Origin of the sequence: Vibrio thalassae (assembly GCF_900089835.1) — a bacterium.
Lineage (GTDB): Bacteria > Pseudomonadota > Gammaproteobacteria > Enterobacterales > Vibrionaceae > Vibrio > Vibrio thalassae.
On record NZ_OANU01000091.1, the window covers coordinates 1 to 43,026 of the forward strand.

Below are 43,026 nucleotides of genomic sequence, written 5' to 3' on the forward strand. Positions count from 1 at the left end.
TCATCTCATTAACGCTCAAATTACCTCATCTAACATCGATCAGGATCAGTGGTGAGATGAGAAAGCGATTTAACATCTCGATTAGTCACTCAACAGTAAGGAGCATCTGGCTTGAAGAAAAGCTGAATACAAGAGAGTTACGGCAAGCTCGTGCCGAGGCATCAATTATCGAATAAGAGCAGAACTGTCAAGGTTGACTACTATTAATAATACTATGACAGAGTCCTTCGGTAATTAGACCGTCAACCTCCCTCGGTAATCACAGCAGTCACACTAATGACTGCAGTCACACTAATGACTGAATTTAAAACCATGCTTCCCATCTTAAAAGAGCGCGGGATTTCTATTATTGGCATGACTGGCAATACCTCATCTCACCTAGCTCAAAATAGTGACTGCGTCGTTAACATCGCCATAGATAGTGAAGCTTGCCCATTAGGCCTCGCGCCAACATCAAGTGCAGTCAACACCTTGATCATGGGCGATGCGTTAGCCATTACCGCGATGAAAATTCGTAAATTCGATAGTATTGATTTTGCACAGTCTCATCCTGCGGGGGCGCTGGGAGCGAAACTTCTAACTACAGTAGGCAATGTGATTTCAGAATTTGAACATCGAGCTATTTGCCAACCTGAACAGAGCTTAGCAGAGGCGATAAGTGTATTGTGTGAGAGTGGCAAAGGATTGATTGCCATCTGCCGCCAAGCCACTCTTATCGGCGTCTTTACAGACGGTGATTTAAGACGAGCACTGGCTAATGGTGCGGTTCTATCCGATTGTGTTGAGCAATATATGACCACCCACGGTAAGCAGACTCATATAAGCGTCAAAGCCTACGATGCCTTGAACCTCATGCTTGATCATGCGATTTCAGCACTACCCGTTGTCAATGACCACGACGATTGTATTGGCGTCATCAGCATCTCCGATATTCATCGTCGCGGCATCAAATAACGCAGCGGTGACAACCAAATGGTTCAAACAACAATAAAAAGCCCAGCGTGATATTGCTGGGCTTCAAAAGGTGTTGTGACCAGCTAAGTGATTTAGTCCATTAGACCGACTTCTTTGTAGTATTTCACAGCCCCCGGATGAAGAGGCGCAGACAGACCATCTTTGATCATTTCTTCTTTTTTCAGATTGGCGAAAGCAGGGTGAAGGCGTTTAAAGTCATCAAAATTTTCAAAGACTGACTTAACGATGGCATAGGCGACATCATCGGGTACGTCAGTAGACGTAACAAATGTTGCGCCGACGCCAAACGTCTCGACGTCGTCCGGATTCCCGTTGTACATACCACCCGGAACCGTCGCTTTACGGTAGAAGCTATTATCTTCAACCAATTTATCAACAACAGGTCCGGTTACCGACACAATGCGACTATCACAAGACGTCGTCGCTTCCTTTATCGCTCCACTGGGATGCCCAACGGTGTATATCATCGCGTCAATCTTATTATCACACAGTGCCTTAGACTGCTCTGATGCTTTAAGCTCAGAAGTCAGCTTAAATACGCCATCATCCCACTCATATTTGTCCATTAATACTTCCATCGTACCCCGCTGACCAGAACCCGGGTTACCTATATTGACTCTCTTACCTTTAAGATCTTCGAAACTCTTGATACCAGAGTCGGCACGCGCTACGACAGTAAACGGTTCGGGGTGAACCGAAAATAATGCTCTAAGATCTTTATAAGGACCAGCGTCTGCAAACTTACTGGTGCCGTTGTACGCATGATACTGCCAATCCGACTGTGCGATACCCAAATCAAGTTCACCCGCTCTAATGGTATTGATGTTGTAAATAGAACCACCGGTACTTTCTACCGAACAACGCACACCAAATTCAGCTCGGTTCTTGTTTACTAGGCGACAAATAGCACCACCAGTTGGATAATAAACCCCAGTTACTCCACCAGTACCGATAGTCACAAATCGATCTTCTGCCTGCGCAAGCGTCGCGCCTCCCATCGTGAGACACGCGGCAGTCACCGTTAGCATGGTTCTAAGTTTGTTCATAGTTGTTCCTTCCTGTTGTAGAGTTGAAAAACCAGTAAACTCCGTGATTACTGGTAATTGGCAAGACTGTTTCTAAATTTTTGTGCACTCATTAGTTCAATATTGAGTGTCGCTGACGTCTGACAGAGTTGGCTCACTAAAGCAGCATTGCTTTTAGCAATAGCGCCTTGATTGTCAAAATGATTATTTTCAAATCCAACTCGAACATCTGCCCCCATAAGCATAGCAGTGGTCAAACAATTGTGTTCAAATTGGCCAAACGCACACACCGCCCAACGGTGACGCAGTTCAAATAATCGACAATTAAGGAATGGAGTAAGGTCGTGAGGGGTGGCAATTTGCCCTTTTGTATATCGTCCTAGAACCAACAATAAGTGATGACCATAATCAGGCAGGACATGTTGATCCACGAGTCTGAAATAGCGATCCAGCTCCGCTGGACTGTAAATAATGTACTGAGAGATGATGCCTTGCTGGGCCACCCAATGAAAAAAATCCGCCGATTCACTCAGACTTTCATCATTAGGAATGAGTTCACACAGCGCAAATGACGCGGCTTCTGGTTTAACCGCTCGGATTAATTGCCTTTGATGCTTGGGCTGATATAGACCTACCGCTTCTGTCGTCAATTGCACAATAATGCTGTCTCCAACCGCCTCTTTAAGCTGGTTATATAATGGCAAGTTGTCTGCAATGTCTAACGAGTGTCGTCCTTTTGCATTGCGCGCATGTAGATGCACCATTGCCGCGCCTGCGTCTCGACAAGCCATTACCTCTAGAATGCTCTCTTGACGTGTAACAGGTAGAGCAGGGTGGTCTTGTTGCGTTTTTCTGGCGCCATTGGGAGCGACGATAATGGCCGCTTGATGCGGCATTTTAAGGTTACTCATAGGTGGCCCATTTTTGTTGAGCAACGACTAAGGTCTTTTTTAGTTTACCCACCAGTTCATCCATTTCTATCTCGCTGATGATAAATGGAGGCGCAAGCAAAATATGGTGACCATGGACACCATCGATGGTTCCTGCCATTGGGTAACACATTAAACCATTCTCCATCGCCAACGACTTAATCCATTTGTGCGCTTGAGTTTGGATAGCAAGTGGAGCTTTTGAACGTTTGTTGGAAACCAATTCAATACCAATAAACAATCCCCTACCGCGAATATCGCCAACCATATCAAGACTCTGCAACTCGTCAGACAGCTTTTGTTTTAGTCTGCACCCTTTCGCAACTACCTGCGTAAGCAAGTCATCTTCTATGATGGTTTCTACTGTCGCCAGAGCCGCCGCACACGCCATTGGATGCCCCATGAAAGTGTGACCATGTTGGAAAAAGCCCGTGCCATTAGCCATCTCTTGATAAATTTTTTCATGGACAAGCACGGCTCCAATCGGTTGATAACCAGCGCCTAAACCTTTCGCCATCGTCACCATATCAGGCGTAACTTGGTCTTGTTCAAAGGCGAAGAACGTTCCCGTTCGCCCCACCCCACACATCACTTCATCCAAAATCAACAATACATCGTATTGATCACAAATCTCTCTTACTCGCTGCAAATAACCTTGAGTCGCAGGTACGGCTCCTGCGGTGGCTCCGACAACGGGCTCGGCAACAAACGCCATCACATTTTCCGCACCAAGTTCGAGTATTTTTGCTTCAAGTTCATTAGCCATGCGCTGACTATATTGACCTTCGGTTTCCGACACCAATTGATCGCGATAGGCGTAACACGGTGCAATATGATGAGCAGTGGAAAGTAAGGGCCTAAAGGCTTCACGCCGCCACTCATTGCCGCCTACAGCAAGCGCGCCTAATGTATTTCCATGGTAACTTTGTCGACGTGCGATAAATTCCGTTTTGGACACCATGCCACGCTCAACATAATACTGGCGCGCCATCTTAAGCGCGGCTTCCACCGCTTCTGAGCCACCGCTAACAAAATACACATGCTGCAAAGAGTGTGGGGCTAACGACACGATTCGCTCTGCTAACTTTTCACTGCTTTCACTGGTGAAGAACCCTGTATGAGCATAGGCAATCGTCTCTAATTGAGCTTGAATTGCCGCCTTTATTCGCGGATGGTTATGACCGAGGTTAGAGACTGCCGCCCCTCCGCAGCCATCTAAATAATATCGACCTTCTGAATCGACCAAATACACGCCTTCACCAAAGCTCACTGTTGGCAAAGTCTCCGAACAATGTCGGTGAAATACGCTACCCATGCTCTCGTCCTCAAATAATCGCCCGTTGTTTATTGGTTAATTTTTGGCCTGACTGCGCATTTTTACAAATCAATAATCCTCACACGTCGTCAGAGAAAGGCTCTGAGTATCCACAAGATTATGCCAATCGTTTCATTAAACCTGAGTGCGAGATCGTTCTCATAGTGCGCTAATTGTTTGTGACTCATAAAAAAACCTGTCTATCCTTAAAAGCCTTATCACTGCATTTTTGGTACAAGGACTAGTACTTATGCATACAGACAATCAGGAAAAACCTGTGTTACTTATGGTCGATGACATAGCTGATAATATTCATGCCATCGCAGGATCTTTGAATGAACCTATGATTAGCGTTATAGTTGGTCGCGTGTAACGCCGGAATAAATCCATCCAATAAGCTTTAGGTATATGACAGCCTTTTGAACTAAGGCACAGATTTGAACGTAGAAATTTCGTTCTAAAAATAGGTAATTCGAAATGAAACTGAGCTTGGAATCTGAATCAAGAATAATCGAAATGGCATGGGAAGATCGCACTCCCTTTGAAGCGATAGAATTTCAATTTGGTTTGAGTGAATCTGAAGTTATTCAGCTTATGCGTAGGCGGCTTAAATCAAGTAGCTTCAAATTATGGCGTGAGCGAGTTTCAGGTCGCAACACAAAGCACAAGTATCTACGAAATTCAGACGTCACTAGAGGTTATTGTCCAACTCAGTATAAGCAACGATAGTTGACTCGACACAAACAAGGATCAAGCATTGCTCAGCCAATGTTAAACCCCAACTGTTGAACAAGTCTCAACCTAGATATCAGGTTGGTGCATGTATAACCAAATAGCCAACTCTTTTGTGTGTGACAATTTATTTTCTAATATTGGATCGCTTAATCTGTCGTTATCGTTACTCATCCCCTACAAATAGGACATTTTGTTGATGCGAAAATCCGATAAGAAAATCGATAAACTGATTAGAGAAGTGTTAACCAAAGTTTGTGAGGATACCCTTAAAGGGTACGATGGTTTTATTTGGGTAACCCATAGGGTTGAATTCTCATCTTTCCCGCAGAGTTTAAAAATTACCTGCGTATTCGAAACCAAACTAAATAGAACAAACTTTTTAATGGGAGACGGCCAACAGCATGTCATAACAACGCTCCTAAATGAATTTAATCGCGTTGGGGTTCATTTAAAGAACGTAAGTAAGCAAATCACTTACGAAACGCGTTGACCTTTTCGTGATTCGAGCCATTCCTAAAAATTACTGTCATCCCTGAAAAGGGGCGAATTCAATGCCTTGCGAAGCTGATTTTCGAGTTTTATTCTAATATTTTCAATCACCTAAACTAGGCAGGAGATCCTCTCTTTTGTGAGGATGACGGCTACTTAAAAAACAACGATGGTTTATCTCACCGGTAACTTCGTCTTCACTTTGACTTGCCCGAAGGCGAAGCTTGATTCGATCGAGGCAATATTTGGCAAGCGCGTGAGTTGCTTGCGTATAAACTGCTCGTAGCTTTTCAGTGACTCGCTGACCACATGTAATAGGTAATCGTGGTTACCCGTCATCAAAAAACATTCCAACACTTCATCAATCATTTCAATGTGATGCTCGAAATCTTGCATGTTCTCTTCGGTCGGCTTTTCAAGTTTCACCAATACAAACACATTAATCGGTAACCCGCAGGCTTCTTGATCAACACTGGCATGATAACCTCGAATTACCCCTTGTTTCTCCAATGACCGAACGCGGCGCAAGCAAGGAGACGGAGACAACGCCACTCGATCAGCCAACTCTTGATTAGTTAAACGCGCATTGCTTTGTAACTCAGCCAGTATTCTTTTGTCGATCTCATCCATTGGCATATTCCATTAATTATTAATAATTTCACGCAATTTTATTGCTCAGTGAAGCTAACTTACTTCTCAAATCGCAATCTTTAACATTTTTATAACACTAAAATTACAGGAGGTACAATAAAGGATGGAATTATGAATACCTCAACTCAACTTAGCCCGCTGCGTAAAACAACCAAACACGAACAAGCAGAAGCTCTTGCCATTGAGCAAGCGAAACACTTTGGCATCGACCCAAACAGTGAATACGGCACCACGCTGATAGAGCTGGCGACAACACTCTACAAAGCCAACACGAAAACGCATGACCTCTGGGCATTGACCGTTGATGGACTTTCAGAGCTCGATAAAAGTGACCGAATTGCTTGGTTCAACGCTAAACGTTTTTTGTCATTTCAGATTGCGAAGATCCTCGACAATTTGCAAAACCCCATGCGCACAACCTACCAATCCATCGCGACCAACAATGGCAACTTTGCCTCTAAGGGTGCTTACCCTATCTTTGATAATGTTGCCGCTATCTTCTCAGCCAGTCCTGTGATTACGCGCACCGCAACCTATTTGTTTGCATGTACGGAGTGGATAGAAGACGCCTTTAACGGTAAAGAGCCGTTACACGATATTTACTCTCGACTCCTCAACCCAACATCGATTTCACTGGCTAACCACATGGTTGACCTTGAGGCAGGTTCAAGAGCCAACGAATACCTTGCATGGAACTTTAACTCAGGCATGGCGGCAATTGACGGATTACTGAGTCATTTACTTGGACACGAAGACATTGTCCTAGCCTCACGCAATATCTACGGCGGCTCCTATCAACTGTTAGAAGATTGGTTTGGTAAGCCTTCTAACCTAAACATCGCGGTCGAATGGGTAGATGGCTACTCCGGCAGCGAGTTTGCAGCTCGCCTTGACGAAGTCGCCGAGAAATATGCTGACCGCTTAGCCGCTGGTAAGAAAATCTATGTCTATCTAGAGTCGCCATGTAACCCGCATGGATACGTTCTAGATGTAGCCAATATTAGTAAAGCGGCACATCTTCGTGGTTGGGACATTATCGTGGATTCAACCGTTGGTACACCACTCCTGCACCCAGTACTGAAACGCGATGACGTGATGGAACGACCTGATTTCGTTATTCACTCCTACACCAAAGAACTAGCGGGTTCAGGTACCACAACTGCTGGGGTCGTCATCGGTCGTAACGAAACCATGTTTGTACCAAAAGGAGAAGAGGTCACCTTTAGCAAGCCCAACGGCGACGAAGTCACCATTCCATGGAACGAGACGCTCTTTTGGAATGTGTACTACATTAAAGGCGCATTCTTAGATGCAGATAAAGCATTTGAAGTACTCAATGGCATGAAAACCTACGAGATGCGTGTGGTGCAAAAAACCATCAACACCCTCACTCTCGCAAAAATCTTTGATGCTCACCCTGACATCAATGTGTCCTGCCCTGCTCTACCTGACAGTGATAACTACCAGCACTGTAAGAACAACATGTACTTAGGCTTACCTGCAGCGTTGTTCACTATCGACATGGAAGGCAACGGCCATCGTGCCCCCATCAATCGTGATGGATTCAAACAGTTCTTCGATATGCTCGAACCGGCAATTGGCATGCAAGTAAGTCTTGGACAAACCAACACGGTTGCTCTGTGCCCAGCCCTAACGACCCACTCTGAGCTTAGTGACGACGCGCTAAATGAAGCCGGTATCAAACCAACCACAATGCGAATCTCCGTTGGTTTGGAAGACCCTCGCATGTTCATTGCACACATTATCGAGGCAGCCAAACTGTCCATTGATCGTAAACATATCGACTTCTCGTCTAGCTTCCCATGTGACGATAGTATCGACGATATCTACATGCAAACTTACTTGGATGTCCACCAGCGGTTTGCTAAGAGTTTGCCGAGGTTTTCTCAACTGAGTCAGTAAATAATAAGCATCCTACTCACTCTGTTCTGAGTAGGATGCTTGTCTAGCTTCACTAAAATTGAGCCTAGTCAATAAACCTGCATTTAGTATTCATTGAATTTAAAATAGTAAACTTTGATATAGTTTAAGATTTTAAAACCAAACATCTCACCGATCGTGATCCTGTTCGTATTTTAGGCGAATTTGTTGTTAAATATCGGTTAAAAAAACACTTATCCACCTCATCTTTAGGTTTACATTAGTTTACTTCACAGTTGCTCAACTATCCTAAAAGGAGTAGATTTAAGTCATAAAGTTAAAAAATGTAAACCGAGTATGAACGTTAAACAAGTGCCTTTTAGCGCAGAAGATAGAGCGGCATTAGCCAATTATTTCAGAGTTGCTGACACCATCGCAGACCTAATCGGTCCACATTGTGAAGTCGTCATCCACTCTTTTGAGAGCTTAGAAAATGCTGTCGTTAAAATCGTCAATGGTCATCATACAGGTCGAAAAATTGGCTCACCGATTACCGATTTAGGTTTACGAATGTGGCGTGCTTTTGAAGAAACCGGAGAAGTTTCTCCTAAAAGTTACTTCACCAATGCCGCCGATGGTTCGTTATTAAAATCAACGACGTGCGTTTTAGCAGGTCCAAATAATAAGGCCATTGGGATGCTTTGCATCAACATGAATTTATCGTTCCCTTTCCCAGAGATCATCAAAACCTTGATGCCTCAGTGCTCAAACTCACAGACATTAGTCCACGAGAACTTTAGTAACAATGCCAATGACGTCATCGCCCAAGCGCTGACTGCGGCCATCGCTGAAGTTGACCAAAACAGTGCGATTACCACAAAAGGTAGAAATAAAGCGATTACGCGCTGTTTGTTTGACAACGGCATCTTTGAATTAAAGGAAACGACGACACAAGTATCTGAGCAACTTGGAATCAGTCGACAGGCGGTTTACAAGTTCATCCGAGAATTTAAATCTGAATAAAATTAATAATCAGGAGTTTACAGTGAAACAAATTATCGCCACAGAAAAAGCGCCAGCAGCAATCGGTCCTTACTCTCAAGGTACCATTTACGGCGACGTAGTGTATACCTCTGGACAATTACCTCTTGTCCCAGAAACGATGCAATTTGTAGAAGGTGGAATCAAAGAACAAGCTAAGCAGTCTCTAGAAAACCTTAAAGCGGTTTTAGAAGAGAGCGGCGCAGGACTGGACACCGTGATTAAGACCACGTGTTTCCTCTCAGATATGGAAAACTTCTCAGCTTTCAACGAAGTCTATACCGAAGTATTTGGGACGGAAAACGCACCAGCTCGTTCGTGTGTTGAAGCAGCAAGATTACCAAAAGATGCCTTGGTTGAAATCGAAGCCATTGCTCACAAGAAATAACCATGGGGAACAATAGGAGTATCTCATGAGTCTTACATTTATAGCGTTATGCGTCTTGTTTTTAGGATTTTACGCCGTCCTAGCAAACTTTAAAAAGCAAAAGAAGACCTTTAACTTCCGAGTACTGAGTGCGTTGGTCGCCGGTCTGTTGTTTGGTGGTGCCATCCAGTTGGTCTTAGGGTTTGGTAACGAAACAACGACAGGTTTTGCGGAATTCATTTCTATTTTCGGCAAAGGCTACATCAAGCTTCTACAAATGATTGTTATCCCACTCGTCTTCGTCGCGATGATCTCATCAATCATGAATGTGGATGGCAGTGGCGCCCTCTCTAAAATTGCTCCGAAAATTATCGGTATTCTCATTTTCACGGTAGCAATTTCTGCAGTCGTTGGTATCGCAAGCATCTATATCTTCGGAATCGATGCGAATGCACTAGTCAGCACCATAGGCACAAACAGCGCGATAGAAGCACGTGGTAACAACCTAATTGCGACTCAAGATGCCATGGCAAGCAGCGGTCTTTCAGGCCTAGTATTGTCTATCATTCCTGCAAACATCTTTGACATGCTAACGGGCTCGCAAAGAACATCAACGCTATCGACTGTTCTGTTTGGTATGTTCCTAGGCTATAGCATTCTACAAGTTAAAAAGCGTAAGCCTGAGAAAGTACAGAGCTTTGTTGATTTCATCAATGCGGCAAAAGAAGTGGTACTATCCATGGTTCGTGAAATCTTGAAGCTAACGCCATACGGTGTATTTGCGCTGATGACCACGTTCATGATGACTAACGACCTGTTCGCTCTTGCTGAAATGGGCCGCTTCCTAATCGCAAGCTACGTGGCTATTGCGGTCATGTTTGTCATCCACTTCGTTATGGTGTCAATGTTCGGTCTATCGCCAGCGAAATTCGCGAAGAAGTCATGGCCTGTTCTTGTGTTTGGTTTCGGTTCGCGTTCGAGTATGGCTGCTATCCCTCTAAACGTAGAGACGCAAACACAGCGCCTAGGTGTTGACGAAGAAACTGCAAACATGTCAGCGACATTTGGTACCAGTATTGGCCAAAACGGTTGTGCAGGTATCTACCCAGCTATGCTGGCGATTATGGCAGCGCAAGTCATGGGTATGCCTGTTGACTTAAGCTTCCTCATCCAACTTGTCGCGGTCATTGCCATTGCCTCTTTCGGTATCGCAGGTGTTGGTGGCGGTGCAACCTTTGCAGCGGTTGCTGTACTGACTATCATGGGCTTAGACATCACTGTTGTTGCTATCTTGGTATCGATTGAAGCGCTAATCGACATGGCACGTACGGCACTGAACATCTCTGGTTCAATGTTGTCTGGTGTCGTCACTGCGAAGAAAAATGGCACACTTGACTTAGAACAATACAACGCTGAAGGCACAGCAACGCCAACAAAAGAAAGCGAAGCGATTGTTTAACGTCTTATAGTAATAATACGAGCACCCTACAGGGTGCTCTTTTCAGTCTTATTTTAGGTAATAGTTATGAAAGTTGTAGTGGTTGGCGGTAACGCTGCTGGAATGAGTTTTGCGGCAAAATATAAGCGAAATCAACCAAGTGACGATGTCATTGTGATAGAAAAACGTGATTACATCTCATTTGGTGGCTGTGGCCTTCCGTATTTTGCAGGGGGCTTTTTTGACGACACTGAACGCATGATTTCAAGAACGCCAGAACAAGCAATCGCATCTGGACTCGACGTTCGTCTCAATAGTGAAGTGATCTCATTAAGTACGACTGAAAAACAGATCAGCGTTCGTCAAAATGGCACAGATGCGCTGATGGGCTACGACAAGCTTATCATCTGCTCAGGTGCTCGCCCAATCGTGCCACCATTTGGAGAATACAATCCAGAAAATGTCTACACGCTGACGAGTCAAGAAGATGGTCTGGCGGTAAAAGAAGCGTTTAAAGACAACTCTAAGCAACGAGTTTGTATTATTGGTGCTGGGTTCATTGGTTTAGAAGTGTTCGACGCGGCGCATATGCTAGGCAAAGAAGTGACTATCGTTGAGCGTGAAAATACCATCATGAGCCGTCAGTTTAGCCCTGAAATGATTGAGGTTGTAGAAACAGCCGTGCGCGAATCTGGCGCAATCTTAAAGACAGGTTGCAGCGTAAGCGCTATTCGCGATACACAAGATGGCAGCTATATCGTCGCAACTGACAACGGTGATATTGAAGCAGACATTGTCATTCTTTCTCTTGGTTTCAAACCAAATACCGAAGCGTTCAATCTACCAAAAGCGGCGAATGGCGCACTATTAGTTGACGAGTTTGGAAGCACAAACGATGAGCACATTTATGCAGTTGGTGACTGCGCTGTTGCTCACCATATGGCACTAGGTCAGTCTGTCTATGTTCCTCTCGCGACTACCGCTAACAAACAGGCTCGTATGATGGCCGACCATTTAGCAGGTAAGGACACTTACTTAAACGGCTTCTTAGGTTCATCTTGCTTGAAAGTTCTCGATTACGAACTGGCGTGTACTGGCGTTTCCGAGATGATGGCCAAAGAGCACGGGTTGGAAATTAAGACATCAACCATCCAAGATAAAAACCAGACCGACTATTACCCTGGACAAGAAGACATCAAAATTAAACTGGTGTACGAGCCGACAAGCAACATTCTACTTGGTGGCGAGATCATTGGTAAGAAAGGGGCTGTTGGACGCATCAATGCACTGGCTGTCGCCATCACTGCTAAAATGACGACACAACAATTAGGATATTTGGATTTCTGCTACGCACCTCCATTCGCAAGAACATGGGACGCCCTTAACGTAGCAGGCAACGTTGCCAAGTAACCAATAAGAAAAAGCGAGGGTCTCCTCGCTTTTTTCATTATTGTCGCGCGAACATGAATTCGTCTAGAAACACGATTGTTCCAGTTCTCATCGCTAGCACTGCACTCGCGGTATGCTATCCATGCACATACATAGAAAGTCGATGTGCTCTCGCTCGATAGACTAGGAAAACCGACTTTGACAGGTCAGACCCACCTGGTACCAATAGCACAACCATCCAGCATTGAAGTTGTCGCTAGCAATACGGTATCAGCCTACTTTTGGATGTGGTTAACTTCTCTAAAGACACCCACTTCCTCGCCAATGCTAATGACGTTGAGTCCACAGAAAAACAAACCAATCGTCACGACAAAAATCAAGATTTGAACCTAAAGAAGTAATTCCCTATAAAGCGCCTCCTGTTTCAAATAACACTAGGGTGGCACTTGTCATGCAAAAGCTTATCGATTCTTTACACTCTCAAGGCTATTACATTTGGGATGACTTTCTATCTCCTGAACAAGTAGATGCGCTTAAAGATTGCCTGCCTGAAAACTGGAAAAAAGCCTGCATCGGTCGTAATGACGACGTGATGCGCGAAAGTGCCATTCGCAGCGACAAAATCTGTTGGCTCTCTAGCGATCTTGGGGAACCAGTACAACAGTTTCTGAGTAAAATGGAAGTGATTCGCCAAGCTGCGAATCAAAACTTTTTCTTGGGCTTATTTGAATACGAGGCACACTTTGCCAAGTATGAAAAAGGTGACTTCTACCAAAAGCACTTAGATTGTTTTCGTGGTAATGAGAATCGCCGTTTAACGACAGTGTTCTACATGAACGATGAATGGACAGAGCAAGATGGCGGTGATTTAGTCGTCTACGACTTAGATGACAATGAGCTAACACGAATCAAACCAAAATCAGGTCGCTTGTTTGTGTTCTTCTCCGAGCAGTTCCCTCACGAAGTGCTGCCAACCCAACGCGAGCGTTTTAGTATCGCAGGCTGGTTTAGAATCAATGGCGTGAAAGATAACGTATTAGACATTGCCCGCTAAATGTCACTGTCAACTAAGTAGTCGATGAACAGGAACGCTGCTATCTACAAGCAACGTTCTCTCATCAGTTTTTGACTCGTTGTTTGAATCTGGCTATATGCCACATGGCAACTTTTTTTGATTAATTTCTGAACACTAACCATTTAGCGAACGCTACCTCTTTCTTACTTGCCGCAGCCATTGAGCCATCAACCTAAACTTATCTATCGACTTGAAGCTAACTTTCTAATTCAGGTTGACTAAAGAAAACTGAATCCATCTTGACAAAGCTCCACCACCTCACCTCGAGCAATCGATTGCTGCGCTGCTAATCCGAGAACGACGGCTTTTAGACCATCATCAACAGTGACCTCAACTGACTGTTTACCCATTACTGCTCGGAGAAATTTTTCATGTTGATAAAAAGTCGACCCGTTGTGGTCTCCAGCTTCCAATAAAGAGGAATCCACCGGTACGTCAATTTCAGTTGGTCCCTTTGGTATCCGAGGACTGATAATCACTTTGGGTACCGGGGAGGCTCCAAGCTCAGCTGTTGGCCAAAAGCGTGTCGGACCAGGAATCAAACACTCAAGTTTCCCTTTGTCCCCAACCACGCTGATTTCTTCTTGATAACGAGCCCCCTCAGCAAACATACACAACTCTAACAGAGCTCGCGTTCCATCATCAAAATCGACTATCACCAGAGCGTTATCTAAAATGTCAGACCTTTGACCTTGATAAACCTCATCTAAATGGTTCACAGCTTGGCTACCTGAAGCAAATACACGTACCGGATTTTTGTTGCTTAGAAAGCGCATCAAATCAAAGAAATGACAGCACTTCTCCACCAATGTTCCACCAGTCTTATCGTTGAAACGATTCCAATTACCCACCTTGGTTAAAAACGGGAATCGGTGCTCCTTGATAGAAATGATACATGGCTTACCTATAGCATTCTCATTTAGCTTTTGCACCAGTGTTTGTACTGGCGGCATGTATCGGTACTCCATTGCCACCCAGACAGGGGCAGGATGAGATTGAATTGCTAGCCTGAGACGATGGACATGGTCTAAATTGGTACAAATAGGCTTTTCAACCAAAATGGGTATGGATGTCGACTCCATAAGATAAAGTAACTGGTCAGCATGCTGAAAGTTTGGCGTAGCAATAACTAACGCATCCAATTTTGAACTCGCTAACATTGCCTCTAAACTCACGAAGGTCTCCGCCGTTGGTGCTAATCGTTTGGCAGCCTGCAACATCATTTCATCTGGATCGGCTAATGCTACTATCTCTGCGCCCTCTAAGAGCTGAATATTACGAATATGCTCTTGCGCCATCATGCCGCACCCTAATAATCCGTATTGCATCGTTTATTACCTTTTCTATATTGAAAATTAATATTTCTCGTACACATAGCAGATGAGATAAAGAATAAGTGACTAACTCCCTTTCTATTATTTTGAAGCTAGTGTAATAGTTCTAGCTAAGACCAACGTGCCGCATATCTAGCCGCCTTCGGATCAAACCAAGTAAGTGATACCTCTTCAACTACGTTATGATTGGACCACCCCAAACGTTCTACCATTCCACAGCACGCGCCCTCTGCTAGGGGAAATGCATCTACCGTCCAATCTGGAACATACCCTAGTGTTATGAAGTCTTGAATACGAGAAATCCAGAAACCAAACTCTTCTCGGTAATGGAAGTAAAGTGATTCATGTAACTCATTAGCAGTTATGTGTTCTCGATGCTCTGAAGAGATCCATATCTCTTCGATAGCGACTGGACGTTGATTTAATTTTCTCAACCGGCGAAAACGCCACAACGGAGTATCAAGTTTTGTCAAATTTAGCTTTTCCGCTATATTCGGAGACGATAATTTGGATACCGACAATACATCGGCCGATGGTATACCACCTCCATCCAATAATTCGAGACGAAAAAATTGGTAAATGGTATCTCCCGAGCTCGCTACTTTTACGTAAGTCCCAGAGCCCTGTCTTCTCTCAACCAGTCCCTCGTTCTCCAACTGAGTCAAAGCTTTTCTCAACGTTCCAACCGCAACGCCAAGCTTCCTCGCTAACTCAACCTCAGTAGGTAGCCGCTCACCGGGCAGCCAATGTCCTGCAACAATTTCTCGGTTCAGCAATTCACTAATTTGGATAAATAAGGGTAGCCTTTTCGGCTTTATGTGGTTTGTCAAATTCACATCCTGATATATAAACCTAAATATTACATATAGTTAGTTAAAATTCAATCGCTATTGATACAACAATCATTTACTTTTGATAATTGTATCACTATTATAAATATTTACAAATGATTCACTATTCATTCACATACAAAATCTTTATCCCCGAGGATTCGTGTCGCCAATTTGGGCGGTATTAGAAGATAGAAAATTATCAATTGGAGTAGAACAATGAGTGTTGTGCCAGTTAAAAGCCAAGATTTAGATGCGTTAGAGGTTTCTTGGTTTGCACCAATCTGCAGTGATGACTATCAATTTTTGGGCGTTCCCGACGGCACGCTCCGAAGTAACTGGGAGCACACCAGTGACATCTTGTTGAATGCAGACAAGCATGGATTCCGTAATATTCTTTGTCCATCGTCTTACCAGGTAGGACAAGATACGCTAACGTTCGCCTCTGCTGTCGCACCTTTGACTAAAAATATTAACCTACTAGCAGCAATAAGGTGCGGTGAGCTCCACCCTGCGATGCTTGCCAGGACCGTTGCGACTCTGGATCATATTTTGAAAGGACGTTTAACCCTAAACATCATCTCATCGGATTTTCCGGGTCAATCAGAGGACAGTAAATACCGTTACCAACGGTCCAAAGAAGTCGTAGAGATTCTGCGCCAAGCTTGGACTCAAGATGAAATAAACTACGACGGTCAGATATATCAGCTCAAAGGGTTATCGACAGATCCTGTGCGTCCTTATCAGCAAAATGGAGGTCCGCTGCTTTATTTCGGAGGATACTCTCCTGATGCTATCGAACTGTGCGCATCAGAATGTGACGTTTACCTAATGTGGCCAGAAACTGAGGACAACATTGCGTTAAGAATGAGAAATGTCGCTGAAGTAGCGGAACGCCATAATCGAGTGCTTGATTACGGATTGCGTGTGCACATGATTGTAAGAGATACAGAGCAAGAGGCAAAAGAATACGCCGAGTATATCGTGTCTAAATTAGACGATGGTATAGGTCAGACTATCAAAAACCGCGCGCTAGATTCAACGAGCCTTGGCGTTTCGTTGCAAAGCGACCAGCGCAATAACTCAGACCAATTTGGATATACAGAGCCTAATCTATGGACTGGTGTTGGCCGCGCTCGTTCAGGCTGTGGTGCGGCACTTGTTGGCAGTGTGGATCAGGTCCTTAGCAAAATAGAGCGCTACCAAAAAATGGGTATCAGATCGTTTATTTTCTCTGGGTACCCACACAAGGATGAGTGCGACATCGTAGGCACTAAAATTATTCCTGAGTTAAAAACGTGTTCACTACCTCATGAATATGGTCGTGTTCCGAATTCAGTACCAGCTACGCCGCTTGGAGTAGGAGAGCGAAAGTAATGGAACAGATACATTTACACCCTGATTTGGCGCCCTTTAGCCGACTAATATACGGAGCATGGCGTTTAGCCGATGACCAAGATACATCGACGAAACATGTCCGTGCGAAAATTGATGCATGTCTGGAACAGGGAATCACCACCTTTGACCATGCTGACATCTACGGAGATTACGAATGTGAGAGCGTTTTTGGCCAGCAACTCGCAAAAACACCGACGTTGCGTCAAGACATTCAGATTGTAACCAAATGCGACATCATGCTTTTGTCCGATAAGTATCCAGTTCGCCGCGTTAAATACTACGACACATCTTACCAGCACATCATGCATTCCGTTGAACGCTCACTCAAAAATTTGAACACGGATTACATCGATTTACTGTTAATTCACCGCCCGGACCCATTTATGGACCACCTAGAGACAGGTCGAGTACTCGATACCTTGGTATCACAGGGCAAGGTTAACGCTGTCGGTGTATCAAATTTCAATCGCTCAGATTGGGACCTATTACAATCAGGGATGTCTTCGAAACTAACAACGAACCAACTAGAACTTAACTTACTTCAAAGAGAAAGTTTTACCAATGGTACATTAGCTCATAGCCAAATGGTTGGTGCGCCTCCGATGGCGTGGTCACCTTTAGCAGGTGGTGCTCTTTTTAGTGACAGTCCTGCCGCTACACGATTGTTGCCTCTATTGCAGAGTATCGCGTCAAAACACGACGTAGATATTGGAGCCGTAGCGATCGCTTGGTTACTAGCACATCCAGCAAAAATTCTACCTGTTCTAGGGACTAATAACCTTGAACGAATCAAACGGATTTCAGACGCATTCAAAGTGGAAATTGACCGAGAAACTTGGTTTGAGTTATGGACAGCTGCAGCAGGAGAAGAAGTTGCATGAGTAAAGACTACAAAAACGCGTTATCTTGTTTTGCTACTGGAGTGGCCGTAATTACAACTCGACACAACAATGTTGATTATGGATTGACATGCTCGTCATTTAACTCTGTTTCTATTAACCCAGCTTTGGTGCTTTGGAGTCTAAACCACGGGTCGAGCACCAAAGCACCAATAGTTGAGTCTAATGGTTACACAGTAAGCATCCTTGCTGCTGACCAAGCTGACCTTGCAATGAAATTCTGTTTAGGGGATCACGAGCAGAGATTCGAAGGTGTGCCTGTGGTGAGGGCACCTAGTGGCCGAGCCATCATCGAAGGTGCAATCGCATGGTTTGATTGTGAATTGCATGAATCTATCCCTGCAGGCGATCACGACATTATGCTCGGCCACGTACAAAAATACGCTTCAAAAACAGGGGAAGGCTTAGTTTTTGAGCGCAGTCGTTTCGGCGTCGTTCAGCACTTAGTGACAAGTTAAGAGGACGACAATGGCTACATTAAATCAAATTGTAGGTGGATTAACGTCACTAAATGATTTCATCGCCAGGATTGGCAAGTCCATCGCTTGGGTTTTGGTGACTCTCATGGTCGCAACTATCTTACTCCAAGTTGTATGCAGATATGTGTTTAATTCTGCACTGCCTTGGCCAGAAGAAGTTGCGAGAGCAATGATGATTTGGATGATGGCTCTTGTCGCCTCTGGTGCTTATCGAAAAGGCATGTTCGTGTCTATTACGATGGTACCTGAAGCCTTGCCTCAAACGCTACAACGTGTGCTTCGATTAGTTTTGTTAGCACTAGCGTTTGTCGTTCTAGTGCAGCTTTTTTCATTATCCGTAGAGTTCTTTGAGCGTGGATTTCGTACCCGAGCCGCCTCATTTAATATGAAGCGGGCATGGATCTATCTTGCCATGCCCGTCTGTTTTGGCACTCTGTTACTGGCAAATTTAGAGCTATTATTGATTACGATCACCAATCGCTCCTCAGAACTCTCATTATCAAAGGAGTCTTAGACCGATATGTTGACTTTATTTCTTCCCATTTTTTTAGTTCTCATTTTGGTTGGATTGCCTGTCTTTTTTGCCATGTTAGCAGCGCCAGGCATCATGCTTTTCTCCGAAGGCATGGTGAGGGACTTTCCACTACTTTTCCGCAACATATATAATGGTATTGACTCCTTTCCTCTGATGGCTATCCCGTTCTTTATATTAGCCGGAGAAGTTATGAATCGAGGTGGCATCACGCTGAGCTTAGTCAACTTTTCACAATCACTGATAGGGCACGTTAGAGGCGGGCTGGCCCATGTCAATATTATGTCTAGTATGTTATTTGCTGGGTTATCAGGTTCAGCCGTTGCAGATACATCAGCCATCGGTTCAATGCTCATTCCTGCGATGGAAAAGAATGGCTACTCCCGTAAATTCGCTGCCGCTATTACCGCAGCATCTTCCGTGATTGGTCCAATTATCCCACCTTCTGGCATCATGATAATTTACGCCTACACAATGGAAATATCTGTTGCTGCACTTTTTGCCGCAGGCATAGTTCCCGGAATTCTCATAGGCGTGGGACTGATGCTGGTGACAGCATGGATGGCGAATCGCTACGACTTTCCGGTCGCTAGCGCAAAGTCTACGTGGAAAGAACGCGGGGAAGCAACAAAGTCGGCATTCCTCCCATTGCTTACTCCGGTAATAATCTTAGGTGGTATCTTAGGGGGTATTTTCACTCCAACTGAAGCATCCGCTATTGCTGTAGGGTACGCTTTAGTACTCGCTCTTTTTGTCCTCAAAACTGTACGATTTCGAGACATACCAGACATATTTTCCACCAGCGCCCGCTCTGCAGCTATGGTGTTGTTGCTCGTTGGTGCGGCATTGGCCTTCAAAACGGTCGTATCACTGTCAAACGTTGCAGAAGACCTTGCTCAATGGACATTGAGCATCAGTGACAATCCGCTCATTTTATTATTTATGATTAATATATTGTTGTTCATTGTGGGCATGTTTCTCGATGCGGGCCCTGCCATCATCATCCTAGGCCCGATACTTGGGCCCGTTTTCGCGGGGCTTGGTATTGATCCCGTCCATTTTGCGATCATTATGAGTATTAACTTAACCGTTGGTCTTGCTACACCACCCATGGGGCTTGTGCTGTTCGTCGCCTCAAGCGTTTCAGGTGAAAAAGTAGAGACCATCTCAAAAGCCATACTGCCGTTTCTAGCGGTTCAAGTATTGGTGATATTTCTAATTACTTTTTTCCCCTCTCTGTCTATGACCGTTCCTCGCCTATTGGGATTGGTCTGATGTAGCAATGTTGTATGAGAGAAGAAAATAACAGTACCGAGCTATCAACGCTCTAAACACAAGGCCTCTCTGCCCAATAAGGGTATAGAGCTTTTTTCTACAAGGACGAAAAGGTGAAACAATGAAAAAAATAATCAATTCTTCAATGGCAGCCATACTCAGTATGGCTGCTGTTGTTGGAACAAGCGCATTATCGACCGCCGCTCAAGCCGCTGAATTTAACCTCAGAGCAGTCGCAAATTCTAATGAAAATGACGAAGACTATGATGGTTTGGTTGTTTTCAAAGATTTTGTTGAGGCACATTCTAACGGGAAGATTAAGGTCGATCTTTTCATCGGTACTCAACTTTGCGGCAACGGAACCGAGTGTCTACAAGCTGTTGAAGACGGTTCAGTGGATATTTACATCTCCACTTCAGGTGGCGCAGCAAACATGTTCCCGTACATTCAAGTACTAGATTTACCGTATGTTCTTCAAAATGATCGCGAAGCGGAAGCTGTACTTCAAGGCGATTTCGTTCGTGAGCTACGTAAAGAAATTTTGAAGGATTCAGACAACAAAATCCGCTTGATGACTATAGGCAATACCGGGGGTTGGCGAAACTTTGCTAACACGGAACGACCAGTGAAAGAACCAAAGGATTTGAAAGGTCTCAAAATACGTACTGTCGTAGCTGATCTTCCACAAGAATTAGTGAGAGCGTTGGGTGCTAATCCGACACCAATCCCTTGGCCTGAACTATACACGTCTTTCCAAACAGGCGTGGTGGAAGGTTCAAAAAATGGCATTACCGACATAATGGGCATGAAGTTTCCAGAAGCAGGCCTAAAATACGTCACTTTGGATGGACACGCTTACATGTCAGCGCTTTGGTACATGAACAATCAAATCTTCATGAAAATGCCAGAAGATCTGCGCAAGGTAGTCGTGGATGGCTTTAATGCACTCCAACAAGCGACCTTTGCTTCACCAAAACGCAAATCAATCGATGCGTACTCAGCGTTTACGAAGTCAGGTGGTCAGTTATATGTGCCAACGCCTTCAGAAAAAGCTCAGTTCCAGCAAGCTGCAGAACCAGTCTACACTTGGTTCAAGAAAAGCGTGAAAGACGGCGATAAATGGTTTAATTTATTGAACTCCGAAGCTGATAAAGCCAAAGCAGAGATTGATAACGCGTACGCTTCCGACCTAAAGTAAGCCGACGTAATCTCGGACTTAACGCTGATGTCTGATTGAGGTTACCTCTTAGCAGACATCAGCGTTTGTCACTTTTGTAGGACTTTATGAAAGGATCTACAAAACTCCGATTATCGAAGCTTTTAGAAAGCGGGCGAACGCTACAGAGTCGCCCAGTTTAGGGTTTTATACCGATAGGTCTAGACGTAAAAATCGCAGCAAAAACACACTTGGTGAACTTGGTCGCCAACAAGCAGTCGAGGCGTCGAAATAGGCACTTCTCAGATGGTTTTCACTGCCCGTTGTGTTGGATCAATACCTTTATCAAAGTGTTATAAACGTTATTGGTTTAATTTTATATCAGAGCAGACGGATAGGATATCTTGAATCACACGGTGTCGTTCTTTGCCCACTTGATAAAACAAACTAAAAGGCACTTGCCAATCACAACTTAATAGCGGGGAATGTTTCTTAACAACTCGACTCTTGCCCCACTTAGTCGATATCCAATTGGGAAGAACTGCCCATCCATTTCGCTCAACGGCGGCTAACGTTTGCAGGTTTCCTCCTGTAACCCTAGAGTGAGAAGAAAAACGTTGAATTGCCCCCTCTGCCAACATCGTTCGTTCATTTACGTATTGAATTTCAAGCTGTATGTCTTCCAACGTAAAATCTTCCATAGGTTTGAGTGCACTTTGCTCACCAACATAGATCCCATAAGACACATAGCCAATCAGCATAAAATCCACCGTTTTTTCTGGGTACAGTAAACCAAGGGATGGCATTATCGCGAGATCAATTTCCCCAGAGACAATACCGTCCAATGCTAATTTTCTACTTCGTTCCAGCCAACTAACTCGCACCTCAGGATGGAAGTTAAGTGCATGCTGCTCGATTTTCTGAATAGCCTCAATAGGAAAATCTTCGTTATACGCGACGGTAAGCGTCGCCTTTTGTGGTGACTGTAACGTCTGTATATGAGCAAGAAGCTTATCATTTTGCCTCAATACTAAGCGAAACTGCTCAATCAGAGCTTCGGCTTCTTCGGTTGGTAAGGCCGCCCTTCCCTCAACATTAATCAATTTGAGATTAGTCGCGTCCTCCAACGCTTTGACCAGTTCACGAACCGTTGTCCTATCTTTGACTAATTGTCTTCCCGCCTGACTGTAGCTTTTACAATCGTATACCGCGACAAAAGCCGAAATTTGCTCAATAGTATGCATGTATCACCACCAAAATTTGAACGGATATCCCCTACATAAGTGATTTTTATAATATATGATATACGTTCATAATAGCAGCAACTTTTGAGTTAGTTTGTGAAGTAAAAAAACATGCATATCAATCAATCTACCGACGGAAATCGTTCTCCATTGAGCTATTTCGATCTTTCCATGCTCAAAAGTCTATGGACCACAGCAATACCCATTACCCTGCAAACCATTCTCTTTTCCGGCAAAGGTGTTATTGATGTGGTCATGTTGGGTCAACTGACTGAGTTTGATGTCGCTGCCGCTGGTGTCGCAACTAAGATTCTGTTTGTCGCTACCATTTTGCTTTCTGGTATCTCAACAGGCGGAGCCATGCTTGCAGCCCAATACTTTGGAGCAAAGGATAAAAAAGGATTGCTTCGTAGTATTACTTTAACCTGGGGCATGACCAGTATAATGGCGGTGATGTGTATCCTATTGTTTAGCTTGTGGGGGATCAATATCATCCACCTAGCCAGTAACGAGGATACTCTTTCTCACTTAGCCAATACCTATTTGTTATTTGCTGCCCCCAGCCTACTGTTTATGGCTTATCAAACCAGTATTGCTGCGGGTTTACGAGCCATACATCACGCCTCTACCGCCACTTTCTTTAGTGCTATCGGTATAGTATTGAACATTGCATTTAATTGGCTACTCATCTTTGGTTATGCTGGTCTGCCGGCGCTAGGTCTGAAAGGGGCCGCGTTAGGAACGACCTTAGCTGCCATGTGTGAGGCCGTTCTCATCTGGCTATTCTTAAAACACCAAAATAGTGTTTTAGTTCTTCATCTCAACGGGTTTATCAGCAATCTGACTTGGGATGATGTAAAACATTTCCTCTCTCTTAGTATTCCAACCACACTAAATTTTTTTCTCTGGGCTATCGGTGTATTTGCTTATACCGCGATAATGGGACAAACCGGCACTGAAGGCTTAGTTGTCCTTTCAATCATTTCACCGATTGAGGCATTTTCTCTTAGCCTATTGGTAGGTATCGCAAACGCATCTGCCGTCGTGGTCGGTAATAATTTGGGCGCCAAGGATTACGATCGTGCTTATTATCAAGCGATATTTTTCGCTGTTATTGCCACGTTAGCCACCATGATTGTCGCACTTACCCTCTATGCAAAAAAGGATGTCGTATTGGGCTTGTTTAGCGCACTCACTCCTGAATCCTACGCGCTGGCGGAACGCTTTTTCTTAGTTTTATGCATCGGTATTGTTTTACGTTCAGTGCCAACTGTGATGGTGGTGGGTGTGCTGAGGGCAGGCGGTGACGTTAAATTCTGTCTTTATCAAGACCTATTAACCCAATGGTGTTTTGGTTTACCTATTGCGGCGTTCTTCGCCATCTATCTACGGTTTCCTGCGGACATCGTGTTCGTTGCCTTTTTCTTTGAGACCATATTCAAATGGTTTGCTTGTCTATATCGTTTTAAAAGCCGAGCTTGGATGAATCATTTGGCCAAATAACTCACTTTTAGCTTCTACAAGGTTTTCAATATGAACTTACTTTCTTTATATGAAACTTATGGTGTCATCTTGGCGCTATTGGCGTTTATCGTGATTTACCTCTACGTCCACATGAAATACATTCGTCACCACGAATTACATAAACGCTTTCTAGCGGCTTTGTGGACTCTGATGAAAAACACTATTCACGGTGAACACATTAGAACTCTGGGGTACAAAGAAGAGAAAGAAAGAAAAAAAAGAACTAATCAATAAACGCAATATCACTCATCGAGATAAAGGCACAGCATCAACACTGTGCCTTTATACCATTCTGATTAAGCCGTTTTTTTGGCCTCTGCCTTAAGCTCAGGCTTTTTTGCTTCTTTAAGCATGTTATTTGTGCTTGAGGGCTCTTTGGATTTTAGGTTTACCACTTCGTGATCTGGAAACTCTGCCGTTTCACCAAAGAACTTACCGCCCGGCTCAATACTCAAATTGTTACTCCAGACTTTACCTTTAACCCGACCATTGGCGAGTATCTGAATATGCTCCGCATGACAATTACCTTCGACAATACCGTTAACAATTAAGTGATTAGCAAATATCTCACCTTTCACTCGCCCCGACTCTGCAACGACGAGTGAACCTTCAACATGAACTTGTCCATCAACAATTCCATCGACTTGCATATCACTTTCTAATGTGAGTTTTCCGCTAATAGCACAGCCTTTGGCGATGAGAGTTGCAGCTGTTGAGCGACTCTTTGTTCCACTGTTTTTACTAAAGATTCCCATCGTATTCCTCGCTCCTTTTTAAAGATTGCTTCAAATTCATGCACACCCCATTCTACAAACGGTCTAGGGTTTAATGCTTTCCCAACAAAGCGAATTTCATAATGTAAATGTGGTCCCGATGACAGGCCGGTATTACCCGATATAGCGATCAAATCCCCTTTTTGAACAAACTGACCACTTTTCACTTTAAAGCCCTTCAGATGTGAGTAAGAGCTTGAAAATCCGTATGAATGTTGTAACCGAAGAAAGTTGCCAGATCCCTTGCTACTGCGTCTTGTCACTTCGACCACGCCGTCGGCAGGCGCGTATATCGACGTGCCTATATTCACGGCAAAGTCTAATCCTCGATGCATTTTAACTGTCTTGGTCACAGGGTGCGTCCGCTTGCCGAACTGAGAAGACATACGATGCTTCCCGACAGGCGAACCACTTGGGATCTGCGTTAGCATTACCATTCTTATATTAGAGTGAATCGCCGCCGTATCTAAACGCAGTTCCAGCTCCCCCTCTCCCCCATGTTCAGACACACCGAGTACTTTCTCTAAATCAGAAAGGCGCTCAGAAACCAGCGCTATGCGTTCTTCTCTGTCAGAGAGATCGCTTTCTAGGGTTTGTTTTAAATCGTTTAAGCTTGCTAGCTCATCACCAAGGGTTTGCGATTCAGTGGCAAGCTCATGTTGTTTGAGTTGAGCGTAGTCGACGACTTGATAGAGGTGTTGAATAAGTAACACCCCACCGAAGACCACTGCAACACTGACCCCAAGCAAGCTCTTTAAGCTGCGACGCATCGATTTACTCAATTGCCAGTGTTTGGAACCCTTGATAGTCGAAATTGAAATCGTTAGTTGGTCTTTCATGTTTGATGGTGTCTTATCCGTGATGGTTGACGAATGCTCCTACAAATCAAGCTCACATTATTGCTTGATTTCGTAAAACTAAACGCTAATTTACGGAATACAGATGACAGGTACTAGTCAGAAACTTCAAGGAAATGTCAGGACGTGACTTTGTGTCAAACAATCAATAAAAGCCATATGCTAGGTTTAATATCTGTTTAAAAATAGCCGCGTCCAAGCCGTTACTCTCCTCATAAAGCGCCACTTTATGGCTCAGGCTTGGGAAATTCATCACTATCTTCTTTTGCGATGAATATCGAACTCAAAACCGTCTTGACTTCATAACTTTATGAAAATTAGCTAGAAAATAATCAACTGACTTCTAATATTGACGATATAAGTGAATTTGAGGGTTTTCCAGGAAACGATCGTTGTTCATTGTTTTCTCAATCTTGTTTTCCCTAGTCGGATGCCAAAGCGATGACAATGGTAAAGCATTAAGCACACTCGAACGAGATCGAGTGACGTTCTCTGCTACTGCTAACGAGATTATTCGCGATTTACCCATTCGCGAAGGAAGCATGGTAAAAACAGGGGACGTTTTGGTTCGTTTAGATACCAAACGTCAAGAAGCAATATTGGCTCATGCGATAGCAGAAGAAGCCAAAGCAAGTGCTAACAGGCAAAGTACGCTGGGTCGCGTCCAACCCCTCTTTCACTCCTTATTATGCTTTGACCGAGGATGAGCGCTCTCGATTGATGTATTTGGCAGAAATCGACTTACCCGATAGTGCTCAAACGCTTCCTACCGGAGTACCTGCTCAAGTTGAGTTAGCGGGGCTGAAATAGGTGAGCGAGATCGCAGTAACAGCAACCAATATCACCAAAAAATTCGGCGATTTTACCGCTATTAATGACATTAATTTGTCTATCCCTAAAGGATCCATCTATAGATTTCTTGGGCCTAATGGGTGCGGAAAATCTACCACGATCCGAATGTTAACCGGTCTACTCAGCCCAACGGCGGGCACCGTTAACGTCCTCGGACTCAATATTCCGCAGCAATCCGAGCTATTGCGACTAAAGATTGGGTATATGACGCAAAAGTTCTCTCTTTATGATGACCTTTCTGTTCAAGAGAACTTGCAGTTTATCGGTCAAATATTTGGTATGGACCGCTCTTTTTGTAAGCACCGAATAGAAAAGCAGCTAAGTATCTACGGCCTGTCTAACCTCAAAAAACAAAGAGTCAGCGGCATGAGTGGTGGCCAAAAGCAACGACTCTCTGGCTGCTGCCACTATGCACAACCCAGAACTGTTGTTTTTGGATGAGCCCACGTCAGCCGTGGATCCAGAGAATCGTCGAGAATTTTGGGAGCGGGTGAAATGCGCGCCGATGATGAACCAGAGGCACTGATGAATAATATGGGTGTCAACATCATCGAAATACGAGCTCCTCAATTATGTGCGTTGAAAGAAAAGCTCATCGCTTGTGATGAGGTTCGCTCAGCAGCCCAGCTAGGGATTCGACTCCGGGTTTTGATCTATCAAACCGTCACCGCTCCTATCCAATGGTTAAAAACTCGCTTTCCTGATTTAGCTCAGGCTGAGCTTACTCCGGCAAGGCCGAGTTTAGAAGATGTCTTTGTTTCTGTGACGGGTAGGGGCAGACAATGAAAAGCTTAACGGGCATGAGCGCGATTATGGTGAAAGAGATTCGCCAGCTCTCAAGAGATCGTATTACGTTTGGTATGGTGGTCATGATTCCATTTATCCAACTTATTCTGTTTGGATTCGCGATGAATACTGATGTCAGGAACATTCCGATTGCGATTGTTGATCAAAGCCAATCAGCCCCTGGTCGGCTTATTGTCGAAGCCGTCAAAGTGACTCAAGTAGTGACGGTGAAAGCACAATATCCAACCGTTGACGAAGCAGAAACCGCCATTCGAGAAGGGGTGGTGCGCGCAGCGTTGATCTTACCTAATAACCTAACGCAGCGTATCACTCATAAAGAGACACTCGGACAATGGTTGGTAGATGGTTCCGATACGATGATCAGTTCCGCGCTTCTAGGGTTGCAAAACATGCCGCTCAAAGAATTTGCTATTGCGGGCTATCAGCCGAGTTCTCCAAAAACCTTTGAAGCGACACTACTCTATAACCCAAGTCGTCGCTCCGCGGTAAATATTGTTCCTGGACTCCTAGGCGTCATATTGACCATGACGATGATAATGTTCACCAGTGCCGCCATTGTTCGAGAGCGTGAACGCGGAAATCTGGAGTTATTGATCACCACACCTATTCATTCACTCGAACTGATGATAGGTAAGATTGTTCCTTATATCTTTATTGGCCTGATTCAGATCTTCATTATTCTAGGGCTCGGCTGGGTGATATTTAGCGTCCCGATAAACGGTCAAGTGAGTCAAATTCTTTTGGGGTGTTTGCTGTTTATCGCCGCGAGCTTAACATTGGGCCTCGTCATTTCAGCCATTGCCCAGACTCAATTACAAGCGATGCAAATGACGGTGTTTGTCTTGCTTCCATCCATCTTGCTCTCTGGGTTTATGTTTCCCTATGAGGCGATGCCAAACGCAGCACAGTGGATAGCGGAAGCGCTGCCTGCGACCCATTTTATGCGTATGATACGTGGCATTGTTTTACGCGGTGCTGATTTGTCTGACGTATGGCGTGATACCGTGTGGTTAATAGGATTCACCATTATTGGTCTCGTTGCTGCGGCCTTGAGATTCAAGAAAACTCTCGATTAATAGACAACGATGCGGGGCGTTGCCATGAACACGAACGACAACAGATAACCAATCATCTAAAAGTTAGCTCACACTCGTTCAGCATCAGGATCAAAAAAGCAGCACTGTGTGCTGCTTTTTCAATTCGACTTGTCGCTTAGCGACAAAATAGTCGGTAACGATTAGAAGTTAAACGTTACACCCGCACGGATACGGTTTTCTGTTTTATTTTGGTTAGTGTTACGATCGTGAAACGTTTTGTCCAAGATTTGATAGTCTAAGTACGGAGCCCAAGATTCGAAACCTGTATATTTAACTTGGAACGTATGTTCCCACTTGGTATCAGCCTGCTCTGTACCAATGCTGTTCTTATATGCACCGCCATCTTTTTGGTTGATGTATGCAGGGTTATACTCAAGTGCGAAGTTGTTTAGGTTATAACCAACCCATAGGTCAACTTGGTTCGTGTCGTTAGTTTGAACGCCTGGAGTCGTGCTGCTAGACGCCGCTTGGTAACGGTAACGAGCTGCAGTATAGAAGTTGCCTTCAGCATACGTTGCTTTTAGGTAAGGACGGTATTCCATGTGGTCCGAACCGTTCCAGTATACAAAACCTGGAGTTAACGTGAAGTTATCGTTGATAGCCCAGTTGTAGTTTAGCTCTGTTTCAAAAGCTGCAACGCTCTTATCAGAGTTGCTAAACAGTTTTTCACCTTGAGCTTGAGTACCTTCAAGGTGGATTTGCCAATCTTGTGCAAAGTCAAAACCAGCACGCACACGAGTTTCGTATGTTTTCGCTTCTGTTTTGTATGCGCCACGAACGTCAACGTAGTTTGCGCTTGCAGGAAGGGCTACTGCAGCAACAAGTGCTGCTGCTAGAGTCATTTTAAAAGTTTTCATGAAAAGCTCCGTATAGAACAGGTTGCCAAAAGGCATGAATTTAACGTGCGAACATCAAGGCCACTGCCAAGCATCCTTAGACGCCACACTAAAACTGAGCTCAGGATATTTTGTTGAGTATCATTTTTGTCAGAGAAATGTCAAAGTCATAGTTGAAGTGATGACTATCACATCAAAATTGAACCGGGAACTACATTTAGGAACAATCTGTTCGCAAAACAATAACAAATAGGAATGCGTGTATCATATATGATTTCAAAGAATCATATATGATACATATATTTCGATATGCAATAGGTTTGTTTCGCAAATATGATTATTGGTTGGAATACGAAGTGTGATAATTGGCATAGTTATAATCGGATTCAGAAACAGACAATTCTTCCTCACGATTGGCTTTTGGCGAGGGTGTCGCAGTCGTATTGGCATCCGGCTTTTCTGCATTTTGCTTTTCGGCATCCTCTATTGCAAATAGTGGCAGCTCCCTTTTATAAAGCTTATTCAGGGCTTTAATGAGTGAATGCTTAACCATGGGACCAAACTGGAGTTTTTTAAGCACCGGCTTGGCTAGCGACTGAAGACCTACCACAGAGTCAACGCCGAGCGTAGAGCCCACCGAATCTCTTGCTGACTTCGCTGCCTCGTACCCTAGATACGCTGACATAAACAACCAGATATAGGCAATAGACGCACCGTTCGGTTTGATATCGCGCCACGCCTCACCAGCATAATACATCGCTTCGATGTTCCCTTTTTCTGCTGCACGCTCTAACCAGTAGCACGCTCTATCTGTATTTTGTTCAATACCGACACCATTGAGGTAGTTCAGACCCAGTTTGGTCATGCCTTCCTCACTTTGCTTTTCAGCCGCTTTTTCGAACCACTGAGTCGATTGTTTCGGAGACGGGGTCGGATTATCTGGAGAAATACTCCAATCTCCCATAAACAAAATAGCGTCTAAGTGTCCCTCTTCGGCTACTTCTTGAATTGTTGAAACGCCCTTAGGAATATTGCGCTCAGTACCACGTCCATAAATTAGCGCTTTAGCTGCTTCAAATTTAGCATGCGAATCCCCTTCTGAACCGGCAATGCATAAACGCCAATAATTGGCTTGCTCTCGCAACACAAGGTCTTCTCGCTTTTTATCACTAAGACGTACAATACCGTACATAGCCGTAACGTTGTCCAGTTGCGCCCCCTTGTGATACCAGTACAACGCTTCTTTTACATTATTACGTTCCGCTTCTTTGGCTAAATACAAAATGGTCGGAACATGTCCGGTTTCCGCTTTGTAGACACGTTCTTGTCTTTCTTGTTGACGTGCCTTTTCCATTGCGCGTCGATAAGCTGCTTCACGCTCAAGACGTTCTTGCTCCATCCTTTTTCTTCGTAAAGATAGCGAAAACATCCAGATGAACGCCAAGATCAGCGAAAGGCTAGTGGCACCTATTGCAATAGAAAGTGTCGACATTGATTAATAGCTTTTAGGGTAACGGTTACTCTATATAGTAACGGCAGGAAGGGAGATAAATTAAGTGATATTGGCGATCTATTACACGCTTTTACAACTTAGTTAGCAGGAAATAAACCATGGCAGGTATTTTATTTGGGCAAAGATCCTCGAATGACTATGTGAATCATGACCAGCACAATCATTCGAGGTGGGATAAACTTGGTTACTTACGACTATTGATAGCCTTAACAAACACTTCCTGTGCACCTTCAACATTGAGTGCTTTAGCTTCATCTAACAAACTCAGTGCTTTGGGAATATTGTCTTCCGCGACCGCTTTTTGGATTGCACTATGATAATAGCTTGTGGTCTCAGGTTGGATCGTTGCTGGAGCCACTTTTTTGCTCGTTACACTCGTAGTCGCCACAGTAGCAGCCGTCGCAGTTGCTGCTTGTTTCGTTGGCGAAGAATCAACCTTACGAGAACCTAACGACAACGTTTCTATTTCTAAGCCCAACTCACCAGTATAACTATGTTTGAATTTAGGATCAGTGACGATAGGTAGTGGCTCACCACTCTCTTCTGCTCTCACTTTAGCTGGGTGCGGCACCGTAATTAGCTGCCCAATATCAGAATGCTTAGTGTAGACGACCATATAAGGCAGAGATTGTGCGTCGACTTCAAAGCTGGTTACGTAGCGGTTCGCATCGAACATGTCTGAATAACGAATATTAAATTCATCCAATGTAATCGTTCTTATCACATTGTACTCTTTATCAAGAAGTTGCACCGTTGGTGCTAACACTTGTTTTTTAAGCATTTTACTGCTCAAGGTCACTTTCACTTTTCCAGAACGAGGAGAAAACTCAAACGCGTTAAAAAAGCTCTTACCCGTTTTAAAGTCCCATACTGGCGATGTTTCGTCGATAACGAAACTCACATCCTCAGTCTTGTCTAACTCTATCCAAGCAAAATCTTTTTTACTAAAACAGCAAACATCTTCTGCTTTCATTTGAGTATCGGTAATGGTGGGTTCAACACCAGAGTTACTCGCACAACCGACCACACTGAGTCCAAGTACTAGCGCCAAAATATTTTTGTTCATAATATTCCACCATTTGAGAAAATAAGGCAGTCCTTAGACTGCCTTGTTACGTTAAGACTGCATCTAGTAAATCCAACTAGGTTGATTAGAACCAGATTTCAGCTTCGATACCGAATCGAGTGTCGCTACCTTTAGACGATTGAGACCAACCATAAGAGTCATCACTAGACGACATGTACGCAATGTATGGCTTGATCTGTGGGCGTCCCCAGTAGTCTGCATTCACAGAGAACACAGGAGCCAATGTCGCTGAGTAGAAGTACGTTGTATCGTCTGTACGCCAACCTTTAGCAGTTTCACTAGCAGCGGTTAGGACTGCTTCCAAACGGAAGTTGTCGTTCACTCGGTATGTAGGCGTTAGACCTAAGAACGCACGAGTCACACCATCAGTGGCTCCCCAAACTTGACCACGCTCGCTGTTATCAATGTTCCAGTAAACGATTTCTGAACCAAGTTGTACGTTTTCAGTAATGTTGGCGACACCATAAGACGTTAGGAAGAGAGAGACATCATCTTCAGCCCAACCACCATTCCAGTTACCAAAGTTTGTACCTTTAGTTGCCGCAATGCCTTTACCGTAAGTCACACCTGTTAATGACCAACCATCAAAACCGTAGTAATCACGTGAGTAAGTTATGCCAGCACCAATACCATTTTCAGCTGCATCTGGGGTCTTGGTGTCTATACGATATTGATCTGAGTGAGCACGTACTTGGTATTTGACGTCAAAGTCAAAACTACCACCTAGCGCTTTTATGCCATATAGGTATAAATCCATTGACGTTAGTGTAGTGCTGCGACCATCATCGAGTGTATTACAATATTTACCGTTAACCGTCTCATCGTATTCTGGTGCATTGTCGGGCTTAACCGTGTTCACACAGTAACCATCACCAGGATCGGCAGAGACAACAGCAAACCCAAAGTTATCTGCAAAACCTAGGCCTTTATATTCAACACCCGCACCTAAACCAGACGATTGCTTCCAGTATTCTTTTGTGATGATACCTGCTTGACGGTTCAAATAGCGCTTACCTGCCCACATACTGGTGCCTTCAGCAAACATAGATAGGTCACCAAGCTCAATATATGCCTCTTTAAACTCAAATTGACCTGATGAAAGGTGGCTGTCGTTACCGCCTGACGAACCATAGAAACCACGACCGTTACCACCTTCGTTGTTACCATATTCCGTTTTCAGAATGTATTTAGACCAAGCGCCATTTTCGTAGTTATTGCCTTTAGTAACGGTAAATTCAACTTGGTTAGGGTTACCAGAGAACGCTGCACCCGCTGCGCGATAGTCACGGCGATGTTCCCAAGTTTCATTGAGTTGTAGTGATTCACCTACGTTATATAGAAGATGTCCATAACCGTTAACTTGCCAACCTTCTTGTACTTTATCTTCCGCCATCACAGCACCTGAAGCTAAAGCACCTACCACTGCAGCAGCAATTACACTTACTTTTTTCATTAGAAAACTCCGTTTAACTTATCGTTATATTCAATTTCATTTTCCAAAACGCGGCAGAGGCAGTACTGAGCGTTTTAGGCTTGAAATGTTTATCGGTTTAGGGTCCCGAGTTGATTGAACGATGTCAGATTAACCAAGTAGCAAGTGCGATACGTCCTCCACCCTGAATATTGTTGAGGGGGATGAGAAAGGATGAGAAAAATAACCGTATGGCGTTTCTTTATAGTAAGTCATAAAAAAAGGGGGGAGGACACGCTAATTTAGTAATGTTTTGACGCGCAAAACACGTTTTACATCACTTTTTATACAGCAACGCTAAATAAACTGAAATTAAATTACATTTGAATTTCTGTGATCATTAGCTTGACCTAAAGTTTACAAAGCTATTAACTATTGACAGTTAAGTAATGTCATTCACGAACAAATAGAAAAACGACTTATGGCAAAACATCAATCTAGCCCGTATCCATTAGGGGCAACGCTGGATAAGCAAGGGTGTAATTTCGCAATTCATGCACCCGATTGCCCAGATATCCAGCTCGCACTCTTTGATGACAACGATAATATTCAATTGTTCCCACTATCTAATGAATATGCCGGAATAAGGCACATCCACATTAGCGAAATCACTGCAGGGCAACGTTATGGTTTTGTCATAGATGGGTGTGAAGAGCGTCATTTCCTATCAGACCCTTACGCAAAAGCCCTAGATAAAGCCTTATATTATGTTCCACCATTCGATGTAAAAGACAGCGTCGACCTGCCAAAATGTGTTGTCGTTGACGACCATTTTGATTGGCAAGAGACCGAGCTTCCTAGAATTCCACGTGAAGAAATGGTGCTGTTTGAAACTCACGTCAAAGGTTTAACAAAACTCAATGACAAGATACCACTTCAGCACAGAGGCAAATATTTAGGTCTCATTAGCGAAGAGATGTTGGCGTTCTACAAAAAGCAAAATATTACCTCGATTCAGTTACTTCCAGTGGCAGCATGCATGCATGAACCACACCTGCTAGAGATGGATAAAGTCAATTACTGGGGATACAACCCGTATGTCTTTATGGCACCTGACCCACGTTATGCCACCCATGACGCTGTCGATGAGCTAAAGACTACCATTCGGGAGTTACACCGTCACGGAATCGAAGTCATTCTTGACGTCGTTTACAACCATACGGCAGAAAGTGGCGATAATGGCCCGATTTTCAACCTTAAAGCTTTAGACTCGAAATTCTATCTACGTCACGGCGAGTTTTTTGCTAACTTCACCGGTTGTGGCAACACGGTCGACCTCAACTACCAACCCGCTTTGAATCTTGTCATGGACACACTTCGATATTGGGTAAAGGAGTTTAAAGTTGATGGTTTTCGCTTCGACCTCGCGGCAACACTGGGCCGTAATGGTGATAACTTTAACCCTGATGCTGCTTTCTTCAGGGCAGTGGCTCAAGATCCATTCCTCAAACAAACTAAGCTGATTGCCGAACCTTGGGATATAGGTCCAAACGGTTATCAGGTTGGGAATTTCCCATTTGGTTGGAATGAATGTAATGACCGTTTACGAGACATCACCCGCAGTTTCTGGCGTGGCGATCAAGGTTATTTGAAAGAGTTCGCAACCCGTCTTATGGGGTCGCGAGACCTTTATAGTGCAGCGAATTGGCCCTATAAATTGACCGTTAACTACATCACCTATCACGATGGTTTTACGATGCAAGATTTGGTGTCGTACAAACACAAACATAACGAAGCGAATGGCGAGCAGAACCGTGATGGGCATGGCGACAATCGCTCAGATAACTACGGTGTTGAAGGCCCTAGCGATAACCCTGTCATTTTAGCCACACGTGAGAAACAAAAACGCAATTTCATGGCGACGTTACTGTTCTCATTCGGTATTCCTCATATCCTTACTGCTGACGTGCTTTCACACACACAAAAAGGCAATAACAACGCCTATTGCCAAGACAACGAAATCAGTTGGCTTGATTGGAACTCTACCGAACCCAAAGCGCACTTTAAGCATTGGCTCGCGGATATGATAGCGGCACGCCACGAATATATGGTGCCCTTTATTCAAGCGTTTAGTGGTGACAAGCGAAATGACAACCGAATCTTCTGGAGTCGAGTTGATGGCCAGTTAATGAGTATGGAAGATTGGAATCGACTCAGCAGCGTTGCCCTGCATATTGGTATTGGTGAGGATGGGGATGAAATGGTCTATTTAATCAACCAAACCAAAGCACCAGCACGTTTTACCTTGCCTAATGACCGCAACCAAACTTGGAAAACGATCTGTGACACGCATATCGCTGAATCCGAAGTTGGTCATGCTGAAGGCGAAGTACTACAAGCGCCGATGTCGATGGCGATTTTACATTACTCCGCCAAAGATTGATAAATGATTATCCTTTCTATTAATTAATAAGAGGTTGTTTTTCAACCTCTTATTTCTATCAATTGATCTTCACTAACTTTACGTCAAATAATTATTTTGTATCACTTATCTAAGACGTAGTACCATTCTAGTATGCTCAATTGGTTTAATACTGTATGTCTCTGCCCAAAATTCTGTTACGCGCGCTAAAACCGCTTACATTTGCTCTGATCGCAGTACTCATTTATATCTCCTACCAGCAATACCAAAACTCTGTACAACTTGCTAAAACCCAATCCCAATCCAACGTAAAAATGGCGGCAGCATTGGTGTGGTCGCAAATCGAAGCAACCTTTGCGAAAGTGGATTTGTTACAGAAGCATATTGATGACCCAAGCTTCCCTACTTTGCTCACACAAACACTGGATAACACTTACCTGTATAAAAGCATCAGCGTTTTTGATCCTGTCACTAAAACTTATATCGACAATGAAGGTGACCACATCGATGAACAAACAAAATCATCGATTCAATGGCATACGTTTGATGCCCTGTCCCATCAATATGCCGTGTCAACTCTGTATCAAAAGCCCGATGGACTCTGGGTCTTTGCAATAAAACAACAACTGAGCGAACCGACACTTGAAGTGTGGTTTGAAGTCGATGCTCAACACATCACCCAATATCTTGCCAGTCTCAAGACTCTAAAGGACGGTTATGTCTTTGTCATTGATGGTACCAACGGTCGGCTCATATTCCACCCCAATCCGCTTAGAGTTGGTAGCGAATCGATCAGTTATCTAAACGGAATTGAGCAACAAATCGCGGATGGTCAATCTAGGGGCATTTACGAGTATCACTACAATGGTGAGCTAAAAGTCAGTGTATTTGACGCCAGAAACCCAATGAACTGGATATTCGTTTCTGGTACTAGTCGAGCGGATATTCTGTTTACGTCCTACCAAATTTCATTAACGGCTTTGGTTATTTTCGCGCTGTTATCGCTCGCGCTTTCAATCAACTATATCAGTTACCAACTGAATCACTCTCTGGCCAAACTCAATCAAGCTCCGGATATTGCCCATTTCAAGCATGACCTACGAGCCATATTTGATCGCTTTATTTTCCACAAAGGTGTCCAGTTCTGTCTATTTGAACAAGACACAGGGAGCTTTAAAACCATTGATTTTCATGGTAATACTAAAGTAATCCACCAGTGTCAGTCATTACCTACCATATTCACATCACGCCAATTAAATTACGTGTATAACAGCAACAATGACGCACTAGCTCGTAAGCTTCAAGTTAACGGTCGACACTATATTTTGCCCCTGTATCAGAGGGATAAGTTAATTGGTGTCATATACATTAAGAGCGCATTCTTTGCTTTTGACGGCGTAATCAGGGCCATTCGCGATTTTTCGGAGGTTGCCCTCTCCAACCTGCTGCTGTTTCAGTACCTTAATGATAAAGACTCATTAACTGGGCTCGATAATAAGCTCAGTATGCGATCTGAACTCACACATCAACTGAGAAACTCTGGCGCCTACTTCGCGTTAATTGATATCAACGGATTAAAACGAATCAATGCAGATTACGGCGACATGATAGGCGATACGATTATTTTGTATGTGGCGGATATCATCAAACGCAGTTTTCCAAAGCCGAAAGCGCACTGTATCGCTCGTTATGAAAGTGGTTTGTTTGCCGTGCTGTTCGAAGCCAATGACACGGCGGATGCGAAGAAACAGCTCGAATGGCTCAGGCAATTAATCGAGAAGCTGCCGTTGAATATTCATGATGAATGGATTAAAGCAACCGTATCGATTGGCGTCACCGCTACTGGAGATAGTACCGATGGCATTATTGGTAGAGCAACGCAGAGCTTGCAGCAAGCCAAATTAAAAGGTCGTAACCAAGTTCACGTTCATCAGGCATAAAATAGCCCCTCTTCGAGGGGCTATTTTATTTAGAACACTCCGAGCATTTCGCACAGGTATTTGGCCGCGGGCCCTAACCGTGTGTTGGTCTTCCACAATACATCGGCAGAATTCATCATTTCATAGCGCTGGAACTCTGGTCTAAAATCGATCAAAGTACCCATTGCTTGTTTTTCAACGATAAAATCCTTGGGGACTATGGCCCAACCAATACCCTGCTCTACCAACTTAATGACATCTTCTTGGTCATCAGCTTGCCATATATCTTGGGAAAAAGCGCCTTGTGCTTGAAGTACGGTATTTTGCATCATACTTCGGCACACAATTTGTCGCTCACCGATCAATGTTTCATTGCTGACTTGTTGCATGTCGGCAAAAATTGAATCCGGACTACAAATGCATACCCATTCGATGTTTGCAATAGAGACGAAATCAAGCCCTTCTGGCACCGCGTCAGCCGCGAGATTAAAACCCAGTTCAACCTGATCGTTAATAATCGCATTCGTCAGCTGATGAGCGGCCAATCGAGAAACGTCAACCTGAGTAAAAGGAAAACGCTGCGACATTTTCTCTATCGCCGACTCGAGTAAAGAGAATGGCAACAGCGGGTCGATTGCGATCTTCAGTGTATCTTCTACACTATCGACACTGGCTTGCGAGTAATTACGAATACGCTCGGCTTGTCTCAGTAGTACCTTAGCCTGAGATAGCATTCGCTCACCTTGAGGTGTCAGCTTAGGATATTTAGTACTGCGGTCAAAAAGCGTGATGCCAAGATCGACCTCAAGATTATTGACACCAATACTCACCGAGCTTTGGCTTTTACCTAAATGCCTAGCCGCAGCAGAAAATGAGCCTTGTTCTGCCGCAGCGACAAAAGCAACAAGCTGTTCGATATTCAGCATACCCAACCCTTTGACTATATTATTAACAAGCGCACTATCGTAAAACAATAGCACAAAAATTGCACCCAAAGATAAACCAAGACAATAACACCATAGGATATTATTTTCTCTATAAATCAATAGAATGACTGATACGGTAATTAGAAAGCTTCGCCAAATCTAATGTAAAAGCTGGTATTCCCCATTTTCGACACCGCCGCGTCGACACCAATCGTTAAGCGCTCTTTTGCATTCAATAAATAGCGAACTCCAACCCCAGCAGAGGGGACGACTTCTGACTGAACAGCACTGTTATAATAACGGTCTTGGTTACCAATCACTGCGGCCCCTGCAAAGGCAACGCCACTCCATAACGAACTGAATTTGTGACGGTACTCGATTTCAGCTTGATAGACCGAACTACCGCGATATTTATTCCAATCTGCGCCGCGCAAACTCGGTGTCACGAACTCATATTCTGGTGCATCACCCAACATTTCCTTAGCCATCACACGATAGGCCAACACATCGTCACCAATTGGGAAGTATTGGCTGACCTCGGCATCAAGTCGGGTGAAACGGTTACCGGTTCGTTTATCTCTCGAGTAATGCAGCGTACTCAAGTCGACATTTAACCCCTGTGTGGCTCCCATCATGTTGTCACGAGAGTCGTAGGTCATTAACAGACCGAGCGCGCTATTGCTGCCACTCATTTCTTGCTCAAACGCTTTCTTAATTTCAGGATCCGTTTTTTCGTTAAGATTGGCGTCACCGCCACTCCACAAGCCTTGAACGCCAAGATAGAGATCATCAAAGATCTGTTTGCGCACTTCGCCATACACAAAATTTGAGTAAGAGGAGTACTGCGCCGCTTTTGGTAACTGCATACCAACTCGTCCGGTATATTTTAGGTTGAGACCAAAATGCCCCGCATAAAAGCCGGCACGCCATTCATCGTGAGCAAAGACATGCTCATGTCCAATGATCGCCATACCGCTGCCTGTCTCTGTGTACTGACCATAAAACATACTCGTAGACGGGTTTTTAGCGCCCTCTGCACGGTCATGTAGGTACATGGCATTCACTCCTAGCCCCAAACCAAGAGCGTCATCAGTGATTGGTACTGGGAAAGCGGCAAACTTGCGGTCAGGGAGATCATCCGACGACTCGAATTCTTTCTGACTATCAACGGAGGTTTTCGATTCCGCAGCATAGTTGTTGGATGTGAACACCAATATCGATAAAACGAACGCGGATTTTGAGAGGGTTGAAGTAGTCAAATGAAATCTCTGTGCATGATTGAGTCATTATACAAAGCACTTAGATTCCATTCTTATGAGCTATTTTACGCTCACTGAGTGCAGATTGGCGAAGGTATCACCAATCCTCATGCTACTAAATAATAGTACAACGCAAAAGACCAAGTATATACATAATAGATAGATAATCATCGACCTGACCAACAGAGAGCAATTAACAAACCATCATATATATATTAATAACCCACCAAACAACAAAAAAATTCACAAAATTTATGACAAAAGCATATTTAGATCAAATTTTTACTAAACTTGATAGTTAGAGCTATCACCCCCAGACCAATTCGATTATTTATTATATCAATCTTCAAAATGTAACGGTATTTTTATAAAGTTTGCGCAATTCGATTAGATGTGAAGGAGAGCACACTATGGCGTCAAAAAGCGCAATGAGAAGTCCAGCTGATTGGTTGAGGCATACCATTTTGTTTGAACTATTGTTATTGCTGATCGCCGCACCCATTTGCATGTTTGTATTTGGAGCAAACGTAAAGACAGCAGCGTTCACTGCTTTCTCGTTATCATTAATCGCGATGGTCTGGAACTATATCTACAATTACGTTTTCTACCGAGCGTTAATGCACTTGCGCGGGACAACCAAGAAAACCCCTACGCAACGGATTTATCATGCACTGCTGTTCGAAATTGGGTTGCTGGTCGCCACGATTCCAATGCTGGCATGGAGCTTAAACCTAACGCTTATCGACGCGATTTTGGCTGACTTAGGCTTTGTGGTAGTCGCTCTCTTTTATGCTTATTTCTTTAACCTAGTCTACGATGCTGTTTTTCCTATCGCAGACACTGCATATAACCAGAAAGCATTGTAATTTTTTGATTAAATTCCAAATTAGTATTGCGGCGGCGATTGCATTCAATTCATAACATAGGCAATCTAGTGTACGCTAAACTAATAGAATGATTCTGCTAGGGTAAAATACAATGAAAGCTTCAAAGATTCTTGCTTGTGCACTACTTGCTGGTTGCAGTACTATGGCTGTCGCTGATGTAACAATCAAAATCCCTGACTCTGTCGATCTGCTATCAGTCAATGCAGGCGACCCAGAGACAAAATCCAACGGCTTCTTCTCCTCTGGTAAAACTGCTACGCTACCTGACGGTGTTAACCAGATCGTATTCAGGTTTGAACCATACTTTGATTTAAACCGCGAAGAGCGTGTCAGCGTCCCAAGTCAAGCCGTTATTGCTCGATTCGACGCTAGTAATACGGAACTGACTCTTGAAGTGCCTACCTACCAGAACGATCGTCAAGCCAAGAAAGACATCGACACTTTCAAATGGTCTCTGACCGATGCGAGTGGCAATGCTATTCCAGTAGCCCAAGATAAATTGGTTAAAGATGGCATGCAGATTGGTCGTGATTACAACCGCGAAGCGGAAGATTACAACCGCAAAGGCGGTGTCGCTGCTACAGGTACAGTGGCGGCGGTCACATTGCCAGCAGCAGCGCCTGCGAACTCAGCAAACTCAGAAATTGCTGTACCAGGTGGCGCCGCTGATAACACAGCAGAGGAAATGCTTATTTTCTGGTACAACAAGGCTGATGCTAACACCAAAGCACGCTTTAAAGAGTACATTCGTAGCAACTAATTCAATCTATTCAATAGCCGCTCGATCAGGGCGGCTTTTTTGATCATCATGAGAAACATCCGTGAAAAAATCGTTCTAATGGGCGACAGCCTGACAGCAGGCTGGGGCTTAGCAGCTACGCAAAATTGGTCAGATAAACTGAGTCAAGCTCATCCCAACCTTGAGTTCATCAACTGTGGCGTTCCTGGCGATACCACCACAGGAATGCTAGCAAGATTCAAACAGCAAGTTGTTGACCGTAACCCCAAATTTGTTGTGATCTTTGGTGGATTGAATGACCTTAATTGGGGGACCGATATTAATGTCATCGCCGAGCAATCTCAATGCCATGATTGCGCAGTCTCAGTATCATGGCATCCAACCGATTCTAGTAGTGACATCAGCCGTCGATCCTATTGGCTCGTTACCAATGCTAAGTCACAGCGAAAGTCATGTTGAGCGCGTTCGCAGTGCCATTAAACAGCTCAGTGAAACACACGCCAAAAAACTCAGCGCGATGGTATTCATCTCTCTCCGCTCGGTGCACAGATCATTTACGATGCTTTTAGCACCATCAATTGGTGATAAAAAGGGCCACCGAATTCATCCGGTGACCCTGTTAAATTAACGATACTCGATTTACTTAATCAGCTCTCAGCACATTATGCCCAAAATGTCATCGCTATAACCGTCAGCGCCCCAACGCAAGCAATATTCAAGATGATACCTAAACGCATCATTTCTTGTTGTTTAATGTGACCAGAGGCAAACACAATGGCATTTGGCGGTGTTGCTACGGGTAACATGAAAGCACAAGAAGCAGCGACCGCGATCAAGACCGATAGAATAACTGGCGACATCCCAAAGGCTTCAGCGACCGAGGCAAAAACTGGAATAAGCAATGCCGCACTGGCGGTGTTACTAGCAAACTCTGTCAAGAACACAACAAAGGCTGCAATAACGATAATAATCACCAACATGTCAAATTGAGAGATCATCTCACTGAGTTCATTCGCAAGAAACACACTTGTCCCTGTTGCTTTTAAAACGTTACTTAAGCAAATACCGCCACCAAACAGCAATAGAACACCCCAATCCGCCGTTTTCTCTATGTCTTTCCAGTGAACGACACGCGCAAAATTTACCGCAACAATAGCGCCAAGTGCCACAATGGTATCAAACTTCGCATAACCACCTAGCATGGCATTGATTGGTTTACTAAAAATCCACAAGAAAACCGTGGCAGCAAAAATCAGCAGCGTAACCACTTTCCCTTTATCCCAATTTACTGCTTCATGGTTGATTTCAAATTCGCCATCAAGCTTTGGCTTCAACACAAAGAACAATACCGCCCAAGCCATCGGTAATAAGACAAGTGTTGTAGGCAAACCAAATGCCATCCAATCAGTAAATGACAAACCCACTTCTGCCGCGGCAATGGCATTAGGTGCTGAGGGCTCCCCACAACTAGCATAGAAGAATCATGCAGATGGCATGAAAAAGTAGGCAGATTCATTTTGATCGGCGATCATAGCATCAACTGAAAAGACATGACCCGACGAGCCCCATGAACCTATCCACTATCTTGAATACTTTTTTCTTAATGTCAGCGTTCTCCGCTATCAAAGATAAGAGACGTATCACTGCCGTTCTTGACTGT

40 protein-coding genes and 2 pseudogenes are annotated in these 43,026 nt (G+C 44.1%); 26 read left to right on the forward strand and 16 right to left on the reverse strand.

Going from position 1 to position 43,026, the window contains the following annotated elements; all coding sequences use genetic code 11:
* The first annotated feature begins 276 nt into the window (after positions 1–276).
* Positions 277–954: a CBS domain-containing protein gene (locus VTH8203_RS18325; RefSeq protein ID WP_244181255.1), complete on the forward strand. Its 678-nt coding sequence runs from the start codon at positions 277–279 to the stop codon at positions 952–954.
* A 92-nt stretch (positions 955–1,046) separates the two neighbouring features.
* Here VTH8203_RS18325 and VTH8203_RS18330 read toward each other — a convergent pair whose 3' ends face one another.
* Genes VTH8203_RS18330 through VTH8203_RS18340 form a run of 3 tightly spaced genes read right to left on the reverse strand, consistent with a single transcriptional unit; the run spans position 1,047 to position 4,244 of the window.
* On the reverse strand, positions 1,047–2,021 hold the full coding sequence (locus VTH8203_RS18330; RefSeq protein WP_096994928.1) for a TAXI family TRAP transporter solute-binding subunit: 975 nt from the start codon (positions 2,019–2,021) through the stop codon (positions 1,047–1,049).
* A gap of 47 nt (positions 2,022–2,068) precedes the next feature.
* Positions 2,069–2,911: a beta-keto acid cleavage family enzyme gene (locus VTH8203_RS18335; protein WP_096994929.1), complete on the reverse strand. Its 843-nt coding sequence runs from the start codon at positions 2,909–2,911 to the stop codon at positions 2,069–2,071.
* A complete protein-coding gene (locus tag VTH8203_RS18340; protein WP_096994930.1) occupies positions 2,904–4,244 on the reverse strand; it encodes an aspartate aminotransferase family protein in 1,341 nt (446 codons plus the stop codon). The genes VTH8203_RS18335 and VTH8203_RS18340 overlap by 8 nt, the downstream gene beginning before the upstream one ends.
* A 477-nt stretch (positions 4,245–4,721) precedes the next feature.
* On the opposite strand from VTH8203_RS18340, the gene VTH8203_RS18345 reads away from it, so the two are divergent.
* Positions 4,722–4,973: a TIGR03643 family protein gene (locus VTH8203_RS18345; RefSeq protein WP_096994931.1), complete on the forward strand. Its 252-nt coding sequence runs from the start codon at positions 4,722–4,724 to the stop codon at positions 4,971–4,973.
* A gap of 202 nt (positions 4,974–5,175) precedes the next feature.
* On the forward strand, positions 5,176–5,469 hold the full coding sequence (locus tag VTH8203_RS25155; protein ID WP_096994932.1) for a Fis family transcriptional regulator: 294 nt from the start codon (positions 5,176–5,178) through the stop codon (positions 5,467–5,469).
* A 173-nt stretch (positions 5,470–5,642) separates the two neighbouring features.
* On the opposite strand, the gene VTH8203_RS18355 is transcribed toward VTH8203_RS25155, so the two are convergent.
* On the reverse strand, positions 5,643–6,098 hold the full coding sequence (locus VTH8203_RS18355; protein ID WP_096994933.1) for an Lrp/AsnC family transcriptional regulator: 456 nt from the start codon (positions 6,096–6,098) through the stop codon (positions 5,643–5,645).
* Between the two features lie 132 nt (positions 6,099–6,230).
* Between VTH8203_RS18355 and VTH8203_RS18360 the strand changes: the two genes are divergently transcribed.
* The 6 genes from VTH8203_RS18360 to VTH8203_RS18385 all read left to right on the forward strand — a co-directional run bounded on the left by VTH8203_RS18360 (position 6,231) and on the right by VTH8203_RS18385 (position 13,289).
* Entirely contained in the window at positions 6,231–8,042 is a 1,812-nt protein-coding gene (locus VTH8203_RS18360; protein ID WP_096994934.1) for a PLP-dependent transferase, read from the forward strand.
* A gap of 315 nt (positions 8,043–8,357) precedes the next feature.
* Complete coding sequence (locus tag VTH8203_RS18365; protein ID WP_096994935.1) at positions 8,358–9,023, forward strand: helix-turn-helix transcriptional regulator; 666 nt, start codon at positions 8,358–8,360, stop codon at positions 9,021–9,023.
* 22 nt (positions 9,024–9,045) lie between these two features.
* Positions 9,046–9,429 carry a RidA family protein gene (locus tag VTH8203_RS18370; RefSeq protein WP_096994936.1) on the forward strand — a complete coding sequence of 128 codons (384 nt, stop codon included), beginning with the start codon at positions 9,046–9,048 and terminating at the stop codon, positions 9,427–9,429.
* Positions 9,430–9,454: 25 nt separating this feature from the next.
* Positions 9,455–10,867 (forward strand): cation:dicarboxylate symporter family transporter, encoded by a 1,413-nt coding sequence (locus tag VTH8203_RS18375; protein ID WP_096994937.1) that lies wholly within the window; start codon positions 9,455–9,457, stop codon positions 10,865–10,867.
* A 66-nt stretch (positions 10,868–10,933) separates the two neighbouring features.
* On the forward strand, positions 10,934–12,256 hold the full coding sequence (locus tag VTH8203_RS18380) for a CoA-disulfide reductase (protein WP_096994938.1): 1,323 nt from the start codon (positions 10,934–10,936) through the stop codon (positions 12,254–12,256).
* A 430-nt stretch (positions 12,257–12,686) separates the two neighbouring features.
* On the forward strand, positions 12,687–13,289 hold the full coding sequence (locus VTH8203_RS18385; RefSeq protein WP_096994939.1) for a 2OG-Fe(II) oxygenase: 603 nt from the start codon (positions 12,687–12,689) through the stop codon (positions 13,287–13,289).
* Between the two features lie 239 nt (positions 13,290–13,528).
* Here VTH8203_RS18385 and VTH8203_RS18390 read toward each other — a convergent pair whose 3' ends face one another.
* Positions 13,529–14,638, reverse strand: coding sequence for a Gfo/Idh/MocA family protein (locus VTH8203_RS18390; protein WP_096994940.1), 1,110 nt, complete (start codon positions 14,636–14,638; stop codon positions 13,529–13,531).
* 116 nt (positions 14,639–14,754) lie between these two features.
* On the reverse strand, positions 14,755–15,474 hold the full coding sequence (locus tag VTH8203_RS18395) for a GntR family transcriptional regulator (RefSeq protein ID WP_244181256.1): 720 nt from the start codon (positions 15,472–15,474) through the stop codon (positions 14,755–14,757).
* Between the two features lie 219 nt (positions 15,475–15,693).
* Between VTH8203_RS18395 and VTH8203_RS18400 the strand changes: the two genes are divergently transcribed.
* The 6 genes from VTH8203_RS18400 to VTH8203_RS18425 all read left to right on the forward strand — a co-directional run bounded on the left by VTH8203_RS18400 (position 15,694) and on the right by VTH8203_RS18425 (position 21,255).
* Positions 15,694–16,851: an LLM class flavin-dependent oxidoreductase gene (locus tag VTH8203_RS18400; protein WP_096994941.1), complete on the forward strand. Its 1,158-nt coding sequence runs from the start codon at positions 15,694–15,696 to the stop codon at positions 16,849–16,851.
* Positions 16,851–17,753, forward strand: coding sequence for an aldo/keto reductase (locus VTH8203_RS18405; protein ID WP_096994942.1), 903 nt, complete (start codon positions 16,851–16,853; stop codon positions 17,751–17,753). The genes VTH8203_RS18400 and VTH8203_RS18405 overlap by 1 nt, the downstream gene beginning before the upstream one ends.
* Positions 17,750–18,229, forward strand: coding sequence for a flavin reductase family protein (locus VTH8203_RS18410; protein ID WP_096994943.1), 480 nt, complete (start codon positions 17,750–17,752; stop codon positions 18,227–18,229). Before VTH8203_RS18405 ends, VTH8203_RS18410 begins: the two co-directional genes overlap by 4 nt.
* 10 nt (positions 18,230–18,239) lie before the next feature.
* Positions 18,240–18,764, forward strand: coding sequence for a TRAP transporter small permease (locus VTH8203_RS18415; RefSeq protein ID WP_096994944.1), 525 nt, complete (start codon positions 18,240–18,242; stop codon positions 18,762–18,764).
* 6 nt (positions 18,765–18,770) lie between these two features.
* The gene (locus VTH8203_RS18420; RefSeq protein WP_096994945.1) at positions 18,771–20,057 is read left to right on the forward strand and encodes a TRAP transporter large permease; all 1,287 of its coding nucleotides are present in this window, start codon (positions 18,771–18,773) and stop codon (positions 20,055–20,057) included.
* 163 nt (positions 20,058–20,220) lie between these two features.
* Complete coding sequence (locus VTH8203_RS18425; protein ID WP_370739255.1) at positions 20,221–21,255, forward strand: TRAP transporter substrate-binding protein; 1,035 nt, start codon at positions 20,221–20,223, stop codon at positions 21,253–21,255.
* A 320-nt stretch (positions 21,256–21,575) separates the two neighbouring features.
* On the opposite strand, the gene VTH8203_RS18430 is transcribed toward VTH8203_RS18425, so the two are convergent.
* Positions 21,576–22,457, reverse strand: coding sequence for a LysR family transcriptional regulator (locus tag VTH8203_RS18430; protein WP_096994947.1), 882 nt, complete (start codon positions 22,455–22,457; stop codon positions 21,576–21,578).
* 111 nt (positions 22,458–22,568) lie between these two features.
* Between VTH8203_RS18430 and VTH8203_RS18435 the strand changes: the two genes are divergently transcribed.
* Positions 22,569–23,960 (forward strand): MATE family efflux transporter, encoded by a 1,392-nt coding sequence (locus VTH8203_RS18435; RefSeq protein WP_096994948.1) that lies wholly within the window; start codon positions 22,569–22,571, stop codon positions 23,958–23,960.
* Between the two features lie 30 nt (positions 23,961–23,990).
* A complete protein-coding gene (locus VTH8203_RS18440) occupies positions 23,991–24,215 on the forward strand; it encodes a hypothetical protein (protein ID WP_096994949.1) in 225 nt (74 codons plus the stop codon).
* 62 nt (positions 24,216–24,277) lie between these two features.
* On the opposite strand, the gene VTH8203_RS18445 is transcribed toward VTH8203_RS18440, so the two are convergent.
* Both VTH8203_RS18445 and VTH8203_RS18450 read right to left on the reverse strand, forming a co-directional pair.
* Complete coding sequence (locus VTH8203_RS18445; RefSeq protein ID WP_244181257.1) at positions 24,278–24,631, reverse strand: bactofilin family protein; 354 nt, start codon at positions 24,629–24,631, stop codon at positions 24,278–24,280.
* A gap of 8 nt (positions 24,632–24,639) precedes the next feature.
* Positions 24,640–25,593, reverse strand: coding sequence for a M23 family metallopeptidase (locus VTH8203_RS18450; protein ID WP_096994951.1), 954 nt, complete (start codon positions 25,591–25,593; stop codon positions 24,640–24,642).
* A 410-nt stretch (positions 25,594–26,003) separates the two neighbouring features.
* Between VTH8203_RS18450 and VTH8203_RS18455 the strand changes: the two are divergent.
* From VTH8203_RS18455 to VTH8203_RS18465, 4 genes and pseudogenes are all read left to right on the forward strand, one after another.
* Positions 26,004–26,421 (forward strand): annotated as a pseudogene (locus tag VTH8203_RS18455) (hypothetical protein).
* Positions 26,422–26,904 carry an ABC transporter ATP-binding protein gene (locus tag VTH8203_RS25605; protein WP_370739252.1) on the forward strand — a complete coding sequence of 161 codons (483 nt, stop codon included), beginning with the start codon at positions 26,422–26,424 and terminating at the stop codon, positions 26,902–26,904. It begins immediately after the preceding pseudogene.
* Between the two features lie 54 nt (positions 26,905–26,958).
* Positions 26,959–27,249, forward strand: coding sequence for a hypothetical protein (locus VTH8203_RS25610; RefSeq protein ID WP_370739253.1), 291 nt, complete (start codon positions 26,959–26,961; stop codon positions 27,247–27,249).
* Positions 27,246–28,346: an ABC transporter permease gene (locus VTH8203_RS18465; protein WP_096994952.1), complete on the forward strand. Its 1,101-nt coding sequence runs from the start codon at positions 27,246–27,248 to the stop codon at positions 28,344–28,346. Before VTH8203_RS25610 ends, VTH8203_RS18465 begins: the two co-directional genes overlap by 4 nt.
* 161 nt (positions 28,347–28,507) lie before the next feature.
* On the opposite strand, the gene VTH8203_RS18470 is transcribed toward VTH8203_RS18465, so the two are convergent.
* The 4 genes from VTH8203_RS18470 to VTH8203_RS18485 all read right to left on the reverse strand — a co-directional run bounded on the left by VTH8203_RS18470 (position 28,508) and on the right by VTH8203_RS18485 (position 33,256).
* Positions 28,508–29,224: an oligogalacturonate-specific porin KdgM family protein gene (locus VTH8203_RS18470; RefSeq protein ID WP_158296188.1), complete on the reverse strand. Its 717-nt coding sequence runs from the start codon at positions 29,222–29,224 to the stop codon at positions 28,508–28,510.
* A 316-nt stretch (positions 29,225–29,540) separates the two neighbouring features.
* Entirely contained in the window at positions 29,541–30,695 is a 1,155-nt protein-coding gene (locus tag VTH8203_RS18475; RefSeq protein WP_096994954.1) for a tetratricopeptide repeat protein, read from the reverse strand.
* 205 nt (positions 30,696–30,900) lie between these two features.
* On the reverse strand, positions 30,901–31,782 hold the full coding sequence (locus VTH8203_RS18480; RefSeq protein ID WP_096994955.1) for a MalM family protein: 882 nt from the start codon (positions 31,780–31,782) through the stop codon (positions 30,901–30,903).
* 85 nt (positions 31,783–31,867) lie between these two features.
* Positions 31,868–33,256, reverse strand: a complete 1,389-nt coding sequence (locus VTH8203_RS18485; protein WP_096994956.1) for a carbohydrate porin — start codon at positions 33,254–33,256, stop codon at positions 31,868–31,870.
* 439 nt (positions 33,257–33,695) lie between these two features.
* Here VTH8203_RS18485 and glgX point away from each other — a divergent pair, with 439 nt between their 5' ends.
* Complete coding sequence (glgX, locus tag VTH8203_RS18490; protein ID WP_096994957.1) at positions 33,696–35,657, forward strand: glycogen debranching protein GlgX; 1,962 nt, start codon at positions 33,696–33,698, stop codon at positions 35,655–35,657.
* 155 nt (positions 35,658–35,812) lie between these two features.
* Positions 35,813–37,576 carry a sensor domain-containing diguanylate cyclase gene (locus tag VTH8203_RS18495; RefSeq protein WP_096994958.1) on the forward strand — a complete coding sequence of 588 codons (1,764 nt, stop codon included), beginning with the start codon at positions 35,813–35,815 and terminating at the stop codon, positions 37,574–37,576.
* A 29-nt stretch (positions 37,577–37,605) separates the two neighbouring features.
* Here the strand turns inward: VTH8203_RS18495 and VTH8203_RS18500 are convergent, their stop codons facing one another.
* Entirely contained in the window at positions 37,606–38,481 is an 876-nt protein-coding gene (locus VTH8203_RS18500) for a LysR family transcriptional regulator (protein ID WP_167385844.1), read from the reverse strand.
* A 140-nt stretch (positions 38,482–38,621) separates the two neighbouring features.
* Entirely contained in the window at positions 38,622–39,740 is a 1,119-nt protein-coding gene (locus tag VTH8203_RS18505) for a BamA/TamA family outer membrane protein (RefSeq protein WP_096994959.1), read from the reverse strand.
* Between the two features lie 410 nt (positions 39,741–40,150).
* On the opposite strand from VTH8203_RS18505, the gene VTH8203_RS18510 reads away from it, so the two are divergent.
* The 3 genes from VTH8203_RS18510 (at position 40,151) to VTH8203_RS18520 (ending at position 41,825) form a co-directional block, all read left to right on the forward strand.
* Positions 40,151–40,606 (forward strand): PACE efflux transporter, encoded by a 456-nt coding sequence (locus tag VTH8203_RS18510; RefSeq protein ID WP_244181258.1) that lies wholly within the window; start codon positions 40,151–40,153, stop codon positions 40,604–40,606.
* 112 nt (positions 40,607–40,718) lie between these two features.
* Positions 40,719–41,387: a DUF2057 family protein gene (locus VTH8203_RS18515; protein ID WP_096994960.1), complete on the forward strand. Its 669-nt coding sequence runs from the start codon at positions 40,719–40,721 to the stop codon at positions 41,385–41,387.
* Positions 41,388–41,435: 48 nt separating this feature from the next.
* On the forward strand, positions 41,436–41,825 hold the full coding sequence (locus VTH8203_RS18520) for a GDSL-type esterase/lipase family protein (RefSeq protein WP_158296189.1): 390 nt from the start codon (positions 41,436–41,438) through the stop codon (positions 41,823–41,825).
* Positions 41,826–42,028: 203 nt separating this feature from the next.
* Here VTH8203_RS18520 and VTH8203_RS18525 read toward each other — a convergent pair.
* Positions 42,029–42,820 (reverse strand): annotated as a pseudogene (locus tag VTH8203_RS18525) (SLC13 family permease); the annotation flags it as partial.
* Between the last annotated feature and the right edge of the window lie 206 nt (positions 42,821–43,026).

Coding starts and splice junctions, on each gene's coding strand:
- VTH8203_RS18375 (WP_096994937.1), top strand. CDS start 9,455: ATGAGTCTTACATTTATAGCGTTATGCGTCTTGTTTTTAGGATTTTAC.
- VTH8203_RS18520 (WP_158296189.1), top strand. CDS start 41,436: ATGAGAAACATCCGTGAAAAAATCGTTCTAATGGGCGACAGCCTGACA.
- VTH8203_RS18485 (WP_096994956.1), bottom strand. CDS start 33,256: ATGAAAAAAGTAAGTGTAATTGCTGCTGCAGTGGTAGGTGCTTTAGCT.
- VTH8203_RS18330 (WP_096994928.1), bottom strand. CDS start 2,021: ATGAACAAACTTAGAACCATGCTAACGGTGACTGCCGCGTGTCTCACG.
- VTH8203_RS18465 (WP_096994952.1), top strand. CDS start 27,246: ATGAAAAGCTTAACGGGCATGAGCGCGATTATGGTGAAAGAGATTCGC.
- glgX (WP_096994957.1), top strand. CDS start 33,696: ATGGCAAAACATCAATCTAGCCCGTATCCATTAGGGGCAACGCTGGAT.
- VTH8203_RS18475 (WP_096994954.1), bottom strand. CDS start 30,695: ATGTCGACACTTTCTATTGCAATAGGTGCCACTAGCCTTTCGCTGATC.
- VTH8203_RS18325 (WP_244181255.1), top strand. CDS start 277: ATGACTGCAGTCACACTAATGACTGAATTTAAAACCATGCTTCCCATC.
- VTH8203_RS18405 (WP_096994942.1), top strand. CDS start 16,851: ATGGAACAGATACATTTACACCCTGATTTGGCGCCCTTTAGCCGACTA.
- VTH8203_RS18415 (WP_096994944.1), top strand. CDS start 18,240: ATGGCTACATTAAATCAAATTGTAGGTGGATTAACGTCACTAAATGAT.
- VTH8203_RS18420 (WP_096994945.1), top strand. CDS start 18,771: ATGTTGACTTTATTTCTTCCCATTTTTTTAGTTCTCATTTTGGTTGGA.
- VTH8203_RS18355 (WP_096994933.1), bottom strand. CDS start 6,098: ATGGATGAGATCGACAAAAGAATACTGGCTGAGTTACAAAGCAATGCG.
- VTH8203_RS18340 (WP_096994930.1), bottom strand. CDS start 4,244: ATGGGTAGCGTATTTCACCGACATTGTTCGGAGACTTTGCCAACAGTG.
- VTH8203_RS25610 (WP_370739253.1), top strand. CDS start 26,959: ATGCGCGCCGATGATGAACCAGAGGCACTGATGAATAATATGGGTGTC.
- VTH8203_RS18430 (WP_096994947.1), bottom strand. CDS start 22,457: ATGCATACTATTGAGCAAATTTCGGCTTTTGTCGCGGTATACGATTGT.
- VTH8203_RS18410 (WP_096994943.1), top strand. CDS start 17,750: ATGAGTAAAGACTACAAAAACGCGTTATCTTGTTTTGCTACTGGAGTG.
- VTH8203_RS18385 (WP_096994939.1), top strand. CDS start 12,687: ATGCAAAAGCTTATCGATTCTTTACACTCTCAAGGCTATTACATTTGG.
- VTH8203_RS18390 (WP_096994940.1), bottom strand. CDS start 14,638: ATGCAATACGGATTATTAGGGTGCGGCATGATGGCGCAAGAGCATATT.
- VTH8203_RS18425 (WP_370739255.1), top strand. CDS start 20,221: ATGGCTGCTGTTGTTGGAACAAGCGCATTATCGACCGCCGCTCAAGCC.
- VTH8203_RS18470 (WP_158296188.1), bottom strand. CDS start 29,224: ATGAAAACTTTTAAAATGACTCTAGCAGCAGCACTTGTTGCTGCAGTA.
- VTH8203_RS18365 (WP_096994935.1), top strand. CDS start 8,358: ATGAACGTTAAACAAGTGCCTTTTAGCGCAGAAGATAGAGCGGCATTA.
- VTH8203_RS18335 (WP_096994929.1), bottom strand. CDS start 2,911: ATGAGTAACCTTAAAATGCCGCATCAAGCGGCCATTATCGTCGCTCCC.
- VTH8203_RS18440 (WP_096994949.1), top strand. CDS start 23,991: ATGAACTTACTTTCTTTATATGAAACTTATGGTGTCATCTTGGCGCTA.
- VTH8203_RS18510 (WP_244181258.1), top strand. CDS start 40,151: ATGGCGTCAAAAAGCGCAATGAGAAGTCCAGCTGATTGGTTGAGGCAT.
- VTH8203_RS18360 (WP_096994934.1), top strand. CDS start 6,231: ATGAATACCTCAACTCAACTTAGCCCGCTGCGTAAAACAACCAAACAC.
- VTH8203_RS18345 (WP_096994931.1), top strand. CDS start 4,722: ATGAAACTGAGCTTGGAATCTGAATCAAGAATAATCGAAATGGCATGG.
- VTH8203_RS18500 (WP_167385844.1), bottom strand. CDS start 38,481: ATGCTGAATATCGAACAGCTTGTTGCTTTTGTCGCTGCGGCAGAACAA.
- VTH8203_RS18480 (WP_096994955.1), bottom strand. CDS start 31,782: ATGAACAAAAATATTTTGGCGCTAGTACTTGGACTCAGTGTGGTCGGT.
- VTH8203_RS25155 (WP_096994932.1), top strand. CDS start 5,176: ATGCGAAAATCCGATAAGAAAATCGATAAACTGATTAGAGAAGTGTTA.
- VTH8203_RS18450 (WP_096994951.1), bottom strand. CDS start 25,593: ATGAAAGACCAACTAACGATTTCAATTTCGACTATCAAGGGTTCCAAA.
- VTH8203_RS18435 (WP_096994948.1), top strand. CDS start 22,569: ATGCATATCAATCAATCTACCGACGGAAATCGTTCTCCATTGAGCTAT.
- VTH8203_RS18400 (WP_096994941.1), top strand. CDS start 15,694: ATGAGTGTTGTGCCAGTTAAAAGCCAAGATTTAGATGCGTTAGAGGTT.
- VTH8203_RS18515 (WP_096994960.1), top strand. CDS start 40,719: ATGAAAGCTTCAAAGATTCTTGCTTGTGCACTACTTGCTGGTTGCAGT.
- VTH8203_RS18495 (WP_096994958.1), top strand. CDS start 35,813: ATGTCTCTGCCCAAAATTCTGTTACGCGCGCTAAAACCGCTTACATTT.
- VTH8203_RS18380 (WP_096994938.1), top strand. CDS start 10,934: ATGAAAGTTGTAGTGGTTGGCGGTAACGCTGCTGGAATGAGTTTTGCG.
- VTH8203_RS18445 (WP_244181257.1), bottom strand. CDS start 24,631: ATGCAAGTCGATGGAATTGTTGATGGACAAGTTCATGTTGAAGGTTCA.